The organism is Trichocoleus desertorum ATA4-8-CV12, from assembly GCA_019358975.1.
Lineage (GTDB): Bacteria > Cyanobacteriota > Cyanobacteriia > FACHB-46 > FACHB-46 > Trichocoleus > Trichocoleus desertorum_A.
The window spans coordinates 1-57,671 of sequence record JAHHIL010000008.1; the positions used below are offsets into that span (position 1 = coordinate 1).

Annotated in this window: 53 protein-coding genes and 2 pseudogenes (1 of these 55 running past the window's edge); 13 read left to right on the forward strand and 42 right to left on the reverse strand. The window is 47.8% G+C overall.

Features of this window, described 5'->3' with window-relative positions:
* The 6 genes from KME12_09190 to recN form a co-directional block, all read right to left on the reverse strand.
* Positions 1–420, reverse strand: a 420-nt coding sequence (locus KME12_09190) for a pentapeptide repeat-containing protein (GenBank protein MBW4487952.1), incomplete at its 3' end; no start/stop codon positions are given.
* Positions 421–543: 123 nt separating this feature from the next.
* A complete protein-coding gene (locus KME12_09195) occupies positions 544–1,011 on the reverse strand; it encodes a hydrocarbon-binding protein (GenBank protein MBW4487953.1) in 468 nt (155 codons plus the stop codon).
* A gap of 70 nt (positions 1,012–1,081) precedes the next feature.
* Entirely contained in the window at positions 1,082–1,450 is a 369-nt protein-coding gene (locus KME12_09200) for a roadblock/LC7 domain-containing protein (protein ID MBW4487954.1), read from the reverse strand.
* 404 nt (positions 1,451–1,854) lie between these two features.
* On the reverse strand, positions 1,855–2,397 hold the full coding sequence (locus tag KME12_09205; GenBank protein MBW4487955.1) for an ATP/GTP-binding protein: 543 nt from the start codon (positions 2,395–2,397) through the stop codon (positions 1,855–1,857).
* Positions 2,397–3,272 carry a DUF4388 domain-containing protein gene (locus KME12_09210; GenBank protein ID MBW4487956.1) on the reverse strand — a complete coding sequence of 292 codons (876 nt, stop codon included), beginning with the start codon at positions 3,270–3,272 and terminating at the stop codon, positions 2,397–2,399. The genes KME12_09205 and KME12_09210 overlap by 1 nt, the downstream gene beginning before the upstream one ends.
* 644 nt (positions 3,273–3,916) lie before the next feature.
* Positions 3,917–5,881: a DNA repair protein RecN gene (recN, locus tag KME12_09215; protein ID MBW4487957.1), complete on the reverse strand. Its 1,965-nt coding sequence runs from the start codon at positions 5,879–5,881 to the stop codon at positions 3,917–3,919.
* Positions 5,882–6,331: 450 nt separating this feature from the next.
* Here recN and KME12_09220 point away from each other — a divergent pair, with 450 nt between their 5' ends.
* Entirely contained in the window at positions 6,332–8,302 is a 1,971-nt protein-coding gene (locus KME12_09220) for an AarF/ABC1/UbiB kinase family protein (protein ID MBW4487958.1), read from the forward strand.
* 182 nt (positions 8,303–8,484) lie between these two features.
* Here KME12_09220 and KME12_09225 read toward each other — a convergent pair whose 3' ends face one another.
* The 3 genes from KME12_09225 to KME12_09235 form a co-directional block, all read right to left on the reverse strand.
* Complete coding sequence (locus tag KME12_09225) at positions 8,485–8,748, reverse strand: hypothetical protein (protein ID MBW4487959.1); 264 nt, start codon at positions 8,746–8,748, stop codon at positions 8,485–8,487.
* Between the two features lie 184 nt (positions 8,749–8,932).
* Positions 8,933–9,394: a hypothetical protein gene (locus tag KME12_09230; protein ID MBW4487960.1), complete on the reverse strand. Its 462-nt coding sequence runs from the start codon at positions 9,392–9,394 to the stop codon at positions 8,933–8,935.
* Positions 9,395–9,548: 154 nt separating this feature from the next.
* Complete coding sequence (locus KME12_09235) at positions 9,549–9,908, reverse strand: phospholipid-binding protein (GenBank protein ID MBW4487961.1); 360 nt, start codon at positions 9,906–9,908, stop codon at positions 9,549–9,551.
* Positions 9,909–10,255: 347 nt separating this feature from the next.
* Here KME12_09235 and KME12_09240 point away from each other — a divergent pair, with 347 nt between their 5' ends.
* Entirely contained in the window at positions 10,256–11,896 is a 1,641-nt protein-coding gene (locus KME12_09240; protein MBW4487962.1) for an NCS2 family permease, read from the forward strand.
* A 2-nt stretch (positions 11,897–11,898) separates the two neighbouring features.
* Here KME12_09240 and KME12_09245 read toward each other — a convergent pair whose 3' ends face one another.
* On the reverse strand, positions 11,899–13,005 hold the full coding sequence (locus tag KME12_09245; GenBank protein ID MBW4487963.1) for a DUF3616 domain-containing protein: 1,107 nt from the start codon (positions 13,003–13,005) through the stop codon (positions 11,899–11,901).
* A gap of 199 nt (positions 13,006–13,204) precedes the next feature.
* On the opposite strand from KME12_09245, the gene KME12_09250 reads away from it, so the two are divergent.
* Positions 13,205–14,560 (forward strand): DUF4041 domain-containing protein, encoded by a 1,356-nt coding sequence (locus tag KME12_09250; GenBank protein MBW4487964.1) that lies wholly within the window; start codon positions 13,205–13,207, stop codon positions 14,558–14,560.
* Between the two features lie 37 nt (positions 14,561–14,597).
* Here the strand turns inward: KME12_09250 and KME12_09255 are convergent, their stop codons facing one another.
* The 3 genes from KME12_09255 to KME12_09265 form a co-directional block, all read right to left on the reverse strand.
* The gene (locus tag KME12_09255; protein MBW4487965.1) at positions 14,598–16,370 is read right to left on the reverse strand and encodes an SUMF1/EgtB/PvdO family nonheme iron enzyme; all 1,773 of its coding nucleotides are present in this window, start codon (positions 16,368–16,370) and stop codon (positions 14,598–14,600) included.
* Entirely contained in the window at positions 16,312–16,665 is a 354-nt protein-coding gene (locus KME12_09260) for a hypothetical protein (protein MBW4487966.1), read from the reverse strand. The genes KME12_09255 and KME12_09260 overlap by 59 nt, the downstream gene beginning before the upstream one ends.
* A gap of 204 nt (positions 16,666–16,869) precedes the next feature.
* The gene (locus KME12_09265; protein MBW4487967.1) at positions 16,870–19,593 is read right to left on the reverse strand and encodes a valine--tRNA ligase; all 2,724 of its coding nucleotides are present in this window, start codon (positions 19,591–19,593) and stop codon (positions 16,870–16,872) included.
* Positions 19,594–19,786: 193 nt separating this feature from the next.
* Here KME12_09265 and KME12_09270 point away from each other — a divergent pair, with 193 nt between their 5' ends.
* Complete coding sequence (locus KME12_09270; GenBank protein MBW4487968.1) at positions 19,787–21,052, forward strand: hypothetical protein; 1,266 nt, start codon at positions 19,787–19,789, stop codon at positions 21,050–21,052.
* Between the two features lie 92 nt (positions 21,053–21,144).
* Here KME12_09270 and KME12_09275 read toward each other — a convergent pair whose 3' ends face one another.
* Positions 21,145–22,029: a hypothetical protein gene (locus KME12_09275; protein MBW4487969.1), complete on the reverse strand. Its 885-nt coding sequence runs from the start codon at positions 22,027–22,029 to the stop codon at positions 21,145–21,147.
* Positions 22,030–22,220: 191 nt separating this feature from the next.
* Here KME12_09275 and KME12_09280 point away from each other — a divergent pair, with 191 nt between their 5' ends.
* Positions 22,221–22,523 (forward strand): hypothetical protein, encoded by a 303-nt coding sequence (locus KME12_09280; GenBank protein ID MBW4487970.1) that lies wholly within the window; start codon positions 22,221–22,223, stop codon positions 22,521–22,523.
* A gap of 106 nt (positions 22,524–22,629) precedes the next feature.
* On the opposite strand, the gene KME12_09285 is transcribed toward KME12_09280, so the two are convergent.
* Positions 22,630–23,079, reverse strand: a complete 450-nt coding sequence (locus KME12_09285; protein ID MBW4487971.1) for a hypothetical protein — start codon at positions 23,077–23,079, stop codon at positions 22,630–22,632.
* 737 nt (positions 23,080–23,816) lie between these two features.
* Between KME12_09285 and KME12_09290 the strand changes: the two genes are divergently transcribed.
* The 3 genes from KME12_09290 to KME12_09300 all read left to right on the forward strand — a co-directional run bounded on the left by KME12_09290 (position 23,817) and on the right by KME12_09300 (position 26,359).
* On the forward strand, positions 23,817–24,551 hold the full coding sequence (locus KME12_09290; protein ID MBW4487972.1) for a pre-peptidase C-terminal domain-containing protein: 735 nt from the start codon (positions 23,817–23,819) through the stop codon (positions 24,549–24,551).
* A gap of 106 nt (positions 24,552–24,657) precedes the next feature.
* Positions 24,658–25,398 (forward strand): ferritin-like domain-containing protein, encoded by a 741-nt coding sequence (locus KME12_09295; protein ID MBW4487973.1) that lies wholly within the window; start codon positions 24,658–24,660, stop codon positions 25,396–25,398.
* A gap of 91 nt (positions 25,399–25,489) precedes the next feature.
* Positions 25,490–26,359 (forward strand): ferritin-like domain-containing protein, encoded by an 870-nt coding sequence (locus KME12_09300; GenBank protein ID MBW4487974.1) that lies wholly within the window; start codon positions 25,490–25,492, stop codon positions 26,357–26,359.
* Positions 26,360–26,465: 106 nt separating this feature from the next.
* Here KME12_09300 and KME12_09305 read toward each other — a convergent pair whose 3' ends face one another.
* On the reverse strand, positions 26,466–27,197 hold the full coding sequence (locus KME12_09305; GenBank protein MBW4487975.1) for an anti-sigma factor: 732 nt from the start codon (positions 27,195–27,197) through the stop codon (positions 26,466–26,468).
* 10 nt (positions 27,198–27,207) lie between these two features.
* Positions 27,208–27,795, reverse strand: a complete 588-nt coding sequence (locus tag KME12_09310; protein MBW4487976.1) for a sigma-70 family RNA polymerase sigma factor — start codon at positions 27,793–27,795, stop codon at positions 27,208–27,210.
* A gap of 184 nt (positions 27,796–27,979) precedes the next feature.
* Here KME12_09310 and KME12_09315 point away from each other — a divergent pair, with 184 nt between their 5' ends.
* Entirely contained in the window at positions 27,980–28,771 is a 792-nt protein-coding gene (locus KME12_09315; protein ID MBW4487977.1) for an AhpC/TSA family protein, read from the forward strand.
* Positions 28,772–28,783: 12 nt separating this feature from the next.
* Here the strand turns inward: KME12_09315 and KME12_09320 are convergent, their stop codons facing one another.
* From KME12_09320 to KME12_09335, 4 genes and pseudogenes are all read right to left on the reverse strand, one after another.
* Positions 28,784–29,113 (reverse strand): hypothetical protein, encoded by a 330-nt coding sequence (locus KME12_09320; GenBank protein MBW4487978.1) that lies wholly within the window; start codon positions 29,111–29,113, stop codon positions 28,784–28,786.
* 87 nt (positions 29,114–29,200) lie between these two features.
* Positions 29,201–30,160, reverse strand: coding sequence for an orange carotenoid-binding protein (locus KME12_09325; GenBank protein ID MBW4487979.1), 960 nt, complete (start codon positions 30,158–30,160; stop codon positions 29,201–29,203).
* Positions 30,161–30,532: 372 nt separating this feature from the next.
* Positions 30,533–31,095 (reverse strand): annotated as a pseudogene (locus KME12_09330) (Uma2 family endonuclease).
* 127 nt (positions 31,096–31,222) lie between these two features.
* Entirely contained in the window at positions 31,223–31,792 is a 570-nt protein-coding gene (locus KME12_09335) for a hypothetical protein (GenBank protein ID MBW4487980.1), read from the reverse strand.
* A gap of 218 nt (positions 31,793–32,010) precedes the next feature.
* On the opposite strand from KME12_09335, the gene KME12_09340 reads away from it, so the two are divergent.
* On the forward strand, positions 32,011–32,880 hold the full coding sequence (locus KME12_09340; GenBank protein ID MBW4487981.1) for an alpha/beta fold hydrolase: 870 nt from the start codon (positions 32,011–32,013) through the stop codon (positions 32,878–32,880).
* 106 nt (positions 32,881–32,986) lie between these two features.
* On the opposite strand, the gene KME12_09345 is transcribed toward KME12_09340, so the two are convergent.
* On the reverse strand, positions 32,987–33,376 hold the full coding sequence (locus KME12_09345; protein ID MBW4487982.1) for a phospholipid-binding protein: 390 nt from the start codon (positions 33,374–33,376) through the stop codon (positions 32,987–32,989).
* A 284-nt stretch (positions 33,377–33,660) separates the two neighbouring features.
* Between KME12_09345 and ilvN the strand changes: the two genes are divergently transcribed.
* The gene (gene ilvN / locus KME12_09350; protein MBW4487983.1) at positions 33,661–34,179 is read left to right on the forward strand and encodes an acetolactate synthase small subunit; all 519 of its coding nucleotides are present in this window, start codon (positions 33,661–33,663) and stop codon (positions 34,177–34,179) included.
* On the opposite strand, the gene KME12_09355 is transcribed toward ilvN, so the two are convergent.
* The 3 genes from KME12_09355 to KME12_09365 all read right to left on the reverse strand — a co-directional run bounded on the left by KME12_09355 (position 34,176) and on the right by KME12_09365 (position 39,294).
* Positions 34,176–35,639: a diguanylate cyclase gene (locus KME12_09355; protein MBW4487984.1), complete on the reverse strand. Its 1,464-nt coding sequence runs from the start codon at positions 35,637–35,639 to the stop codon at positions 34,176–34,178. The genes ilvN and KME12_09355 overlap by 4 nt on opposite strands.
* 380 nt (positions 35,640–36,019) lie before the next feature.
* Entirely contained in the window at positions 36,020–38,173 is a 2,154-nt protein-coding gene (locus tag KME12_09360) for a pentapeptide repeat-containing protein (protein ID MBW4487985.1), read from the reverse strand.
* A gap of 122 nt (positions 38,174–38,295) precedes the next feature.
* A complete protein-coding gene (locus tag KME12_09365) occupies positions 38,296–39,294 on the reverse strand; it encodes a zinc-dependent alcohol dehydrogenase family protein (GenBank protein ID MBW4487986.1) in 999 nt (332 codons plus the stop codon).
* Between the two features lie 263 nt (positions 39,295–39,557).
* Between KME12_09365 and KME12_09370 the strand changes: the two genes are divergently transcribed.
* Complete coding sequence (locus KME12_09370) at positions 39,558–40,205, forward strand: HAD-IA family hydrolase (protein ID MBW4487987.1); 648 nt, start codon at positions 39,558–39,560, stop codon at positions 40,203–40,205.
* 160 nt (positions 40,206–40,365) lie between these two features.
* Here the strand turns inward: KME12_09370 and KME12_09375 are convergent, their stop codons facing one another.
* The 4 genes from KME12_09375 to KME12_09390 all read right to left on the reverse strand — a co-directional run bounded on the left by KME12_09375 (position 40,366) and on the right by KME12_09390 (position 44,532).
* Positions 40,366–41,691: a 2-oxo acid dehydrogenase subunit E2 gene (locus KME12_09375; protein ID MBW4487988.1), complete on the reverse strand. Its 1,326-nt coding sequence runs from the start codon at positions 41,689–41,691 to the stop codon at positions 40,366–40,368.
* 15 nt (positions 41,692–41,706) lie between these two features.
* Positions 41,707–41,862: a hypothetical protein gene (locus KME12_09380; GenBank protein MBW4487989.1), complete on the reverse strand. Its 156-nt coding sequence runs from the start codon at positions 41,860–41,862 to the stop codon at positions 41,707–41,709.
* Between the two features lie 109 nt (positions 41,863–41,971).
* Positions 41,972–42,421 carry a YlqD family protein gene (locus KME12_09385; GenBank protein ID MBW4487990.1) on the reverse strand — a complete coding sequence of 150 codons (450 nt, stop codon included), beginning with the start codon at positions 42,419–42,421 and terminating at the stop codon, positions 41,972–41,974.
* Positions 42,422–42,561: 140 nt separating this feature from the next.
* Positions 42,562–44,532 carry a long-chain fatty acid--CoA ligase gene (locus KME12_09390; protein MBW4487991.1) on the reverse strand — a complete coding sequence of 657 codons (1,971 nt, stop codon included), beginning with the start codon at positions 44,530–44,532 and terminating at the stop codon, positions 42,562–42,564.
* Between the two features lie 228 nt (positions 44,533–44,760).
* Here KME12_09390 and KME12_09395 point away from each other — a divergent pair, with 228 nt between their 5' ends.
* Positions 44,761–45,045: a DUF427 domain-containing protein gene (locus KME12_09395; GenBank protein ID MBW4487992.1), complete on the forward strand. Its 285-nt coding sequence runs from the start codon at positions 44,761–44,763 to the stop codon at positions 45,043–45,045.
* A 29-nt stretch (positions 45,046–45,074) separates the two neighbouring features.
* On the opposite strand, the gene KME12_09400 is transcribed toward KME12_09395, so the two are convergent.
* The 13 genes and pseudogenes from KME12_09400 to KME12_09460 all read right to left on the reverse strand — a co-directional run.
* Positions 45,075–46,592 carry a GH3 auxin-responsive promoter family protein gene (locus KME12_09400; GenBank protein MBW4487993.1) on the reverse strand — a complete coding sequence of 506 codons (1,518 nt, stop codon included), beginning with the start codon at positions 46,590–46,592 and terminating at the stop codon, positions 45,075–45,077.
* Complete coding sequence (locus KME12_09405) at positions 46,556–47,893, reverse strand: glycosyltransferase (protein MBW4487994.1); 1,338 nt, start codon at positions 47,891–47,893, stop codon at positions 46,556–46,558. Before KME12_09405 ends, KME12_09400 begins: the two co-directional genes overlap by 37 nt.
* Before the next feature lie 12 nt (positions 47,894–47,905).
* Positions 47,906–48,571 carry an acyl transferase gene (locus KME12_09410; protein ID MBW4487995.1) on the reverse strand — a complete coding sequence of 222 codons (666 nt, stop codon included), beginning with the start codon at positions 48,569–48,571 and terminating at the stop codon, positions 47,906–47,908.
* 121 nt (positions 48,572–48,692) lie between these two features.
* Positions 48,693–49,415 (reverse strand): sterol desaturase family protein, encoded by a 723-nt coding sequence (locus KME12_09415; protein MBW4487996.1) that lies wholly within the window; start codon positions 49,413–49,415, stop codon positions 48,693–48,695.
* 2 nt (positions 49,416–49,417) lie between these two features.
* A complete protein-coding gene (locus KME12_09420; GenBank protein MBW4487997.1) occupies positions 49,418–50,440 on the reverse strand; it encodes an aromatic ring-hydroxylating dioxygenase subunit alpha in 1,023 nt (340 codons plus the stop codon).
* Positions 50,437–50,736 (reverse strand): (2Fe-2S)-binding protein, encoded by a 300-nt coding sequence (locus tag KME12_09425; protein MBW4487998.1) that lies wholly within the window; start codon positions 50,734–50,736, stop codon positions 50,437–50,439. Before KME12_09425 ends, KME12_09420 begins: the two co-directional genes overlap by 4 nt.
* A 149-nt stretch (positions 50,737–50,885) precedes the next feature.
* The gene (locus tag KME12_09430) at positions 50,886–51,935 is read right to left on the reverse strand and encodes an aromatic ring-hydroxylating dioxygenase subunit alpha (protein MBW4487999.1); all 1,050 of its coding nucleotides are present in this window, start codon (positions 51,933–51,935) and stop codon (positions 50,886–50,888) included.
* 92 nt (positions 51,936–52,027) lie between these two features.
* Positions 52,028–53,215 (reverse strand): annotated as a pseudogene (locus KME12_09435) (P-aminobenzoate N-oxygenase AurF).
* Entirely contained in the window at positions 53,206–54,132 is a 927-nt protein-coding gene (locus tag KME12_09440; protein MBW4488000.1) for a ferritin-like domain-containing protein, read from the reverse strand. The pseudogene KME12_09435 and the gene KME12_09440 overlap by 10 nt, the downstream one beginning before the upstream one ends.
* Positions 54,129–54,971, reverse strand: coding sequence for an SDR family oxidoreductase (locus tag KME12_09445; GenBank protein MBW4488001.1), 843 nt, complete (start codon positions 54,969–54,971; stop codon positions 54,129–54,131). Before KME12_09445 ends, KME12_09440 begins: the two co-directional genes overlap by 4 nt.
* Positions 54,968–56,065 carry an aromatic ring-hydroxylating dioxygenase subunit alpha gene (locus KME12_09450; protein ID MBW4488002.1) on the reverse strand — a complete coding sequence of 366 codons (1,098 nt, stop codon included), beginning with the start codon at positions 56,063–56,065 and terminating at the stop codon, positions 54,968–54,970. Before KME12_09450 ends, KME12_09445 begins: the two co-directional genes overlap by 4 nt.
* Positions 56,066–56,069: 4 nt before the next feature.
* Entirely contained in the window at positions 56,070–56,795 is a 726-nt protein-coding gene (locus KME12_09455) for a hypothetical protein (GenBank protein ID MBW4488003.1), read from the reverse strand.
* A 345-nt stretch (positions 56,796–57,140) separates the two neighbouring features.
* Positions 57,141–57,671 carry the 3' portion of an NAD(+) kinase gene (locus tag KME12_09460; protein ID MBW4488004.1) on the reverse strand. Its footprint extends 390 nt past the window's final position, so the window shows 531 of its 921 coding nt (coding positions 391–921); its start codon lies beyond the right edge, outside the window — the gene reads right to left on this strand; its stop codon occupies positions 57,141–57,143.

The window sequence follows — 57,671 nt, forward strand, 5'->3', positions numbered from 1 at the left end:
CGCTCCACTCAAGTTCGCTCCACTCAAGTTCGCTCCACTCAAGTTCGCTCCACTCAAGTTCGCTCCACTCAAGTTCGCTCCACTCAAGTTCGCTCCACTCAAGTTCGCTCCACTCAAGTTCGCTCCAATTAAACCAACTCGAACTTGATTAGATTGGCTGAGGTTGGCATCAATTAGTTCTGCCCCATTCAAGTTAGCTCGAACTAAAACTGCACCCGTTAAATTAGCTTGAGAGAGGTTAGCTAAAATTAAGTTCGATTTAGTCAAATTAGATTCCGAAAGGTCGGCTTCACAGAGTACAGCTTCAATCAAACTTGCTTGGCCTAGCTCTGCTTTATAAAAGTCCCTTCTACCTGTGCTGTATTGCTCCAACAATTCAGCCGCAGCTTGAATACTTTCCTGCCTACTCCTACTCATCATCTGATCATCCCTAAAGGTTTAGAACACACGTAGCATGTAAAAAATGAGCAGTGCCGTAGCAATTGAATCTTAATTCATGGCACTGCTCATTCTTAATTCAAGAGTACCTCTCTGCTTTGAGGCTTATCCCATTTCAGTAAATTCAAAAACATCGTGGCTGCCACCACGCAGAACAGACTCAGTGTGCTTGCCTTGTAGGCGCTTACTCAAAACTGCCTCTAGCGCGCCCCAAACCGCGCCTAGGGTGAAGGTGCACTTTCGCTCTGAACCTTGGGGTTCACCCGCAGAGCAAACAGTCTCCTTTACATAGACTTTGATGACATCACTAGTTCTCTCAACCTTGTCGAGCACCAACAAGCGAGTGCCGTCTTTCCCTAAAGCGTAGGCCATTTTTGAGGCAGCATCTTCTAAAGATACGGCTGAGTTAACTAAGCCTAATTCTGCTGCCAGCTTTTTGCCACGGGCCCGACCAGCGGCAATCAAAGAGATAGCAGTTGCTTTCTCACCTAAGGCATCTTCCATGCCAACAATGATGGACTTTAAGCAAACAATACTGCTGAAATTTCCGAGTTCTTCGCGCAACGTAGTCATTAGTAATTCCTTTTTTCTCTGAGGATGAAGACTGACAAATACTTGGGTGCAATTGATTCAAGCGGCGGTTCTAGCTGACCATAGGAGTGATTGAGGCAACCGCTCGCTTAATCTCCAAGTTCAACAAACCTTGCTTGGCGCTAGAACTAGCCAAGACTAGGAGTACGGCGTCGGAACCACAGCCAACTAGGACTCCGTAGCCTTTTTCTCCTTCTACAAAAATCCGCTCAATCGTGCCCCGCGCTAACTCCTGGCCAATTCGCTCACCGAGAGAGAGCATGGCTGCCGACATAGCAGAAGTTCTTTCTTCATCAAAACCTGCGGGCAGGGCAGAAGCTAAAGCTAGACCATCAGGGCTAACCAAAGCCGCACCTTGAATATCGGGGGTGCCGCTGACGAAATTCTGGAGAACATCTTGTAAGGCTGAAACAACGATCATGGCTTGTTTCCTGGATAGGGGTGTTGTGAATATCTAGTGGAGTGGAGGAGAAATCAAAAGTTGTCAGCTTAGAAACTAGGCAATAAATCTAGTCAAGTTTCTATTCAATCCACCTTCTTTACTGAGAGTAGCTACTGAATGGAGGTGTGTATTCAGTTCTTAAAGTCGCCTCTCAATTAAACTCTTTATGCTTGCTTCTTGGCTTAGTATTCACAAAAATCGAGCTTTATAACAAGCAAAACAAGAATAAATTTTAGTTAAATTCTTGTGTTCTCTTCTTTGCTTAGTATTCACAGAAAAGCAGATTTTATAACAGGCAAAAACCAAAGAAAATTAGCAGAGAATAAATTTAGTTCTTGTCATTATCAAAAATATCGCCAGAACCAACTCTCCACTCTATTTCTTCACTTCCCTGCGGTAGCTCCCATTAGCTGTTCAATTAAGGCAATTAGAGTTTCGAACACAGACTCTTCTTGAGTCGCATTGACAGTGACAATGGGGGGTCGAGAAGCTGGGTCTAGTAGCCCCAAAGCCAAGGCAACATTTTCTGGGTCCCATGCCCCAGGACAATCCATGTGAGTCAGCCCAATAATCATGGGAATTTTTACTCGCTGATTCATAAATGCCAAAATTCGCCGACCATAGCGAAAGTCTTGAGGTCGATTGGCATCTAGTAACAGAATGTAGGCATGGGCTTTTTCAATGAGCATGTCCCACATAAAGTCAAACCGAGATTGTCCAGGTGTGCCATACAAATGCATGGCTTGACCAGGGGCAAAAGTCAAACGGCCAAAGTCAAAGGCAACTGTGGTATTACGCTTTTGCTCCGCTACTTCGTCCGTAGCACGACGGTCTGTATCGACTACATCAATTTCGCTAATGGTCCGGATGAAGGTGGTTTTTCCAGCTCCAACTGTGCCTGTAATCACAATTCGTAAAATTTCCATTAGCTCTTGCTCCGTAAAAAGCCAACCAAATTTTGCAGAAAGGAGTTGCTAACTTTAGATTTCTCAGCAGTTCCTGCTTTTTTAGACTCCTCTGGAAACTCCTCGATCGGCTCCAGAACTATGGGAGGTTCTTTGACATGAGAACTGGATGTGATCAGAGGAAGCTCCTCTACTAAGCCTGCTAGCATGAGCCGAAAAGCAGCTTGCTGAATTTTGGCAATAGGTTGATTGAGCTGTTTGGCGATCGCACTGAGAGAAACTGAACCGTTGGCAAAGTCCCAAAGCTGAGACTCTAAGGAGCTAAGGCGGAATTGTGGCTTTCCTGGTATTGTGCTTTGCATAGCTGAATTACCATCGGGCAGCGCTTCAGCGAGTGAAGCCCAGTCCTTAAGGGCTCTTAAACCTGCTAGGGCAACTTCCATCGCTGGTAGGCTTAAGCCTGTCATTTCGGTACTGGGTAAAGAGGCTTTGCCATCTAGGTCAAACCGTCCTGTTTGAATCCCAAATAAGCTCCAAATTTGCTGCATCTGAGCCGAAAAAAGCAAATTTAATTGCTCAGCTTGTAGCGCTCCTTGGGTTTTTAGGGTCATTCCCAAAGGGGTGTCTCCTCCAGCAAGATTACCCAATCTTTCAATTACTCGCTGGCTCAACCACCCTCTGGTTGTGATTTGAGAAATTAGGCCTTGACCATCTAGACGATCAGCCGCAGCAATAACTCGTCCCTGGCGAAACCAAATGTAGCGACAAGTGGGCACTTGGGAGGTTGGAGCATCGCTTGTAATGAGAAGCGTCAGCCGACCTGACTTGCGTCCTTGGTCAATCATTCGGAACAGCTCTGCTAAGGAAAAGTCTGCAAGAGAACTAGCTAAAGTCATATTTGCGAGCCCTGATTCTAGGATTAATAGAGGTTGTAGGAACCCTATGATTGATGTTTGATAGGTAGATGAATTATGAATTCCTAAAGTTTAGTTGTATTTTTTACCTAGGGACTTTTGCACGCAGAAGTTCATAAATATAAAAACCATATTTACAGGCCGTCAACTATTTTGAAGAACAAGGCTCTGTCTAAAACCAACCAATAGCTTTAAGGATAGTTACAAAGATACTTATAAGGTAAAAACTAGAGGCTTTACATGCGATATATGGCGTAAAGTTCTCCGCCATATCGTGAATTTAGCCAGCTTTAAATAAATCTCACTACGACCCAGGTTCTTATTTAATCGTTCTCCAAGTGAATAGATCAATATCACTCACTCAAGTTGCCCAGATCAATTAAATAACTTTCAGTTTCGTCATTTTTCACCCAGTTTGTATCCCTTTCCAGCAGAATGGCTGAGTTTTAATTACTGAATACGGATAGCTAAGATGGGTTTTACAGCTTGGCTCAGTCAAAAAGGTTACATTACCATTAAGTCTTGAACAAAGCCTAAGAATCTCTTAGGGCAAGTTAGCACAACTAAAAATTGAGCCATCTTACGTAGATAGGTCGTAACATTTTTAGCAACACCAAAACCACGAGCTAAGCTTTTTTTGGAGCTTGCGATCGCGCTGCCTTAGCACGAGTTGAGGTGGAGCGAGCCTTAGATTTAGGGCGCACTTCCGTTGGTGTAGCAGTCTCAACAGGCAAAATTGCAGTGCTGGCAGGAGTCTGGCGCAGGTCGGCTGCTTGGGCTAGGAGAGAATCGGCAAAGGCGATCGCCTCTTGAGCTGAACGTCCCCCCGCAAGTTGAGCTAGTTCTTCCCGGCGCTGATTGGGGTCTAGGGTTGTGACACGCACCACCGTCCGAACCGCTTCTAGATTTGCTTCAGAGGTGATCAGTTCAACTGTTGCAGTTTCTGTGTTTGTATCGGTATCTGCGGCTGGCTTGCCCTTAGATTGACTGCGTTTGCCATTTTTAGCTCCTACGGCATTGGCTCCTACAGCAACAGGCTCCGCGATCGCTTGCTTATCGACGTGGAAGTGATAGTCTGCCATCGCCGCCACAATGGGTTGGTGAGTCACACAAAGAACTTGATGCTGCTGACTCAGTTGATATAGTTTCTCTGCGATCGCCTGTGTCACCCGACCGGAAACCCCAACATCAATTTCGTCAAAGACCAGCGTGCCAATCAGATCAACTTGCGAGAAACAAGCCTTGATCGCTAGGAGAAAGCGGCTCATCTCTCCACCAGAAGCCGTTTCATTTAATGGCTGCAAGGGTTCCCCAGGGTTGGGGCTAAATAGAAAGGTAATTTGATCGGCTCCGTTGGTAGTAGGGGCGATCGGCGCAATTTGCACTTGAAACTGCACCTTCTCCATCGCTAGCGGCTTCAATTCGCGGATGAGGCGGTCTTCTAGCTCACGAGCGGCGGTCTGGCGTAACTCAGTCAGCCGAGCGCAAACTGCCACCAAAGTAGTTCGGCGCTCTTGGTAAGTTTGCTCTAGCTCTTCTAGAGACAGCCCACCTCCAGTGAGGGCTTCTAGCTCTGCCTGTACCCGCTCCTGAAAGGCGATCGCATCTGTCAAAGTGGGGCCATATTTGCGGCAAATCTGTTTAAGTTCAGCAATACGGTCTTCCACATCCTGCAACCGTTGGGGGTCAGTCTCAACGGATTCACCATAGGCGTTGATTTGCCGTCCCGCTTCTTGAACTTGGGCTAAAGCGTCTGTCACTAGGTCTAAAACTGACTGCAATTCGGGGTCGTAGCGCAGCATATCGTTCAGAATCACTTCGGCATTACCGAGCAAATCAGCACAGGCAGGCTCACCTGTATCGTTTTGATAGAGGGCTTGATAGGCTTGATAGCTTTGCTGTTGCAGCTCTACACTATGACTCAGCCGCTGTCGCTCTTGCTCTAGTTGCTCTAGCTCATCGGCATCAGTCAAGCTAGCAGTGCTCAACTCCCGCAGTTGATATTGGTATAGGTCGAGTTGTTGCAAGCGCTGGCTCTCGGAGTGCCGCCGCTTTTCCAAAGCCTGCAAAGCCTGTTGGTAGGCATTAAAAGCACTACTCACCGCTGCTCGTTGTTCTAGGAGAGGTGACCCCCCAAAGCCATCTAGCCACTCGCGCTGATTTGCGGCCTGCCCCAGCTGCATGGTTTGACCTTGAGCCGTGATCTCTACCAGGCGATCGCGGAGGGTCTCCATTTGCTGCTTGTTCACCAGCACACCATTCAGGCGCGATCGGCTGCGGAGCGTGCTTTGCCCTGCGACCATTTCACGACTACAAACCAGAGAGGAGTCATCTAGGAGGTCAATCTCTTGCTCAGTTAGCCAGGTAGTCAATGAGGGATCTAGGCTAAACGTCGCCTCTACTAAGCCACGCTGCGCTCCTGTCCGGATAGCGCGACTGGTCACCTTACCACCCAAGGCTGCATCAATCGCATCTAAAATAATCGACTTGCCAGCACCTGTTTCACCCGTCAAAACATTCAGGCCAGTACTGAACTCTAACTCCAGGCGATCGATTAGAGCAAAGTTTTCAATCCGAAGAGAAAGCAACATGGGGCAGAATTGACCTTGAAGGCAGAGGAAAAAACTTCGAATTCCCTACACACTGAAGATACTGCGTCCTAAGCAGCAGGTAAAATCAGGTCTCTTGGTGGAAACCACATCAAATCATAGGGGGCTACCCATTTAGTTTAGTGTGAGTTGCCGTACCGCTGCCCGCTCTCCCATGAAATGAGAATTGACCAACTCAACCAAAAGCTAGAGTAAAACTGAACTCAGAGCTATGATGAGATGAGTTGTTACAATACTTAACATCGCTGCTCCTCAATCTGTCCTGAACCCATGAAGAATGTTGAGACTGTATCTTCTACTGACACGCGGACTGACTTACGCTCAGTTCAGCCAGAGTCTGCCATTCCAGCACGAATAGCAGTGACAAACTCAACGTCCCCTTCAACTATCACGGTCAAAAGTGAGCCGATCGCTCTGCCGCCAGAAACGCTAATGCCCGAAGCTGTGACTGAAGCTGAAGTGGCTGAAGCTGAATTTGATCCAGAGATTGCTGGCCTACGCTATGACCCAGTGGCGATCGCAGACTATTACCGCTCCAGACCGTTGCAAGTATGGGGGCGCTTACTCACCATTATTTGGCCATTTTTGACCTTTGGGCTGAGCTTATGGTGGGACAAGCGGACAGGACAAGGAGCTAAAAACCAACGCCGTCGTGCCATTCGCTTGCGGGAAATCTTGACTGCGCTGGGGCCAGCCTACATTAAAGTCGGGCAAGCCCTCTCCACGCGGCCTGATCTGGTTCCCCCGCTGTTTTTAGAAGAACTGACTCAACTTCAAGATCAGTTACCGCCCTTTCCCAACGAGCTAGCTTACCAGTTTATTGAAGAAGAGCTAGGCGATCGCCCTGAAGATGTTTACGCTGAATTGACACCTCAACCCATTGCAGCGGCATCTTTAGGACAGGTTTACAAAGGCAGACTAAAAACCGGAGAAGTGGTCGCAGTTAAGGTACAGCGGCCTGGTTTAGCCCAAAATATTACCCTAGACCTATATTTGCTTAGAGGTCTCGCAGCTTGGGCTCAGCGAAACATTAAACAAGTCCGGAGTGACCTTATTGCCATCTTGGATGAATTCGGAAGCCGTGTCTTCGAAGAGATGGATTACATCCACGAAGGGCACAATGCAGAGCGATTTGCTCGCCTTTACGGTCACTTGCCAGATATTTATGTCCCCAAAATTTATTGGGAATATACTCAGCGGCGCGTGCTGACAATGGAATGGATCAACGGCACCAAGCTAACTCAGCCAGAGCAACTTAAAGCTCAAGGCATTGACGCGAGCTACCTGATTGAGGTGGGAGTGCAGTGCTCCTTACGCCAACTCCTAGAACATGGCTTTTTCCATGCTGACCCGCACCCAGGTAACTTACTAGCCACACCAGACGGCAAGCTGGCTTATCTAGACTTCGGTATGATGAGTGAGGTCAAGCCCTATCAGCGCTACGGTTTGATTGAAGCCGTGGTTCATATGGTGAACCGGGACTTTGAGGGTTTAGCCCACGATTATGTCAAGCTAGAATTTCTGACTCCAGAAACTGACCTCACCCCAATTATTCCCGCTCTAGCGAACGTCTTCAGTAACGCCCTTGGCGCGAGTGTGGCGGAGCTAAATTTCAAGAGCATTACCGACGAGTTCTCGGCGCTGATGTACGAATATCCCTTTCGGGTGCCCGCTTACTATGCGTTGATCATTCGATCGCTCGTCACCCTAGAAGGCATTGCGATCAACGTAGATCCTGATTTTAAGGTGCTCAGCAAAGCCTATCCTTATGTCTCCAAGCGCCTGTTAACCGATCCTGCTCCGGAACTACGCAACTCCCTCCGCGACCTGCTGTTCAAAGATGGCAGCTTCCGGTGGAACCGTTTAGAGAATTTGCTCAAAAACGCCCGCAACAGCCAGGACTATGACTTAAATCAAGTCATGAACCAGGCAGTAGATTTTCTCTTCTCAGAACGAGGGGCGTTCATTCGCAACAGATTAGTTGATGAAATTATTAAAGGAGTGGATGCACTGGGCCGCAATGCCCTCTATAACCTCACATACTTAGTGCGGGAGCGGGTAGGGTTAGCCGTCAACCAACAAGTGGCTGCTCCAGCTGATGAACAGCAAAGTCTAGAACACATTAAACGGATTTGGGGCATTCTTCGGGAAACTCAAGGCTTTGACGCAGCTCAACTGCTACCCTTAATTCCTCGGTTGTTGGCTAAGCCAGAAACTCAGCACATGGGGCAGCAAATCGCTAGTGGTTTAGCCCAACGAGTGGCAGCTCGCTTCATTCGGGAAGTGTTGCTCAAAGAAGATGCCGCTTCTGGAACTCCTAGATCTGCAACGAATGGTTCTTCTAGCCGAAGTAGTGGGGTAAACTCATCCCCTCCCCTGGCTCTACCTGCCGCCGCTCGATAAATAAACTAAAACTAAAGCGATCGCCCTCTTTCTTCTAAATGCTGAAGTAGAGCGATCGCTTTGTATTGAGAGGTAACCTTAAGGCTATCTTTATGCTCCTATGCACTCACCTAGCTAATGTGTAGATGTAGCAGCGCTGGTTGAGGAGAATAGTGGAATTTAGATTCTTCCAACTCACCCCATTACGGATGATCAGAATAAGGGTTCGTATCGACTCCCAACGCTTTATGACTCCGCTTTAGCTGCTTCCACAAAGTTTTTACTCGCTTATAAGCTTGCTCAGAAGAAAGCTTACCACCTGTTTCTAGAGCAGAAATATAGGAGACTTTCTGAGAAAACTCTTGCAGATTGGCGTTAAAAGCTAGCGTTTCGGGAGTAAATTTACCGTAATAGCGGCTTCTAGGGTATAAAAGGTTGTCTTTCGCTGTAGTGTCAGAATTTTCCATAGCCACCCTTTAGTAATTTAGTGACACTGAGTCCTAATTATTAAAAACTTCTTAATTTCAACTTAACCTAAACTAAGGCAGCGATAATTCTGCCTTAGGAAGTACTTTTACCTTTGTACAATTGGCTACAATTTATCCCGCATATCCCCAGTAGATTCGCAAGCGACTTTCAAAGGGCTTGCAGTTAGTCATCTTGCAGCGAAACTTTTAACTGCTGAGCTAAGGCTTCCAGCTCATTTTTCTCACGCTTCAGGTTTTCTTCTAGTTCCTGAATCTGCTCGCGTCGAGCTTCCACTTCTAGAGTGCGTCGTCCTAATTCCTGACTCTGTAGGGTCAAAGACTGTCGCCATTGCTCAGCCCGTTCTGCTTCTTGTTGCAAGAGCGCTGGCGTTAGGCCCGCAATCAAATACTTCTGCACTAACTCAAGTACCCACCCTGTAGCATCCTGGAGGTTGGTAACTTGATGGTCTTCTGCCAGTTCAAGCAAAACTAAAGTCCCTTCTCCGAAAGCATTGGCTTCCGCAGACAAAATGACATCTTCTTCAACAGCTAAGGCCCAGGTAGTTTCGGATTTTTGCCGAGCGAGTAATCGCAGCTCCGCTTTTCCTAAAAATCCTTTTTTTTGCACTTGGGCTAAATGCAGCATTGCAATTCAAGCTAAACGTAAGCATATTCTTGAGAGACAGTATATCTCGTTTTACAGAGATGTCCTCAAGCCAAGTAGCAAAGGCGATCGCAGGGAGTCGCTTTAGAACTAAGGACGGAAATCAGGGCGATCGCTTGCGTCAAAAGGTCTAGCCTCATTTTTCAACTGCATTCACCGCATAAACCTCAACATCAGCGGCTCCATGAATATTGGCAGCAACCTCGACTAACCTTTTCAGGAGGCTTTCAGCGACTTGCCCCTTAAGCACTACTACCCTGCCACGCTGAGATACTGCAAGGGATTGGATTTGCTCCGAGGTGAAGGTTTGTTGGAATGCCAGTTGTACTCGCTTAGCCAAACCACGATGGTCATATTCACCGTTTAGCCCAATCCGCTCTGGGGGTATCGTCTGGAATAGAGCGAACCGAGTAACCGAGCTAACGAAAGCTTGACTGGGACTTGAGTTAGCAGCTTGTGCCGACTTGAACTTTAAGGTAGTTGGCGATGAACCCATAAGTCGCGCTTCTTTATAAACGAATTCTGTCTAAATATTAATCGATTAAATAATTACTTAACAAGTTTGGCCATCTACCTTATGGCAGTTGTTAGTGTAGAAACATTGTTATCTTGAATACATCAGTTAGAGTGCAGTTGATGATTTTGTTAAGTGCGATACTAACAAAGACAATTAGTAGTAGTAGCAACAAATTTCACCTAACTATTACGGTAGTTTGAAATATCTCTGTCAACGCAAGTCAGGTCTACTTCGCACTTGTGAGCATGAGTGCTTTAGTCTGAGATACTAGCGAGTTGTAGCTTTTTTAACGATAAACTCTTGGCTACAGAAGCTGGAGCATAAACATGCAACCAATTACCTCTCCGCGCTGGTTTGTCCGCAGAGATATTGATGGCTTTTTTGGCCTTGCGCTTGACAATTTCATTCAAATCTTGGTGATTGTCAGTCTGTGCCAAGGAGTACTTAATTTCCCAGGCACAATTCTGTATGGCCGTGTTCTACCTGGTGTTGCCCTAAGTTTAATCGTAGGTAACTTCTACTACGCTTGGCTAGCTTACCGACAAGGCAAACAGGAGCAGCGACATGATATTACCGCCCTACCCTACGGCATCAATACGGTCAGCCTCTTTGCTTACGTATTTTTGGTTATGTTGCCCGTCAAGCTAGCGGCGATCGCCCAAGGAGTAACCCCAGAGCAAGCCGCAGAACTAGCTTGGCAAGCAGGTTTGGTCGCTTGTTTAGGCTCCGGTTTGATCGAACTAGCAGGCGCTTGGATTGGCGAGGGTGTGCGCCGACTCGCACCGAGGGCAGCTTTACTCTCTACTTTAGGTGGCATTGCGGTAACCTTCATTGCGATGGATTTTTTATTCCGCACTTTTGCAAGTCCCATCGTGGGGTTGGTGCCACTGGGTGTGATCCTTTTGACCTACTTTGGTCAAGTAGGCTTTGCGATTCCAGGGGGTCTATTAGCGGTACTGCTTGGTATTGGGCTGGCTTGGGGAACTGGACTCGTAAGTTGGGATGCCACTCGCTTCGCAACGGCCCTAGAACCCGTAGGCTTTTACTTACCCAGATTCTGGTTAGGTGAGCTATGGCAAGGGCGATCGGTGCTGATCGATTACTTGAGCGTAATTTTGCCAATGGGCCTGTTCAACTTGATTGGCAGCATTCAAAATTTAGAGAGTGCTGAAGCCGCAGGAGACTCTTACCCAACGGCTCCTTGTTTAGCAGTTAATGGGATTGGCACAATTGTGGCAGCGGTGTGTGGATCTTGTTTTCCCACAACAATTTACATTGGCCATCCCGGTTGGAAAGCGCTGGGGGCCAGGGTTGGTTATTCGACGCTCAGTGGCATTGGGATGGCTCTGTTGTGCCTGAGCGGAACGGTCGGCCTGCTCGCTTACTTTGTCCCGATTGAAGCAGGGATGGCGATCGTGCTTTGGATTGCCATTGTGATTGTGGCCCAGAGCTTTACGGCGACTCCACTGCGCCATGCTCCAGCCGTGGTTGTGGGATTGCTCCCGGCGATCGCAGCTTGGGGCGTACTAGTTGCGAAGAATGCTCTGCGAGCTGCGGGTCTAGGGACTCCCGCTCAACCTTTTACTCCTGGTTTGATTCCATCTTTTCAAAACAGCGGCATGTTTATTGATGGGGCATTTGCCTTGGAGCAAGGATTTATCTTTTCTGCCATGTTCCTCGCAGGGATCACGGTTTATATTATTGAGCGCAAGTTTAAACAGGCCGCACTGTGGTCGTTAGCGGCAGCGGTGCTCTCTTGGGTAGGGTTGATGCATAGCTACAACTGGGCGATCGCGGATACAGTCATCCACTTGGGTTGGGGCGCTGGGGGCGATTGGGCCGTGGGTTACTGTTTGCTGGCAATTCTATTTTTCTATGCGGCATGGCAAACTCGGAAGGCCAAGAGCGAAAGTCCAGAGAGCCTACTCAACGAAATCTCTGGCCCTCAAGAATACTCGCAAGACTAGGCTTACAGTTTAAAGACATCGGCTAAAACGCCATTTAGATCTCGTTGGCGGGTTTCCGAAGGCGCATCATAAACCACCATCAGTGAGGGAGAGTTGCTAATGCAGGTAAACAAGGTCATGCCTTCGGCGCGATCGCTCCCAACCCCATAGGGAATATCAAATAAGAGTTCCAGCTCTCCCTTTGCTTGCTCACACAGACTGTTTTCATCCAAATCTAGGGCTTTGGTCAGGCGAAACACGCGAATGGAGCCGTCGAGTACCATCGTTGGGCCAGCCAAAATCAATAGATCTTTGCCTTGAAAATGGAGATCCCGAATGCCTAATCCACCCAAATCAAAAAAGTGTTTTTTATAAAGTTGCCCTTCTTTACCAATAGGTTTTAGGGATAGAGTTTCGGCGTTTTTCTGCTCCACAGCAATTTCTAAAATAATTGCCCAGCCTCGTAGCACTGGCCCCCGCAACCCGACAAAAATGCGATCGCCACAAACTGCTAACCCTTCCACATCAAAGCCATTATCTTTTCCAGGCAGCAGTAGAGGCTGGTCCTGAGATTGAGTATAGGTGGAGAGAAAAGGCTCCAGGTGAGGGTCAGACTTGAGGGCATCAATCAAGACATTGCCGCCCGGTGTGAGCTCTAAGGTGGCAGCAGTTAACTGTTGGCTGGGGTCTTGGAAATGGGGACAGGACTTAACCAAATCTCCATTGCAGAGCGGAATTCGGGCCAGGATGTAGCGGTTGGGGTCAAACTCTACTTCGGTTAAGCGTTGCAGATTTTCCTGATCAGTTTTTTTGCCTTTGACTTTCTTGCGTTTGGTGCCGTGGGAGCCGACGACCCAAAGATATTCATCGGCGTAGTCCATACCCTCGATATCAACTTCAACGTTCTTGCGATCGGGTAAATTGACCAGATCAGCGAGGGCGAACTGCTTGTCGTGTCTGTAAATATAAGGCTCGGCGAAAGACAGGCGATCGATTGTGGCAGCTTCATCGGAGGCAACCCACAGATGCCCATCTTTTGTGTGAACCACTGCTGAGAGATCTTCACAAACCGCCTGAAACTTAGAACTAAACTGCAAAACAATTCGACTCAACAAAAAACCGTCTGTCATCGTTTTGCTCCAAGACACTAGCCTTTGTTCAAAGCTAGCTCACTTTTACTGTTGAAAGGGCAATTCAAGGACTCACTGTCATAAACTAAGTTTAGGCATTGCCTTTTACTTAATGCCTGTTTCTTGCTACATGCATTAGCTCTTTTGCTTTACCTTCTTAGGGATTGCCTAAGCTAGGTTCAAGAATGGATCATTTGAAATGGCACCAAATCAGATGTTCGAAATTCTCCTCGTGCTGGTTATATTTATTGGGTTGTCTGCTGCATTACTACGAGCAGAAGCCCAGAAAGACCAACTTAAGCAGCGTTTACGTAGATATGATGCCTTAGTGTCTAGAGAAGAACAAGAGAGGCAATTAAATTCCAATATTCTTCTGAAACAAGATGAAATTGCTGAGCTTGCCAATGAAAAAGAACATTTAATTACTGAGATTAGGAATTTACGACAACAGGTGTATGGTTTACAAGAGGAAGAATATGTTCAATCTTTTGGTTTTTATGAACCCAAATATGATTTTATAAGCTCTGGAGACTATGCACTCCAGTTGAAGCATATCAAATCAGAGCAAAGAAGGCTTATTAGGGAGAAAAAAGCAGCCATTTGTCATACTGACTGGGTAATGCGAGACAGCAACAAAGATGGCCAGAAAATGACAGAAAACTTTCTGAAGCTAGCTTTGTCAGCATTTAATACTGATTGTGACGATATTATTCTTAGAGTAAAGCACAGTAATGTTGAAAGCCCAGAAAATAAGATAAAGGCAACTTTTAGCAAGTTAAACAAAGCCCTGAAAATAAGAGATTGTGAAATTACACAGACATATCTTAGTTTAAAGCTTCGAGAACTAGACTTTCAATATGAGCTAGAGTGCAAGAAACAAGAGGAGAAGGTAAAAGAGCAGGCTATTCGTGAAGAGGCCAAACAAAATCAAAAGTTAGAAAAGGAACTCAGAAAGATCGAAGAGGCTGAAGAAAGAGAAAGACGCTATCAGCAGGAACTTGAGAACGCCCTTCAGGAACAGGCATTAGCCTTAGGACAAGAGAATGAACAGTTAGAACATCAAATTCAGCAGCTAAGACAGTATATTGCTGACGCAACCAGTGACAAGGAAAAAGCGATCTCCCGCTCTGTCAGAATTAAGGAAGGCTATATTTATATAGTTTCAAATATTGGTTCATTTGGACGAGATGTTTATAGGATATGTATGACAAGGAGGCGTATTGACCCTGACGAGTACATTGGCACTACAAATCCTGCCGTACCATTTCCTTTTGATATTCACTTTAAATTCTTTTCAGAAGATGCGTCAGACACACTGAGACGGCTGCATCAGCGTTTTCATAACAGACGCGTGAATAAAGCGAATGAACGACGAGATTTCTTTAGAGTTCCTTTGGATGAAATTGTTCAAGCGGTGGAAGAAACTAAGAAGGAAACAGGTGCATTGAAAAATATTCAATTTGAGAAAGCACCCCAAGCTTATGAGTACCGTAGAACTTTGGCATTTGAACGCAAAGATAATCAAACATCAATGCCAGCTAATGAAATAGCCTAAGAATACGACTCTCTAACTGAATAAGACACAATTTTACTTATAAACTGCGAGCAATTCTAAAACCTATAGTATTTGACTTGCTAGTAGCGCTGTCAGATTGACGTGAAGCAGAGCGACACAAAGTAGGGCCACTGAGCCATGAGCCACTTCGAATTACACGCTCCTGAACCTTAAGGTCGCATATCCAGGCAGTTGCATCTACAGGTGCTTCATTGTAATCTTCATGCCAATGGTCTAGGCACCATTCCCAAACATTGCCATGCATATCAAATAATCCAAAAGCATTAGCAAATTTAAATTTTCTAACTGGGGTAATTTCTCCTCTATTGATACCTTTAGCTTCTGAACGATAAGAGAAATTCCCATCATAATTTGCTAAGTCAGGCGTAATAGTTTCGCCAAAGTGAAAAGCAGTTTCAGTTCTAGCTCGACAAGCATACTCCCATTCTGCTTCAGTTGGGAGTCGATACTCGCACCCAGTCTTTTTGGACAAACGTTCACAAAATTCTACAGCTTCATACCAAGAAACCTGTACTACAGGATGAGCTGCACTCCCTGCTCGGACAGGAACTTTATTCAACTTGCAATGAACTTGGGGTAAGTTTGCGATCGCCTTCCATTGCGCTTTCGTGACAGGATACTTACTCATCAAAAATGGTTGTACTGCCACTGAATGAATAGGTGACTCATTAGGCAATGGTCGTTTCTCAGATGAACCCATCAGAAATGTTCCACCTGGAATAACTACCATTTCTAAAGGCACACCATCCAGATCCTCGACTATAAATTGAGCTTCTTCTTGACGATGCTCGATTTCTTTACCGTGAGTGTCTATAGTCACAACCTCAAAGTTAAAGATTCGAGTATTGGAGACGAGCGGTGTGATGAATTGACACTTTGTTGGTGCCCCTACATTTACTCCCTTCTGACTATCTGAAGATAGCTTTAATAAAGGCTGTAATGACTGGGAGGCAACCTTAGAAGTCTGCCGAGCCGACGTTTGTAATAAAGGTAAATCGTATTTATAAGCAGAATTCAAGCTCACCTGCGGAAGTTGGCAAGGCTTTTTATGTTGATAGTTCAGCTCGGGTACACGCTGCTGTAAATACTGCTCTAAACCTCTTGGAGTTTCATATTTAGCTAAACCTTCTACCAAAGCATAAGTAAATGCTCCTTGTTGTAATTCCGCTATCTCATAGGATGCCTCGCCTTGTTGACACGAAAAAATAGTTGTAATTCCTTGCTGCTTAGCAAGTTTCGCTGTATAACTTCCTACATCATTCGTTCCCTTACTGCCGCTGAAAGAACGGCACATATCTAGAGTCATTACTACATTCTTAGCTCGGCAACCCATTAAGCAGCGAATTACAAAATCAACAGAGATTGCTGTTCCCTCAAGATCACCAAAATAGCCATCACTAGGCATTAGGTAATCATGATTATCTTTACCAACTCTTCCATGACCACTGAAAGAGAACCATAAGTTGTCTACTTGTACGGCACGTTGAATTTCATCCAGGAGTAATCTTCGTAAGTTAGAGCGAAGGGGGCGAGTTGGTATATTTTCCCATCTACCAAAAGGGCTAGAGGTATCGCTGCAAAGAACAATATTCTTAGGATCAAAACCAACTTGACCACAAAGAAACTCCTGAATTCGCTCAGCGTCACGTACTGCGTACTTTAAGTGGTCACTAGGATGAAGGTGGTCATAATAGTTAACACCAATTACGATCGCTACATTATTCCCCATTTCACTTTGATTCAGTTCGCTTAAACTTGAGGGTAATTGCTCCTTTGCCGTTAACCTCACTACTACAAGCACCCAATAAGTTGACTTGACCTTTGCCGTTAATCTCGACTGCTAAGGTCACCTCATCTAACTGCATCCCAAAATTGCCACCCGCCTCCTGTTCAGCCTGCTGGATAAGGTGTCCAAGCACCCGCATTGTTCGGTTCCACTCCTGTTTAAGTTTTTCAGGATCAATAGCTCTGGATCTCAAGGTTGAAAGTTGTTCAGTTATATCTCTGCCCCAACCCTTTGTCCCATCGATAACTTCGTCTTCAGCATCGTCGCGAGTCACAATCCAGATTGGCTGCTCTGACATGGATGTTTTACTAACTAGATAGGTTTACGGCATTGTATCGTTTTCAACTTTTGCCCACTTCACACTAGAGAGCGTGCAAAGCTCCAGCTTAATAAAACATTACTGGACAGACACGCTGGAGAAGATGGATTAAAAAACTCAAGCCCCCACCATCAGTTTCTAGACAAGGATGAGGGCTGGAATAGTTGCAAAATCAGCCAAAGCTTATTGAAGTTGAGCTAGCCGAGCTTTCAAGATTTCGGCTTGTTTCTCGGCTTCAGCTAGAGCATCCCGCGCACCTTGAACCACATCAGCAGGAGCTTTATCGACGAATTTGGAGTTGCTGAGACGACCGGACAGTGCAGCAATCTCGGCTTCTACCTTTTTCAAGTCTTTCTCCAGCTTGGCCTTGAGTGCAGCGACATCAACCACACCTGCAAGCAACACGAGGACTTGAACAGTGCCGACCACACCCGCGATCGCTTCTGGGGCAGATTCCAACTTCTCCACAATGCTGAGAGTTTCTACTTTGGCGAGGTTTTGGATGTAGGATTGACCCTGGTCAAGGATTTGGCGTTCGCGATCGCTCTCACTTTGCAGAATTGTCTGTACCTTAGCTCCTGGCTTTACATCAGCTTCTGCCCGCAAATTACGGATGGTACGAATCGTGCCAATTAAGAGGTCAAACTGATGTTCTAATTCAGCATCAATTTGTGCGGCATTGACTTCCGGATATGCTTGCACCGCCAAATACTGGTCTTCGCCTGCTTGAGTCAGGGTGTGCCAGATCTCCTCGGTGATGTGCGGCATAAAAGGATGGAACAGTTTGAGGATACCTTCCAAAACATAAGCTAAAGTTTGCTGAGCCGCTTTGCGGGAGGTCGCATTCTCTCCTTGCAAGCGAGGCTTCACCAGTTCGATGTACCAGTCGCAGAAGTCACCCCAGGTGAACTCATACAAGCCTTTAGCTGCCTCGCCTAACCCGAAATTATCAATGTCGTTTCGAGTTTGCTGCACAACTTGATAGAAGCGGGAGAGAATCCAGCGGTCACTGAGTTCTAGGCTTTCAGCTGGAACTCCTAACTGTTGGGGTGTCTGTCCTTCCAGGTTCATCATCACAAACCGGGAGGCATTCCACAGCTTATTCGTGAAGTTGCGAGATGCTTCTACCGAGGCGGATTCATCGGTTTTGCGGTTGTACTCCAAGCGGATGTCTTGACCTGCACCTACGACTTCCCGGATTAAGGTGTAGCGCAGCGCATCGGTGCCGTACTTGTTGATCAGCAACAGGGGGTCGATGCCGTTGTTGGCCGATTTCGACATCTTTTTGTTGTTTTCGTCCCGCACTAAGCCGTGGATGTAAACTGTCTCAAACGGCATTTGCCCGGTGAAGTGCCCTGCCATCATCGTCATCCGAGCCACCCAGAAGAAGATAATGTCGAACCCTGTTACCAGCGTGGTGGTGGGATAGTAGCGCTGCAAATCTGCGGTCTGTTCGGGCCAACCCAGAGTGGAGAACGGCCACAATCCTGATGAGAACCAGGTATCCAGCACATCGGGGTCTTGGGTCAGTTGCACATCTGCACCAAATTTTGCGATCGCCTTTTCTCTCGCTTCTGCTTCGCTGTGGGCTACCACAAACGGGGTGTTATCAGTGATCTCACCATTGGTTTCGCTGACGGCGTACCAAGCAGGGATTTGATGCCCCCACCAGAGTTGCCGCGAGATACACCAATCCCGCAAGCTCACTAACCAATCGCGATACACTTTCGTCCAGCGATCGGGTACAAAGACAGGCTCTTGTTTTTGGTCGAGAAACTCCAATGCTCGCTCAGACATCGGCTTGATTTTGACGAACCACTGGGTTGAGAGCAACGGTTCAACTGGGACTTTGCCGCGATCGCTGTAGGGAACCGAGTGCTTGTAGTCCTCAATCTTGACCAACACCCCTAACTCTTCTAGACGCGCAACCACATTCTTACGCGCTACAAAGCGATCCTGCCCTTGAAATGGCCCTGCGTTCTCATTCATCGAGCCATCTTTGTTCATGATGTTGATGAACGGCAGGTCGTGGCGCTTGCCCATCTCAAAGTCGTTGGGATCATGAGCAGGAGTCACTTTAACGCAACCCGTCCCAAAGGCAGCATCCACATACTCATCGCCAATGATTGGAATCTCTCGATTCATGATCGGTAGGGTGAGGGTTTTGCCAATCAAGTGCTTGTAGCGATCGTCGTTGGGGTTCACTGCGACGGCTGTATCGCCCAACATGGTTTCGGGGCGAGTGGTCGCCACTTCCACATAACCAGAACCATCAGAGAGCGGATAGCGGAAGTGCCAGAGATGTCCATTCACTTCTTGAGGTTCTACTTCCAGGTCAGACACGGCTGACTGAGTTGCAGGGCACCAGTTGACCAAATATTGACCGCGATAAATCAGCCCTTCTTCGTAAAGCTGCACAAACGCAGTTAAGACTGCCCGAGACAACCCTTCGTCCATCGTGAAGCGTTCCCGCGACCAATCGACCGAGACTCCCAAGCGCCGCAACTGGTTAACGATCGTGCCACCCGATTCAGCTTTCCACTGCCAAGCCCGTTCTAGAAACTGCTCACGGCCCAAGTCGTAGCGAGTTTTGCCTTCTGCTTTAATTTTCTTTTCTAGAATTGTCTGTACGGCAATGCTGGCATGGTCAGTCCCAGGAAGCCAGAGCGTGTTGCGGCCCAGCATCCGGTGGTAGCGCACTAAAGTATCAATCAGGGAACTCTCGAAGGCGTGCCCCATGTGCAAGCTACCCGTGACGTTGGGTGGCGGAATCACCACGCAGTAAGGCTCTCCACCATGATTGGGGTCAGCCTTAAATACTTGGTTTTGCTCCCAAGCTTGTTGCCACTTAGATTCAGTTGTGGAGGGGTCGTACTGGCTGGCGAGGGTCGGGATAGTTGCAGTCATGAAGGGCAATCTAATAGAGACGAAGTCTATAATTCTCTTAAAATTCTGCCACACTGCTAAAGTTATTAGACAGAATTTGAGCAAGAAATTTAATTACACAGAAAAAACATAGCTCAAGACCTAAAAATCAAAATCAACTAATTCTAATCAGTTAGCATAATTTTTAAGGCAACCTAAAAGTAGAGGAAATAATTTGAAAGATTATTTTCAAAAATCTGAATACGTTTTGGAAAAGATTTGGTTCGATTATCTGGGAGGCAGATATCAAGGTCGTGGGGTACTAACCTGGGAGCCTTCCCTTGGCTTTCATCTTGAAGCTTTACTGGAAAGAGATAAGATGCCTCAAATTGAGCAGGTTGAGCTAGGTAGAGTACGTATTATTCGTAAAAGTGACACTAGTTCAATCCGAATGAAACCCTGGTATCAAAAATGGGCTATTTCTCCAAGAGTAGTTTTAATTGACCGTGACGATATCTTGTCGCAGCATCGTCTTTCCATTGATTTAAGCCGAGTAATCTTCTCCACATTCTCTGGAATTGACAGTTGTACTGAATGGATTGGTTCTGCAATCTATAGAACTGATAATGTATACCACTTATCAGACCTCGTATCTCAGGAAATCAAGATTCAAGATTCTCGGATTGAAACTTCTCGAAATTTCTTAGGAATTTTTTACCAAGACGAAAATCAGAAAATCTTTGGACGTCTAATTGATAAACATCATCTTCAACTTAATTGGTCCTTTCTCAAAATATATTCCTCGAAAAACTTCGCTTGGAAATGGGCAGAAGCAGCACAAGATACATTATCTATACTTTTAGGGCAGACAGTACAGTTATTATATCGTGAGTTACTTGGTGACTCGCAAAAGCGTTTTGAAACAAGAAGAATGATGAGTGTTGAACAATTAGATATTTTGTCGCCCTTTTATGGTGAGCACAGATTAAATAAGAAGTCTTTCGTTAAACTAGCTAACTTTCTAGCTAAAAATGAGCCCCATTCTGAGGTCTGTCGGAATGTTTTTAGGCAAATAGCAGAATCATCACGACAAAAGAGTTCTCAAGCTAAGGAATTTCTTCTCTCCACTATTCTAGAGGCAGCTCTCCGTAACATTGACAAACACCCTTTCAAGGCTAAAAAAGATAGCTGGAATGTTGGTCAAAGTTTAAGAAGTTTTCTTCAGGGTTATTTTCCTGAGCAATGGATACCGCTTCATTCTCAGATCATGAAATCACATACATACCTACGAGATCGTAACGCACATCCAGACTGGCTTTTCAGTCAGGGTGGCTCACGTTCAGAAGATGAAAGAGAAAAAGCGCTGGATAGTATGGTCTTTCTTAGTCGCTTTTATGGTTATATGATACTTGCTCTCGCCGGTTTTGAAGGGTTGGAGCCATATTTTCCTACACCCCATCAACAATGGAAACCATCACTCATAATGACACCAGCCAAGTGAATTTAGAGTATCTAGACTGAGAGTGATTTTAATGCTTGCGATTGCGTGAAAAGCTAGAAAATACTCGTGTGTCTACCAAATAGTATTTTCTGTTAATTAGGTACCTTAACCTCATAACTCACAGTCCCTAACCAAGGTACTTTCGGTAGTTGATAAGGCTTAAACTTCAGGGGTTCTAGTCCAGCTTTCTTCACGAGGTAAGTCATAAAGTGCAGTGACCCTTGCAACAATTCAGCCGCATTCGGATGCTGAAAATCTTCTCGTTGCAGTTGTGGGTCTAACTTCAACAAATTCTTGACCGACTCAAACAAACCAGAATCAGGGGACAAACGAATATAAGTCGAGATGGCCCGCCGGATTTCTGCTTCCACTTCCGCTGGGTTTTCGAGCTGGTTGGCTGCGATCGCTCCCTTAAACCGTTCTTGCAGAAACCATCTGATATTCTCAGCATAAGGCTGAGCATCATAGTGAGCGATCGCTTGAGAAATCACAGCTTGTTTACCAAAATTCAGCATGACACCAACCACATAAGCTGCAATATTCGCCGCGTAGTCAGAGTCAGAGGCGTAGCGATTAAGCGCTTCTAAAACTGTAGGAATTTTGGGATTGTTGCCCTGTGCGTGAAACGTGGCGATCGCGGAACCCATGTCGCCTGCCCAAGAGGTGTGATCGGCTGTCCAACTAGTCAAATCAGACCACCGGACTCCTGGTTGATTGATTTGATCCGCAAGAGCTGCAATGAAATGGCCGAAGTCAGTTTTCTCACCACTGAGCAGCAATTCTTGATTCAGCTTGCCCTTAAACTCTCCTTCAATGTAGGGCTGCTTATAGCCTGTAGCCGTACTCCACAGCAGCGTTGTGTAGCTAGGTTTGGTGTAGCCGCGTAGCTGATTGGCAATCTCGTAGACAGACTGAGCTGCATTGGCTCGCTCAATTTTTTCGATAAATTGCAATGCTGCTGCTAAGTCTGGAGTCATTTTCAGCCACAGTAAAGGGAAGTTTAGTGGAGCGATCGCCTGTCCTAACCAAGAGAAACACCTGCAATCCTACGAATTCCCTATTCCCGTAATATTTGCAAACAGACCTTGTATCTATTCCTCAATGAGTCCTATCGGACACTGGCATAAAATTGAAGCCTAGCTTATTACAACTGATTACCCTTTTGATCATGTCATCCTTGATGGCATCGTTCCTGGCAGCTTGCACCACAAGCCCCAGCACTACAAATCTCGACTGCAACGACCCTACCGTCAAGCAAGCCAATCCTAACTGCGACAACTCATCAGGCAGCAGGAACCGAGTTTATGTAGGTGGCGGATCGGGTGGATATACATCTGGCTCTGGCAGTTCTGTGCGGCAAGCTCCTGCTGCAAGTGGGAGTAAAGGACAAAGCGTTGGCACCAGTGGTCGATCTTCAACCACTGGGCGAGGAGGATTCGGTAGGTTTGGCCGTGGCGGCGGATTAGGCTAACTCGCGATGAATAGCAAGATTTTCGACAGCTAAACAAAAATTCCGCAGAGGGCTCAACCAACAACCCCTGCGGAACTATCTGGAACACAAACTTGCTGTTACGAGTTTAGTCGATAAAACCCATTGAGTCTTCCGCTCCTTCATATTGGCTCACCATAATGGGGCGATGGTTGGGGAGGGAATCTAAGGTCGAAATTTCCAATCTGCTGACTGCGATCGGGCGGTGTCCAGGTAAAGAGTCTGAATCGGCGATCTCCATAGTGCTAGCGAAAATAGGTCGATTGTGATGAATCCCAACAAACTCCACCACTTGCAGGTCACTCTCAAAAATGGGACGACCACCTGGCAAGGAACCTACATGGGACACTCTTAAAGTGCTGGGTCCGATGGGGCGGTTATTAGGTAGAGGGCTGGGGTGATAGGTGGGAAGCGCCAATCCTAGGCTTCCAGACTTAGTTGCGCTATTTGTTTTTTTGTTGTCTGCAAGCTCCAAAGTGCCTGCTTGATCACTCTTAGCTTTGCTCTTGCTAGGGCTGGAAGTCTCTGTCGTGCTCATAAGCCGAAACCTTATCTGACCTAATTAACTGGATTTTTTAATAGCTTACCAAGCTAGCGATCGCGTTGATCCTTCCCCCCTGATCTACTCGCGATCGCACTCTTCGCTGATTGTTATTGTAGGGGAAGATCAGCCCCAACTCTAAGTAAGACCGCTCAGTCCATGTGATGACCCTAATTAGCTTTCTTGATAGCTCCAGCCTGAAGAGAGGCGATCGCGCTGAGGGCAAGAGATGGGACAAATTCAGAATTCCTTGCCAGCTAACTTTACTTAAGATTTAAATTGCAAAGCTAGTTGTGTATTTTTGCAATAGTTCTTAATGATTGATTAGCTACCAGCAGCGAGCTAGGTCAACATTCTTCAAAGCTAGCTTTTATGGTGTTAATGGGATACTTGAATTCCTCGTACCAGAGAATATGCTTAGGTCAAGATTTAAATTAATACAGCGGTTGTTGTAGAGTTCCAAAACTTACTTCATGCAAACTTTACACGTGAATTTAAAACCGCTTTAACAAGCCCAGGTGGACGTGCTTACCTCTAGGCTTCCGGTCAGATGTTCTAAATTCAGTTGCATGGGACAGTACACCTAAGGAGACGTTAATTCCCCAATGAACTAACTGCTCTGCGACTGAACATCCTGCTACGGTTTCTCGCGAGGCAGCAACGAGCAAGCGATCGCCTTACTTGAAGCAGGGATGGCTCAGGTAAAGGCTGAACCTAGCTAGGGAATAGACCAGATGAAATTCCAAAAAATTACTCAAGTAACAGCGCTATCGGTACTAATGGCAGGATTGGCAGGGCAAGCCCAAGCCGCTACCTTTGGAGAGGTTGAAGATGCTGGCGAGACATTGCCAACTGCCCAGGTAATTCCGGGCAACTCCTTACTAGAATCTATTTCCGGCACGCTCTCAACAGGAGTATTTTCGGGTGTCGAGGATGCAGCGGATCTATTCAAGATCTTTTTAAACGGGGAGTCATTCTCTGCCACAACGGTAGGTGGAGCTGATTTTGATACGCAGCTATTCCTATTTGATGAACAAGGTAGAGGCATCTATGCCAATGATGATGCCTTTGATAATACGCGGCAATCCACCTTGCCAGCTAATAGCGCTTTCACTCCTAAACAGCCGGGTACTTACTACCTAGGGATTTCCAGCTTTGGTTACGATCCCGTCAGCGCTGGCGGTAGTATTTTCCCGTTTTTCCCTGACGCACCCACTGAAGTCACAGGTCCTACTGGTCCGGGTGGCGCTTCGTCGCTCAGTGGTTTTGAAGTTGCAGGCCTAGAGGAAGGACAGTATACAGTCACCCTGACTGGCGTTTCTACAGGCGAGGGCGATGGAGCAACCTCTGTCCCTGAACCCGCTTCAGTCTTAGGGTTTCTCTCTCTAGGAATTTGGGGGGTTGTTTCCAAGTTGCAAACCAAGAAGCAAAAGCAACGCCTAGCCAACCGCTTCCCCAGCGCTTCTTAAGCACAGGTTAGTAACGAGTTCATAACGAGTTCGAGCCACGTTTCAGCATGGCTAATTTTGCAACGCTGCTTTCTTTATTCATTGCCTGCTTCTCAGGAGCAACTGTATGACTTCGCCAGTTCAACCGTTAGGAAAGATCTCTTTTAGCTCACGGCGTAAATTATTGAAATTGGGTCTTTGTGGGCTTGGTGCTTTAGCTTTGACAGCAGTCCCCCAGGTTGTGACTGCTCAGACAGCCAACGGCAGCAGAACCCTTACTTTTAATGCAGACGATGTTGGTATTCTTAACTTTGCTTTGCTGCTGGAGGAACTGGAGGCCGCCTTTTATGCCGCTGTCGTGAAATCAGGCAAAATCAGCAACCCCAAAGAACTCGATTATCTGCGAGCCTTGGGCAGGCATGAGGCGGCTCACGTCGTGTTTCTGCGCCAAGTGTTAGGGAATCAGGTGACGTTTCAGACGAAAGATCTGCGCTTTAATCGCCAGGGATTGAACGCGGTATTACGCGATCGCGACACGATCTTAAATACAGCTGTCTCCCTAGAGGATACCGGAGTTCACGCTTATAACGGAGCGGGACCTAAGCTCACCAACCCCACTTATCTCTTGGCAGCGGGTTCAATTGTATCGGTTGAGGGCCGTCATGCGGCTGGGGTGCGGGCGCTTTTGGGACGACCTGTGACCGAACCTGATAGCGATCGCGCCGTCAGTGATGCCGAATTGGTCGATGAACTCAACCCCTTTAGAGGGCGTGCCTATGACGAGCTGTACACCCCCAAACAGATTGTGGAGATTGTCGGTTCGCTGAATTTAATTAACAACCCCATCGCTGGGGCGCTCGTCGCTTGACCTCAAGAGGGACTCAATCATGATCATTTCTTCTCACTTAATTGCCTCAGTTGGAATTGCCACCTTGCCGCCCTACCGCTGGTTCAAAACCATGTTTGATCATTTAGGGAATCTAGGGAGCCAGGTGCGACGCATCACGACAGCGGTTCAAAGCCTTTTACTGATCATCACTTTTGTCTTGCTCTCATTTGCCATTGCTCCCACTAAGGCGGCCTTTGCGCAAACGGCAACCTTGAATCCTCAACAAGTCGTTGAATACGCCTTAACGTTAGAAAAGCTGGAAGCGGACTTTTATCTTCGGGCCAACAACGCGATTCAAACGGGCAGGATCAATAATGCGCCACCTATTGCTCAAGCGGCATTAGTTTCTTATGGCCAAGACGAACAACAACATGTTACCGATCTCTCAGCAGTGCTACGGTCCTTGGGCGGCAATCCAGATGCAGTCACCATCCCAGCCAGCCCAGTTTATACCGCCATTCTGGGTCGCGATCCCTTTGCCAATTTGCCAGATTTGCTCTTAGCCCTCCAGTATGTGGAAGATTTAGGGGCAGCGGCCTATAAGGGGCAAGTGCAAAACTTACTGGCAGCTAATGCAGACACTATTCTGGCTGGAGCGCTAGAAATCCATACAGTAGAAGCCCGCCATGCGGCTGGTATCCGCTTCTTGCGTCAAACTCTGTTAGGTGCAGATATCCGCCCCTGGATTAGAAGCGAAAGCGAAGTGATTTACAACGAAGTGCGGTCGGGCTTGCCCATCCCCTTTGAAAACGAGGCGTTTGATGGCTTTGCGACCGAGGATGAGGTCCTAAAACTGGTCGGTCCTATCCTAGCGGCATCCCCACAATCCACTGGCCCCGCTGCTGAGACGAATACCATGATGGGCAATGTCACCCAGCAAGATTGTCCCGCTGGTACGACCCTCCAATTTATCTCTGGCGGATTTGCTTGCATGTTCTAAGCAACCGAAAATTCTATCGGAACTCCTGTTTATGTGGGAGGGGTGGCTGGGCTGCTCCTCCCACAAGCGTTTTGGCAGTTAACTGGTTGGCGATCGCAGACCTGGCTCAAATCCGACCAGTCATTACGATGGGGCCAACGGGTTGCGGAGGAGAGGGAATGGGTTCCAAGCTGACAGCCAAAGTCGAGGCGGCGGAGCTACAAGCTGGATCTGGCAGAAAAAGCTGGTTCAAAACCATGCCTTGAGAGTTAGCAGCAAACTGGCCGCAAGGGATTTTCTGCTCCTGGTTGATCGCCCAAAGTCGGTAGATTTGATCACCAGCGGGAGCAGGTAGATTTTTTAGCACAATGACCGCCGTTTGGGCGTTGAGATTGATCACCACGCTACCAGAAGCCGTGGTTGCTTGCTCAGTACCCACCAGAGTTAATAGGCGTGTGCTGGGCTCCTGCAATAAGGTAATGACAGTATTCCGGGACCGTGCTGCCAGCAGTTCTTGGCGCAGGCGATAGTTATCCAACCCTAACCCCAAGGCAAGCAGGGCGGCTATACCAGTCCCCACCAGACTCCAGCGAAAAGGCGATCGCGATCGGACTGGACGACTGGATGCAGTTCGAGCCGACGCCAAAATAGCTGAACGTAGACGAGCGGGAAGTTGCAATTCCGGCAGGCTGTAGGGTAGAAGCGCTAAGACTTCTCGCAAACGAGCCACTTCAGACCCAATCTCCGGATGATCGGCCAGCAATTGCTGAAATTCTTCAGTTTCCTCAGGGCTGAGGTCCTCAAGAACATAACCGATGATTAATTCTTCTACCTGCTCAGAAAACCAAGACTCGGTCATAGGGCAACTATCAGATGAAGCCTCGTAACGTTTGCTTCAATTTCAGTAAACCTTGGCGAACCCTCGTCTTTACAGTTCCTAGCGGGATGCCTAATTGCTTGGCGATTTCTGCTTGGCTAAAGCCTTCAAAGTAAGCCATTTCTAGTGCTTGACGCTGTGTGTGCGAAAGTTGGACTAAGCCGTCCTCAATCTGCTGCGATCGCTCTTGAAGAGAGGCTTGCTCAAAGGGTGTCATCACTATCTTTTCTGGCAGAGGTGACTGACGCCAGCGCTCTAGATCTTTGAGAGCTACATCACGAGAGCGGAGTTTGGCGATCGCTAGTGATCGCGTCATAGTTAGCAGAATACTATTGAGCGATTCATGAGCCGAGTGATATACATCATTGTGCCAGAAGGCCAAGAACACCTCTTGAGTTAAATCTTCTGCCTCTTGAGGATGCTTCAAGAGTTTAAGAGCTAGCCCATACACCAAACCCGCATAGGTGTCATACAGCAACGCTAAGGCCGCAGGCTTTCGGGCCTTTAGGGCTTGCCAGATCTCCTTATCGGTTGTGATTGGTAAGGAGGTTGGTTCAGAACCAGAAGAATCAGCATCCATTCTAGACAACTAGTTCGAAACCATAAAATGATCGCGTGATACCTGCAACAGCTATTCATCTCACAGTCTTTAAACTATACACAACTAACAACCCTGCTTGAGTAAGAATCGGTTGAGGCGATCGCCCTGCTGATTGTTTATACTTTCCTAGTTTCTCCTATGCCTTTTCACTAGACCCGTTTCTATGGATACTTATACAATCTTCAGTCAGGCTCAGCGGCAGCGGGTGAGCGATGGAGCGATCGCCCCAATTCTGAGTGGCTTTGAGTCTACCGCCAAGCAGTTGGTATTGGTCTGGTCGCAACTAGGAGACTTTGACAGCTTGGAATATGCCTGGTGGCTCCAACGAGAAGCGGAACAGCTCCAAGCTCAAAACATCACGATCCGGGCAGTAGGAATTGGCGATCGCGCTTCGGGCCAAAAATTCTGCGACTACACAGGTTTCCCTGCTGACTGTTTGTTTGTAGACCCCACCGCAGAACTGCACCGCCAACTCAATCTCTATTCTGGTCTATCACTCAAGCTACCCACTCTTTCCACAGCTCAGAATGCTTGGATCAACCTGATGCTGATGTGTGCTGGAATTGGTAGCCCTGGGACGCTAGCTGAAGTGTTTCGGGGTTATCGAGGCGATCGCCAAGCCCCACAACTCATTGCCGAGGAGGAAGTGGTGCAAGCCAAACCGCTCCCTCCCTTCAAAGGCTCATTCTTCAAACTGGCAGGTGGCCAAGGATTTCAACGCCCTTTTGAGCTTGCTACCTTACGACTGCGGAATATGACAGAAGTGCTCAGCCACTGGAGAACTTACGTACCCGATGCCGCTTACATCACGCAACGGGGAGGCACCTTTCTATTTAATGCTCATGGAGAGTTGCTCTACGAACATCGCGATCGCGGTATCCTCGGCTTTGCAGAAAATATGAGTAACCCGCTGTCGTTTCTGTCCGATGGATCTTGTCTCAATGTAGGTTCTTAGGCAGGGCATCCCTCACATGCGTGTCAGAGCTGCTATTTTGGTCAGCTTATCTCCTTCTAGCCCCTCCAGCTCCTTGAGATGCAGCCAACCTTCCTTAACCAACTGAGCAAACACAAAGATCAGCACTGAGTATTTATAGTCATATTTGCCATCCAACTGGTGTCTTCTTGCGCTTAAAAAATCATGTAATAGCCATGTATCATCCAATTTCGTGATCGTGCTGGCTCTTTCACGAACCTCTTTGATCAAAGCATTAATTTCTCGTTCGTAGGCTCTCTCAAAAGCTGACTGAGCTACTTGCTTCTCTCCATGAGACCATTCAACGTCACTCATTTGCACTATTTCTGTACCATCTAGTCAAGACAAAAACTGAGCGCCCTTTATGAGAGCGCTCACAATCGTTCAGAGTTTATCTACAGGGTTACTTCTCTAGCGAATCAAGTTCAGCAGTTCTTTAGGAGAAGCCAACAGATCAATTGCCACAAAGAAAATCTTGCCTTTAGGATTGATCAAGAATCGCCAAGCCATATTCATGCCGACAGCGGCACCGAACCAAGGAGTTTGGACTTTGCCAGTGACTTTTATTTGGGTATAACCGTCTTCTGCGGGTTCAGAAACACCTCGCTCTGGGATCAGATTCAGATTTTGACATTCTTCGTTAAAGAATTGAAGGATGCCATCTCGGCCCACAATCGGTCTTTGAAAAGGAGGCTGAAGAGCACCGTCGGGTGCGAACAACTCAATCAAAGCACCAAAGTCATTGGCATTTAAATTGTTCATGTAGCTCAGCACCGTCGGGTTATCAACCCCTTCAATGGTGACTTGAGTACGCTGTGAAATCTCCTTGGGAGTAACAACAGGTTCAGTAACTTTGGTATAGTCACCCAACTTACCTGGGTCAAACCCCATATCAACTACAGAACTGCGTAAGACTGTAATCTGTTGACCTTGATCTAGTTCTCTAACCGCTTGCAGTACTGCTGAGGCGTTGGCGGAGAGTTGATAGCCTGCTGGAATGGGAGCCACAATTCCCTCGTCCATCCATTGCCCAAGCTTGTACCAGAATCCTAGTTTGATGTTTGCAGACCAAGCAGCGTAGGTGCGACAAATTGGGGTGTCGGCATGGTTTGCCAAGTCACACATGACTTGCGTTTGTTCAGCAAAAGTCATTTTCCGAATCTGATCTAGAGTTGCTTCTGCAAACTGCATACTGGCAGCTCCAGGAGCAGCAACGGTAATGGTCTGGCCCATCTCAAGATAAGCGAACCAAGTCCATGCTAGTTGGTCTTCGGCACTAAGTTGTTTGAATCTGGCGATCGTAGCTGGTACTGCATCAGCAAATAGAGTTTGAGGAAAAATTCCACGAGCTGAGTCAATCGTAATTGGCATAGTACTGGCCTAACCTTAATGAGATTTACAACTGACGAAAAGACGCACTCCAGCGCGTTTCCACGCTGAAGCTTCAGCAATCTGTTAAAACAGTAACATTAAATTTCACAAAACTTAATAAACATTTACATAAAGCCGCAGATTTACCTTCATCTTGCAAAAACAGCACCTGATGGGTTTACTTAGTTTTGCTGCTCACCCCTCAATACCGCTCTACCCAAAACTTAAGTAAGCGAACGTTGCCCATAAACCGCCTCAAGCAGCCTTAAATGCTGGGCAGACATAATGCTCTGGGCGATCGCGGCATCCTCGGTTTTGCAGAAAATATGAGTAACCCGCTGTTGTTTTTGGCAAGTGAAACCAAGTAGATTGTCACTCTAGCAACCAAGCGAACAAATTTTCTACAGTCAGGTTCAGCCCTGCGGCAAAAACAGGCACAGGCAGCAATCCAGTCGGTTCGTCAAAGACCTCGATTCGCTGTTGGGGAAGGTAAACAAAGACAGTCTGCTCCCCTGGGTCAATCAACCAGCCCATTTCAGTACCATGTTTTAGACAATGCAAAATGTTTTTGGTGACTTTAGTTTGGCTCTGGTCTGGGGATAGGATTTCAATCATCCAATCTGGAGCGATCGCGAATGTATTGGCAACCTCCCCATTCTGATCACGGGGAATTCTTTGCCAAGCAAAAACAGAAATATCAGGAACCGTTGAGCGATCGCCATAGACATGCGAAGCAGGGCTTCCGAAGGGTAGGTACAGCGAAACTCAGGAAAGGCCCGACCTAAGCGTTGAGGTTTAATCACCGCATTGATGGCAGGTACCATCTCACCTTGAATTGAACTATGCTTTCCCTGAGGCATTGGCTTTTGAATGATTTGACCCTCAATGTACTCACTGGCTGGCTTAGTTTCTGGTAATGGCAGAAATTCCCCCATTTAAGTGGTGCTTGTACCATTGGTTTGCCTCCCAACTGCCAACTGGCTCTAATTTCCATTGTAAGTAGGAAAAGGTGCATCTAGTTAACAGTTGAGGTGTTGGGTTTCGTAGCCTCAACCTAACGTACTAGGCGATCGCACTATGAAAAACATTTTGAAAATCAAGACCAGTTAAGTTTGTGTTAATAACTAAATCTCGGAAAGCATCATTTGCATAGATTTCCGTGCGACTGAATTGCGGAATCTTAAACAGCATTACACCTATCAATGGATTTGTATAAAAGCTGTACCGCTTAATGCTTGCCACTCCTCCATCTGAAAAATACTCAATCTCACTTTTACTTTCATCAAGACAATCAATGATATTGATAACGTTGAGTACATTCATTTCTAACTTATCAACTTGAATGGGTAAGACTTCCACTTCTTCAGATATTGCCTCCCCAATATTTGAGAGTGCAAAGGCATCACAAATTAACACTCCCGGATCAATATCTGTAAAGTTGCCAATTTGTTTTTCTGGATCAAGCTCTGCTCTAAACATTTTCCATGCTTTTCCAATTTTTTGCCCTTCAAAGTCTGGCCAATCAGGGCAGAACTCAGAAATGTCTAGTATCCCCTCGCCTTCATCTTGCTCTACCAAACTGGCAGTTGCAAAATTTTTAGTATCAAAACGCACAGTCCAAATGTTTTTCATAATTGTTCACCATAGAAATTGTTGTTTCCAGTTAAGTTGTTAGTGCGATCGTCCCTCCCCTCCCCTTCTCTTCCTACACCCAAGCAACGAAACTTTGGCTTAGCATAGGCTTTAAGAGCAACTTTGAGGTGAGCGTGGTTACTTCTTTGCCTTGGCATCAGCGGGTTGGGAATCAGCGAGATTGGGTTTGGCGGGGGTGGCAAACTCGTTACACCTATATGCGGGCTGCACAGGGAGCCACCAGCAACACCCCTTTAATCTTGCTGCATGGGTTTGGGGCATCCATTGGGCACTGGCGACACAACCTAGAAGTGCTGAGTCAATCGCATACCGTGTATGCCCTGGATATGGTGGGGTTTGGGGCTTCGGAAAAAGCGATCGCCAACTACAACGCGGCTTTTTGGGTCGAGCAAGTTTACGACTTCTGGAAAACCTTTATTGGCAAACCTGTAGTGTTGGTGGGTAACTCGATTGGGTCATTAATTTGTATGGCAGCTGCCGCCGCTCACCCCGATATGGTCGCCGGGATTGCCATGCTGAGCTTACCGGACCCTTCCGCACGCGAAGAAGCCATTCCTCAGTTTCTCAGACCCGCGATCGCCACGCTCGAAGGTCTATTTGCTTCTCCACTCCTGCTCAAAACTATATTTAAGATTGTGCGTCGGCCTCAAGTTGTGCGGCCCTGGGCCAAAATCGCTTACGCCAACGCAGAAGCCGTCACTGATGAACTGGTAGATATTCTGACTGGGCCTGCTCAAGATCGCGGCTCAGCCCAAGCCTTTTGTGCCATTCTCAAAGCCATGACCAGCACTAAATTTGGGCCTAGTGTCAAGTCAGTGCTACCAACTCTACAAATCCCCATGCTGTTGATGTGGGGAAAGCAAGATCGCATGATTCCCTATAACTTGGCGCGTCAGTTCACCAGCTACAACCCCAACCTAAAGTTCGTCGAAGTGGATAACGCGGGACATTGCCTACATGATGAAGCGCCAGAGCAAGTGAATCAAGCAATTCTGGAGTGGATTGATTCTTGGCACCTAGCTAAAACAGCCGAATCTTCAGCTCTACCAGTTGCGATTGAAGAATGATGGTGCACAAAAAAATCTCTACTGAATTCAGTAGAGATCAAAACTAGGAAAGATAAAGTCCAACAGCAGTACAGGATAAATTTTGAGTTTGTCACGCGATGATGACTTAGCCAATCGTGACTTGATTAGTTTCTACGCCAGTTGCGCCATTCACGCCTCTAGCAACTGAAACCATTCGACTGAGAATATCTTGGCTCGGTACTTTGCCTTTCAGTACCACGGTGCCGCCAGTCTGAGCGACATACAGTGTCTCAATGTCATCCAGTTGAGCATCTTCGTCAAAAGCTAGAGCGACGCGCTTCGCCAAACCACTTTGGTCGTATTCACCATTTAGGCCAACACGTTCTGGTTCAGTGGTTTGGGTGGCAGCGGGAGCAGCAGATGGTTGCCCTGCGGGTGCATTTTGGGGGACTGCTTGAGGGGCAGGAGTCGCATTAATCGCCTGCTGAGGATTTTGAGGCTTCTTAACGCCAAATAATCTTTGTAACCAACCCATGTTCTTGCTCCGAATCAAACTTTACTTAACTTGATTAAAGAGAGTTCGGCTCAATCAGGCATCTGCCCAGGAAAAGAGGTCAGCAAGGAGCAGGGCTAACCCTATCGACAGAGGCTTAGTCAACTAATCTGCACAGAAATCTTAGCTGGTTGGGGTTGGGTGGGGCGGGCGAAACCCAGTAAACCGGATTTGGTGAATTAATAGTTTTCTAATTGAGAGAGAGCACGATAAAATGGCGGTCTATGTGCTGTTGCTACCAGCATTTTGGTTAGACAATTACTGCGATGAAACACACCCTTTCTGTTCTGGTTGAAGATGAAGCGGGAGTTCTAACCCGCATTGCTGGTCTGTTTGCCCGCCGGGGTTTTAACATCGAAAGCTTAGCCGTAGGGCCAGCCGAGCAGATGGGAGTCTCTCGAATTACGATGGTGGTTCCGGGCGATGACAACAGCATTGAGCAGCTCACGAAGCAGCTCTACAAGCTGATCAATGTCATTAAGGTGCAGGATATTACCGAAGTGCCCTGTGTCGAGCGGGAACTGATGCTGTTGAAAGTAAATGCAGTTAGCGCCAATCGTTCTGAGATTGTGGAACTGGCGCAAATCTTTCGGGCGCGGGTCGTAGATGTAGCGGAAGATGCTATCACTCTAGAGGTCGTGGGCGATCCGGGCAAAATGGTGGCGATCGTGCAGGTGTTGAATAAATTTGGCATCCGCGAAATTGCTCGCACCGGAAAAATTGCTTTAACTCGCGAGTCTGGGGTTAATACTGAATACCTGAAGTCCCTCGAAGCCAAGCTTTAGGAATTTGTGTCCAAGTTCTGAAGCGGAATTTCGATCCAAAATTCTGTCCCTCGCTCCGGTGCTGAAACACATCGGAGCATGCCTTCGTGTTTATCCACAATAATTTGGTAACTGATGGCTAGACCCAAGCCAGTGCCTTTTTGCATCGGTTTGGTGGTAAAGAATGGCTCAAACATTTTTGCCTGGACTGCTTCTGGGATGCCTGGTCCATTGTCATGAATCTGAATTGTAATGCGATCGCCCAGTAAGCAAGTCTTGTCTGACGAGTTTACAACTGCAACTTCATTGCTAGCAGCTCGGTTGCCAGTCGCTGGGTTCGCTACCGCTGTTTTAATCGTGATGACTCGCGGTTCTGGTTGCTCCTCCAAGGCATCGATCGCATTACTGAGAATATTTATAAATACTTGGTTGAGTTGGCTGGCGTAGCACTCCACCCGGGGTAAGTCACCATATTTTTTAACCACAGTAATTGCTGGATCACTTCCCTGCGATTTCAGTCGATTTTCCAAAATTAGTAGGGTACTGTCGATCCCAGCATGAATATCCACGGCTTTTCTTTCCGCTTCATCCAAATGGGCAAACGTGCGCAAGGATAAAACAATTTCGCTGATTCGTTCGGCTCCGACCTGCATAGAAGCTAATATTTGCGGCAGATCGCTGATCAAAAAATCAAGTTCGATCGCTTCACCCAATGCGGCAATCTGAGGGTGGGGTTGGGGATAAATCTGCTGATAAAGTTGCAGCAAAGCCAATAAATTTTGCGTGTATTGATCAGCGTGAACTAAGTTGCCGTAGATAAAGCTGACTGGGTTATTGATCTCATGGGCAATCCCTGCCACCATTTGGCCCAAGCTGGACATCTTGGCGCTTTGGATCAGTTGGGTTTGGGTTTGTTTCAGTTCCAGCAACGTTTGGCTGAGTTGTTGGGCTTGAATCGTAGCAGCTTCCGCTAAAGCGCGATTTTTGGCTTCACTCTCACGCAAGACTGCTTCCGTGTACTGGCGATCGCTGACTTCTTGTTGCAGTTGTTTAATCAACAACAACGTTGCCGTTCGCGCTTCTACCGAGTCTCGCAATTGTTCTGGATGGCGCTTTAATTCTGTCTCGGCTGGATGGCGTTGAGTAATATCCCGCATCGCGACCACAACGCTAGTGTCTGTGGCTTGAAGATGAATGCAAATACAAGAAATTTCTAAAATTAAAGCCGTTTCCTGGGGCTGAAATTCATAACAGGCAGTCGAATCCATCCGGCGATTGAAGGCCATAGTCACAGGATGAGTCGCGACCGAAACTGGTTCGCCATTTTGGGTTAAAGGCAGCAAATCAATCAGCTGGGTACCCAAAATATCAAATCGACTTTTGGCGACTAAGCGATCGAATGTCGGATTAGACCACTGAACTTTGCCCGATTCATCTGTCCAGGCGATCGCTTCCGTCATTGCTCCAAGCGCCACCTCCATTGTCCCCGGAGTTGTGGGCAATTTGCTGGCTAGGTCTGCGGCATCAGCTTTCATTTCATTTTTCGGGCTATTCAATAACACGTGACTCAGTTAAGTCACAAAAGGTTCTTAACAGTTTTGACAGCGATTAGATCGAGCAGCTGATGTCATTAAAATGACAGAATTTCCCCTGAAACAATCATTTTTTGTTGCAACCAACTCTGCGTAGAGCACCCTGATACAGAGTATCCTGGGCTTTTCAGAAGGACAATCACACTTAGGTAATATTTGATGCTGAAATAGCTCGTGATAGTATTTGCCGCCAGTCTTCAATATCTACTTGAAGTTTGCTGGCTTGAAATTCACCTGAAATTCACCTGAAATTCACCTGAAATTGAAATTCACCTGAAATAGATCAGCAGATTTAGTCCAGGAATCGTGCGCGAGAGTGTCCAAAGCAGCAAGGCAATGAAGAGAATGCCGAGGCTCCACTGATACCAAACCAAGGTTGTAATCAAACCAGGCATATCGCGATCGCGCAGACGAATGTCATTAAAACCGAAGCGTAATAAGTTGTTGAAACTAAAGTCGTAGTAGTTCAACCAGTTCCAGCGGCGATCCCACAGCAACGGCACATAACGCTCTTGAAACAGCGGAAAGCGAGGCATGATCGGCATCCGCCCAATCAGGAGGCGTAACTGACGCAGGCTACCCTCTTCGACAAAGTAGCTGACATCCATCAAGTTGTGGTAGCGGCCTTGCTGATATAGCCGTCCCAGCAACAGCAGTGGCACCGGGACAATCACCACGGCGAGGCAAGCTAAGGTGAGCCCAGGGCGATCGGAAGTTTGAAAAATCGTCACCAGACCGCCTAAGGACAACACACTAAAGCTACTCAAAACCGCAATTGTCTCGTAGAGAGTCGGCACAATGGGCTTAGGCCGTAGCCGTCGCAAGCGATCGATCAGCCAAAACAGCACGCCAAAGTAAGCGATCGCCACAATCTCCACCCCAAACACCAACCAGAAATTGGTGCCATATCGACTCAACAGCAACAGGAGACTGAGGCAGAGCCAGTGCAATCCATCTAAACCCCAGCCGACAAAGTTACGGGAATCGGCAGCAATGGCGCGATCGCGAATCTTGATGTAATCCGCTAAATCGATGCTGTCGAGGGTGAGCAGTTCGGTAAGTGAACGAAAGGGTTGCTCGACTCGACGTTGGGCGATCGCTGCTGCTTGGGCCGCCGAAAAACCAATTTTGACTAGACGGGGTAGAGAGGCGGTATTGATATTCGTACCTAGAAGTCGTTGCCGTAGTTCTTGCAACCGCAGAGATTCGGTTTTGTATTCAATTTGATTGGCGTCACTAATTTGCTCTAACTGGCGAAAGTTTCGTACCAAGTTCCGCAACAAGCTCTCATTACCTTGCAGTACTGGAACCGAGAGCGATCGCCCAATCTGGCCTGGATTACCCAGAAATTTGGCATGGTCGGCATCAAACTTTAACCCTGGCACATTCAAATAAGCTGCCTTACTAAAGCCTGCATCACTAAAGTCGGCTTGCTCCAAAATACTCGCCCCCCGCAGATTCACCGGACGACTAAACTGCACTTCTCGAAAGCTCACAGGCTGCTCAAATTCCGCTTCCGTGAGAAAGCAGGACTGCAAAAACCGACTCTTATTAAACTGAGCCGCTTCTTGCCAACGGGTTTGGGCCAAATCCGCATTGCCCTGCCACTGCACCCGACTGAAATTAGCAAATTGCCGAAAGATAGCCTGACTAAAGTTAGCAGTGCCTTGAAACTCACTGCTTTGGAAGTTAACCAGTCCTTGAAATTGCGACTGATTAAACCCAGCCCGCTCAAAAAAAATACTGCTGCGAAATCGAGCCTCTTGATTAAAAACAGTTCCAGCGAAACTGCTAGGTTGGCTGAAGCGGGTGCCCGACCAATCCGCCTCTTGGCTAAACCCAGTGCCTTGAGCTTCCACGCGGCTCAGAAAGAAAGTGTTGCTAAAGTTTGCTGTGCCCAGAAATCGAGTCTGAGCTAGTTTCAACGGGCCGCGAAACACGGCAATTTGTAAGGGAGCCAAAGCCTGTGTACCCACATTAGGAGTAGTAATCAGCGATCGCGACAGCTCACTCAAGCGTGATAAACGACGGCGATCGCGCCTCAGTTGCTCTTGCTCCGCTGCGGTAAAAATGGGTGACAATGCCTGCCCATACATCGGCGCTCTTAACCCCAATTGGTTGCCCGCAAACTCTCCCTGAATCACGGAATAGCTCAGGTCTAACCCTAAAGGCGACCCCGCCCGCTGCAATTGAGTTTGCAACAAACGGTAGAACTGATCGCGAAAAGTGGCATTTTCTAGCCGCAGATCAATCTCAAAACGGCGTAAATCAATCGTGCGAATCCCCTCACTCTGGGCTGGCGATCGCAACCGTTCTTGCAACAGATCTAAAGTTAGGAGGGTGCGTTCTGGTGGCGCGATCGCAGCCCAACTCGGTTGCGGCCACAGCAATCCCAGCAGCCCCACTAGAAAACAGCACAGCAGTAATAAGTTAATGATTCTTCTGATGAATAAGAGAGCGATCGCCCGTTCTGAACGACGCTCCCAGCAATTCCCAAATAGCCAGCGCAAGAATTTTGATCCCAAATTACTGCTCTTGATGAGGCTTAAATCACCAAAACCAACTTGCCCGTCATAGAGCCAGCTTCCAGCAAACGGTGAGCCGTAGCCGCTTCGGCCAAGGGCAAGGCTTGTTGCAGATGAATTTTCAGCTTGCCCTCATCAAACAGAGCCGCGCAGGCTTCTAGGATTTCGGCTTGATGCTGCTGAGCCGCTGCCAATCCTTGCAACATTGGGGTCAGCATCAGTTCTTGGCTAACACGCAAGTTACGCATTCTAGCCGTTTTCCAGTTGGCACTAGTGGTATCGAAATCCAGAATCGTCACCGCTTCCCCATACACTTTGACAGCCTCTAGGGACTTGAAGAAGTTGCTGCCGCCTACGGTATCAAAGGCAATATCTACCCCTGCGCACTCCGTCCAATCCATCACCGCTTGCACAAAGTCAGTCTGCTGATACAAAATCGCCAGCTCAGCCCCCCACTGCCGCACCAAGCGAGCTTTCTCTTCTGTACCCACTGTGCTGCAAACTCGCGCTTCCTTAAACACAGCCAGTTGTACTGCCACATGACCCACGCCCCCCGCGCCTGCATGCACTAGCACCCGCTGACCCGGTTGAAAATTGCAGCGATCGAACAATGCTTCCCAAGCCGTAATCAGCACTAAAGGAGCCGCTGCCGCTTCTTCAAAACTGAGTGAGGCAGGCTTACGAGCTGCGAATTTCTCATCAATAGTTGCCAGCTCAGCATAATTGCCCGGATGAGCCCCCAACCCGCCATTACAGAAGTAAACTTCATCACCCACCCGAAACCGTTGCACCTCTGCTCCCACAGCCTCAACGACTCCAGCCCCATCGCAACCCAAAATGGCAGGCATCTGATCCGGGAAAAACGTCCCTCGTTGCCGCAACTTAGTGTCAATCGGGTTGATGCCAGCAGCTTTGAGCCGTACTAATAGCTCAGTGGGTTTTTGAATTGCTAGATCCGGCACTTCTTGGAGTTGCAGGACTTCTGGACCTCCGGGGGCTGTCATCAAAACTGCTTTCACGGGTACTCTCTCAGTAAACTTCTCATGTTCCACCCTCTCCCCAGCCTCTCTCCCAATCGTGGGCAAGGGGAGCAAGAGTTGGGTTCCCCTTCTTTTACCAGAATACTAGAGAAGTTATTGCTCAGGCTGCTTACCCAACTCATAGGCCTAACTCATAGTTTTAGCAGTAAGAGATTGGCGCTCGCTCACCCAATTCCACACCCAATTTGAGTTAGACTACGGCTATGATCTTTGCTTAAAAACTAATAGTTATTCTTGAATTTATAACTGTGTCAGTGATTATTTTTGATTTTGATGGAACTCTGGCCGATACCTTACAGGCGATCGTGGCAATTACCAATCGCCTCGCCCTAGAATTTGGTTATAAAACTGTGAATTCTGAAGAGGTTAAAAAACTCCAGAACCTAAGTTCTCAAGAAATTATTAGATATTCAAAAATTCCGATCTTAAAGTTGCCCTTTTTGCTGCGTCGAGTCAAAAACGAGTTAAAACAAGAAATTCATCACTTACAACCCATTCACGGAATTGAAGAGGCGTTGCTGGCTTTGAAACAAGATGGTCATCAGCTAGGCATTGTCACTTCTAATGCTGAGGCCAATGTCTTAACTTTTCTTCAACATCACGGCTTACATGAGCTGTTTGAGTTTGTGCATTCAGGCACTAGTTTATTTGGCAAAAATAAGGTTTTAAGCAGGCTGCTCTCTCAAAAGCAAATTAATCCTGATGCGGTTCTCTACGTAGGCGATGAAACGCGAGACATCGAAGCAGCCAAGCAGGTAAAAATCAAATCCGTTGCGGTGAGTTGGGGATTTAATTCTAGACAAGCCCTAGCCAGACAAAACCCAGATTTCTTGATCGGTCAACCTCACGAGCTATTGGCGATCGCTCAAGCGCTCCAAGCTTCTAAATAAATTGACCAAATCAAGGATTTATAGGATGACGTGAACGCCAGCATCACGCACCGCAATGTTGCCGACCTCTCCCCCGTCCCCTCTCCCGCAGGAGAGGAGTGCCGCAAGGCGGGGTGAGGTTTGGATTTGGCTCTAGGCTCTAGCTAACAGTCAATTCGCTCTACAGCGTCAAGGATTGAGTATTGGTTTCAATCAAAGTTGCCAAATCTTTCAAGAAAGCAGCTGCATGAGCACCATAAATAATTCGGTGATCGCAGGTGATGTTCACTTGCATTTGCCGCTTCACCCCGAACAAGCCATCATCGGTCGCTACCATTTGCGGTCTAGAAGCTCCGATCGCTAAGATCGAACCTTGACCGGGAGGCAAAATCGCATCAAAGCGATCGACTCCAAACATGCCTAAGTTAGAAATGGTGAAGGTGCCGCTGTTGTACTCGTCAGGTTGCAATTGCTTGGCACGGGCACGATCGACTAAATCTTTCCAAGTACGAGACAACGAGTAGAGATCCGCTTGATCGGCATTCTTTAAGACAGGGGTAATCAAGCCGCCATCTTCCATTGCCACTGCAACAGAGATATTGATCGCAGAAGGATAGCTGATGCCTTGCTCGGTATAGCTAGCATTCAACAGAGGATGCTTTTGCAGCGTCACCGCGACTGCTTTGGCCAGCAGAGCCGACATAGTGACACCTTTAGACTTCACTTGCTTGTAGAGCTTGTCTAGGTTGTCGGTGGTAATGGTATAGCCAACGTGGTAAGTAGGAACGCTGAGGCTCACCATCATATTGCGGACAACTGCATTTTGCAGCGTGGTCAACGGCACCACTTGACCTGGAACTACAGGGGTAGGTGCAGCCACTGGTGTAGGAGCAGGCTTAGGCGCAGCAGCTGTCACAGGCGTAGTAACTGGAGCTGTGGTCACAGCAGGAGCCGCAGGCTGAGATTTACCCGCAGCCGCTTCCACATCTTGAGCGACGATCCGACCGTGAGGGCCGCTGCCCTTCAATCCGGCGAGATCCACTTTCAAGTCTTTCGCTAGTTTGCGAGCGCGAGGAGAAACAATGGTGCGACCACTGCTGACGCTGGAGCCGTTGCCGTTGGTGGCGGTTGCAACTGTAGCCTCTGTCGCGATCGCAGCTTGGCGAGATTGAGTAGAGGCATCCGCAGGTGCAGAAACAGCCGCAGGATTCGTTGTCGTCGTGGCTGACTGACCGCCCGCTTTTTGCTTCGCCGTCTCAATTTCAGCTTCCGTTTCGGCAATGAAGGCGATCGTTTGTCCTACCGGAGCGCTCTCACCAGCAGGCACCATGATCACAGCGAGATAGCCTTCATGGAAGGACTCCACATCCATGTCTGCCTTGTCGGATTCGACAACTAGGACGGTTTCGCCTCTCTCAACTTTGTCACCTGGAGACTTGGCCCAGGAAACAATTTTTCCTTCAGTCATCGTAGAACTGAGGGCAGGCATGAAAACTTCGTTGATCATGGGCTGGGTTCTGAATCAATAAATCGTTAAAACTGGAGCAAAGCCAGATCGCATTTTATCCTGACAGATGCCACCAGAGCTATCACCCCGAACAAAGTTGATCAGAATTACCGCGATCGCTTGATCCCCAGGACAAAAATTCCCACCTGTATCCCTCAAGTGGTGTGACAAAGCTACATTAAAAAAATTCCCACCTGTGACAGTGGGAAGCCTCAAGAGACAGAGAGTCAGAAGCCGTACCTAATCTAAGCGACCGTACCCATCGTCAGAGATTGACGTTTTAGACATCGCCCCGAATTTCTTCGACAATGCCATCGCGCAATAAAATCTCAACTTGCATCTTTTCAACCAAGTTGTCACCAGGCTCGATCCGGAAAAAGCTTTCGATTTGGCCTTGGCTCACTTCCTGGCTGAGTTCCAGCATTTGGACTTGCTGCAACTGCTGTAGCACTTGGTTTTTCTGCTCTAGCAGCTCACTTTTCTTTTGATTGACCTGGATTTGAATATTGTCAATCTGCTGCACCGTTTGAGGCCCAGGAGGTTGCAGACTTTGCTTTTGAATTTCAGCAATCATCCGCTGCCCTTGCATTTCCAACTGTTGCAGTTGGCTATCAAGTTGATTAATTTGCGCCTGGAGTTGCTGCTGAGCTTCCTCCTTCCACCGGGGAGTGACGATCGCTTTAACTGTAATGGCTCGTTTCAGGAGTAACTGTGAGTTGGAGACGTCCATAAACATTTCACTTGGAAAATAGTTTGAGAATGGGCAACGCTTAGGGAACAACGCGTATTTGTGCCGGGGCACCGCTTTTGCCAGAAGTAAATTCTGTCAGAAACGATACTGCGTCTGTATACGGCGCGTCAGCCCAGCGATCAGGCAAACATCCCGTCGATCATACCTTGATAGCGCTCCATCACAACGGGTCGCCGAATCTTCAAGGTTTGGGTCATCATGCCATTCTCAACCGAGAAGGGTTCCACAATCAGGCGGAATGGCCCCACCCGATCATCGGGGCGATAACCCGGTCGATTTTGCACCTCCCGGTTCAGTTCTTGGCGGAATAAATCTTGAATGCGTTTGTCCTCTAGGGCGATCGCTGTAGCTCCGGAATTGGTGCTAGCAGGTTGATCAGGCAAGTTGAGAGAGAGATTTTGGTTTGTGACCCACTGCTGGAGAGCGTCTAAATTCGGCACGATCAGGGCACCGAGCGATCGCTGGTCTTGCCCAACCATCATGATTTGATCGATGTAGGGGCTGCGAATGCAAGCATCTTCAATCGGTTGTGGCTCAATGTTCTCACCACTAGTCAAGACAATTGTGTCTTTGGCCCGCCCAGTCAGCACCAAATCATTCTCATCCGTCACCCAGCCCAAGTCGCCGCTATCAAACCAACCTTCTGGGTCAATCGCTTTAGCGGTCGCTTGCGGGTTGTTGTAATACCCCTGCATCACTTGTCGCCCCCGAATCAACACCAGACCTCGCTTTCCGGCGGGTAAGGGTTGGCGAGTTTCTGGGTCTACAATGCGAATTTCTGTTCCTGGTATGGGTTGACCGGAAGCACCTTTGAGGTTGCGCCAAGGCCGACGCACATTGGTTACGGGAGATGTTTCTGTCAAGCCATAGCCCTGCAAAACGGTGACTCCGACAATCTCAAAGAAGTTGTCGAGGTGCTTGGCAAAAGAGCCGCCCCCACTGACCAAAAATTCAATTTTGCCGCCAGTTGCCTCCCGGACTTGCCGATAAACCAGGCGATCGCCCAAGGCATGAACCGGAGCCAGAGCGGCAGCTTTTGCGGTGGCAGCTAAGCGTTCAATTGCAGAGGGATGGGGATTTTCTAGACTTAAACCCTGCACAATGCGACGGGCAGCAAGATAGCGCTGACTGCTTGACAACAGAGAGTTAATTAGCCGTTGCTTACTCGCTGGCTGCTCCCGAAACTGCTTCTGCACCCCTTCATAAATCGACTCCCACAGGCGAGGGACTCCCACCATGTACTGGGGCTTGTACGTTTTTAGATCTTGCTTAACGTGACGGATACTGGTGTAGATCTGAGTGCAACCTTGAGCTAAAACAAAGTACTCAAAAGCTCGCTCGTAAGCATGCCAGCTAGGCAAAATGCTGAGCACAATATTACCGGGCTGGGGCGGCACCACGGCCCCTAGCATGGTGGCTTGATGCAACAAATTGCCATGACTAAGCATGGCTCCTTTTGGCCTGCCCGTCGTGCCGGATGTATAGATCAGGGTGGCTAGGGTTTCCCGATTTTGCTGAACAGGTTGCAACGAGTGATTGGCACCCAGTTCTAGTAATTGAGGAAAGTTAAGAATTTTGAGAGTTTCATCCGTGGGTGGCTCCTCGTCGGAAAGTAGCACCACGGTTCGGACTGCCAAGCCATCCAGACCAGAGCGTAATTTCTCTAGAGTGGCTTGGTTCTCAACGACCAAGGCGGTGCTGCCACTGTCAGCCAGAATAAACAAAAGTTCTTCGCGATCTGCTTGAGAACTACGCACAGCATTGGCTGCTCCAGCCGTCATGATGCCTTGATCTGCCACAAACCAACGGGGACTGTTGTCCGAGATTAGGCCCACGCGATCGCCCACTTCCACCCCTAGTGCCTGCAACCCTGCGGCAAAGCGCTGCATCTGCTGATATACCTGTGCGTAAGTCAGTGATACTTCCGGTTTGGCATGGGGGTCTTTCAAGGCCACAATTGAGCCAAATTTCTTAGCCACAATCGGCCAAATTGCTGGCAAAGACTCAACAGCTTGATAGTCCACTAAGCGCTTAAGGTTAGCGCGCTCTGGCTCAGTTAGATGGAGGCTAGGTGCATTAGGAGGGTTCATAGTAGCTCTTGACCTCAAAACGATAGGAAATTAAGCATAAATAGCTGGCTTGGCATCAAATATATGACAAAAGGATACGCCCAGTTTTTCTCAACACAACCTGCTATGGTTCCACGCTATCCTGACTAGAGTCTAAGAAAGACTGGTTTAGGACAGGATTCAATCTGTCCGTTCTTAACCAAAATTGACCAAACAAGCGAACTTGAATATAAACGAGGGAAGTGAATCATGGCAAAAGCAGTTTGGAACAGTGCCGTCCTCGCCGAAAGTGACAATTGCGAAGTGGTCGAGAATAATTACTACTTCCCCCCCGATGCCATCAATCGCGAATTCTTTAAAGAAAGTTCAACTCACACTACCTGTCCTTGGAAAGGTGTGGCTAGCTACTACAACGTTGAGGTAGAGGGCCAAGTGAATAAAGACGCGGCTTGGTACTACCCGGAGGCGAAGCAAGCGGCCAAAAACATTGAGGGCTATGTTGCCTTTTGGCGCGGTGTCAAAGTCGAGGCGTAACTTTTATTTTTCGGTGGGTTATGGTCAGCCTAACCCACCTTTTTCAGCATTGCGACTGGCTTTGTCGCTAACACTTCATGCTTGATATCCCCCCATTTTTGGCCTGCTAGCAACTTCTGTTGCAGCACCAGTTCGGGCACTTCCGGCGACACCCAAACCTGAGCAGGGGCTAATTGTCCCAAAAGCCGAGCCTGTTGATAGTGGAGGGACTCGCTGAGAGCAGCCTCTAGTTGCTGAGCGATCGCTTCTCCTTCCCGATTAGCTTGATCTAGCAACAAGAGATAGTGGGGTTGGGGTTGAGTCACAGGAACTAAGGTTCTAAACGTAGTTGATCCCAAATTCAGGCGATCGATTACCTGGGCAACAAAAGCGGCATGGAGTTTTTCTCCCACCAAATCGCTGGTCATCTGATCTCGGCCTAAGAATTCTAAACAAGGCGTATTTAGGTAGGTGTGAGTCATACGAACGCGATCGCCCATGCGATACCGATACAACCCGCCTTTTTGGGACACAATGATCGCGTACTCTGTAGCTGGCTCTAGCTCATGTAAGAGACGAATCACTCCCATTGCATCTTCAAATTCAAAAAAGACTTCATTCAACAATGGGACAGATCCCTGAGCGGCAATCAGTGGCACTGTCATCGGAGCTTCAGTCGCCAACAGCCCCTTACCCTGCACCATCACACCGGGAAAGTGCGATCGCAAAACTTGAGCTTGGTCCGCAGCGTTGACACTATCCCAACAGGAAATTAGCTTCAGATGCGGCCAAATCTCTGTCCAAGTAGTTGTGGGATCTGAGATCAAGGCGAGGCGTTTGGGGGAGACGCGATCGCGCAATTGTTCGCAGAGCTTTTGGCGATGTTGCTGGATGTAGTTGAGATGCACCGTGAGAAAGCTAGGACTCCAAATAGAGATAATTTCTAGCTTTTCTGATTGCAATAATGCTAGACAAAGCTGCTCTTTAAAGGCTTCTGGATCGCGGAGACGACTTAAGCCCGCAGGAGCCACCAAAAAAGGCCGTAATATCCACTGCAACCAGCCGTCTAGATATTCAGCATCATCTGCTAGCCCAACCTTGATCCCTGCTTCTGTTTGTGTAGGTTGAGTGAGTTGCGGTGAGACACAGAAATAGACTTGTCCCGTGGAAAACTTAGGGCCATTTGTGATTAAGTCATGTGCCCACACCGAAAACATTTGACTAAAAGAGCGGCGCAGCGATCGCGTGTAGGGAATCCATTTTGCAGGGCCACGACTCCCAGATGTTTTCTCATAAAAGAGGATAGGTTCTGAAGTTAAAAGTGCTGTTTTGCTCTGCTTTTGGCATTCGATCCACAGCTCCAAATCGGCATAATTCACAATTGGGATTTTCTGCCAATCTTTTAGCGATCGCACACCCAAAAAGCGACCGTATTCACTAGTAACTAAGCGTTGACAGATTTCCTTCTGAACCTTTGCTTGGGCTGCTTGCGGATCTTTTAGGGCTTGATGAAATCTGCGAGCTTCTGGGCTCAACAACTTGGCAAAGAATTGAATGATGGGACGCATAATTCAGTTTTAGGTTGAGAGAATTCCTGAGTCAGAACAGGTTTACCAGTCGCGATCGCCTGTTCCACAATATCCGCAGCCCGTATTACTCCTCCTGCTTGCGCGATCGCTTGCTGCAATCTGACTGCGTTCTGTTTGTATGTTTCACAGGTCAATACTTGTTGAACCGCAGTTCTCAATCGGGCGGCAGTTAAACGCGATTTAGGTACGACTTCTCCAGCCCCCGTCCATTTGATCCGAGCGGCAACTCCTGGCTGATCATCTGTAACTGGGAGCGCCACCATCGGCACACCTGCTTGCAGAGATTCCAGGGCAGTATTCAAGCCTGCATGAGTGATGGCTAAGGTGGCACGTTGTAGTAGTTCTAGCTGAGGAGCATAACCCACGACAATCGGTTCACCAGGCAGATCAGCAAGAATTTCTGGAGATAGCCCTTTCCCTAAGGCGATCACAAGTTGAGCATCCAATCCAGCACAAGCAGCAGCAATTTGCTCAAAAACCCGATGAGAGCGATTGCGTAAGGTTCCCATCGAAGCATAGATCAGAGGTTGACCCGTTAGCTTTTCAAACGGGAAGGAGACGTTTTCTCGGATTACAGTGTTGTGAAACGGTCCAGTGAAATGAAAGCAAGGAGCAAGGCGCTGACGGGGATACTCAAACTCGGCGGGCTGATGGCTAATTTGAGCTAAGGGTGATAGAGCATCACTGGGATTTTTATATAGCGGTAGTCGCCACAGTTGGCGGTACTCATTCACAGGTTGATGTACCATCTGCCAATACTGCACCAACAGAGCATGACCAAAGCGATTTCGTAGTCTCGCCCAAGGTGCTAGATCGTAAGGCCAATCCGCAAAGAAAGGAGGCACACTATCGTCGGGCTGCATCAAGAGCGCACTACAAAGAGAGACAAAGGGCAGAGATAATCGTTCGGCGATCGCTCCGCCTGCAACAATCACATGGTCTACAAGCAAAGCTTCTACCCCTGCGGCTTTAATCGCAGCAGGAGCCTCTTGCAGAAACACGGTAGCCCAGACTTGTTGCCTAAATTTGAGGGTAGATTGAAAGGCTGCGAAACCTCGCAAAGTGCCTAGGTGATCATAGAATCCACCCAAAATCCCTAAAGGAAATTCCTTTGTACCAATGGGCCAAAAGTTAATCTCCGCCGCTTTTGCCTTCGCTGCTGTATCAGGGATGTTAAACAAAGTGACTTGATGCCCGCGCTGTTGCAGTTCTCGACCTAGAGCCAGCATGGGGTTGAGGTGCCCAGTTGTAGGAGGACATAAGAGACCAAAATGAGTCATAAAATTTTAGGTTTACTCAAGTTTTGATGGTTGATGTTGCTGCTTGGCTAAAAGAGTTTGAACTTTGAGCTGATCAATTGTTTGGTTGGGATATACATGCGTAAAAACGGGGATATATGTTTCTGCTTGAACCACAACTCCAGGCCCAATATGATTCCAAGCACCTAGAAACACCCCATCGCCAATTTTGATCTTCTTAACATACAGCATCAAATCTTGCCTGCGCGGCTTGATAATATGTGGATAAAGACCTACCTGATGACCAAAGATGACGCGATCGCCAATCTCTAGCAATCCGCGATCGGCAATCTCTAGATGCGGAGTCCAATAAACACCTGTGCCCACCTTGGAACCCCACAGCCGCAACCATAAGGAGAATGCACCGGGAATCAAGCGCAGCACAGTCTCTAAAGCTGGAAAAGCAATATAGATCGCCTGAATCTGATGACTCCCCCACCAAGGAGAATACTCTTTCCCTTGCAGATAACTAATTCCTTCTAGAACAGGATAAAAATGAGCATGAATCCGGTAAATTAGCAGCGGCAAGCCATACAGCGAAAACAACCACAATAAAACAGTCCAGATGCCAGGAGAGATACAGACCGATAGAAATGAACTTCCTGCTAGCAACATCACCAGCACCGGAAAGCCAGCCAGAAAAGTACTGAGCCAAGTCATTCCCTGCCGTTCTACCTTCAATGATTGACTTGGGCTTAACTCCCCCTTCCCTTGAAGGGAAGGGGGCTGGGGGGTTAGGTCTACTTCTGAAGTATCCATCGATCAACTTCTCCAGCCAACGTCAAAAAGGCCAAAATAGCTTTTGGGATAAGGTCAAATTTGTCTGTATCCCCAGGCTTTCCGGGGCGCGATCGCACTCATAATTAGTTCCGTGCAGTTTATCCCAAACCTTCAGATTGGCTCCATAATTACAGCCCTGCGTTTGGGCATGGTGCCAAGCATGGTCTTGTGGCAAAACAAGCCAAGGGGAGATCCAGCGATAAATCCAACTCTGAGGCGCGGGAGTGATCGCACTGTGCCGCCACAAATCTAGAATGGCAGTCAAAGTGACTCCCAAAACATATCCTGTGGGGTTCTGTAACAACAAGAGAAATAACGGATGAACCCACAGATACAGAATTAAAAAGCTGCTCCATAGGGTATTGCGGGAGGTGCCCAACACATCCATTTGAGTAACGGTGTGATGGACTTGATGCCAAGGCCATAGATGGTGATGATGTAGCAGGCGATGATTCCAATAATAGAGATAGTCTACTAAAACGAAGCTGAGCAGGAATCCTAGCCCAGGAGAGAGCATCAAAACTCCTTTCCAGGTAGGTAACAGCCACTGATACAGTTGGTAAACCAACAACAGTTGTAGACCAGGGATCACAATTCCTTGAATCGATAACCCTACCAGATCGAGTAGCCAATCTTCTCTATTCTTCTGCAAGAGGAGATTGGATTGGCGATCGCGAGTGACGGTCAACAACAGCAAAGTCATAAAAGCAGCAAAGATTGCCATCACTACACCCAGAATGTGACTTGAACCGATTGATCAGGCAGCAGACGGGGATCTTCGCCAACGGCAATGCGATCGCGAATGGACTCTACAAAGGTGTGAATTGTATCCGCTGGAGTGTTGGCAAATTTCTGCCCGTATTTCTCAATGACTTCTTGTTGCAAATCTAATGCTGCTACATCCTGACCAATGATGTGTTGGGCAGTCCAATAGATGAAAGGACGCGCCAATTGATTCCAAATGCCATAGTTGTAGGTGACATCCGTGTAGACCAAAGTAGAGTCTTCAGTTTCAGGGATGGATTGGCTGCTAATCCACAGTTGGCGATAGGCTCCCATGTCATACTCAACGCTAGTGACATTGGGCATGAAGAAATAATCGGTATGGCGAATCTTGCCGCCTTTGGGATTGAGAAACTTGGCGTACCAACCCAGATTCGTAGTTTCGTTGCGATATTCTGCCCGTACTGCTCCTTTTTGCCGCTCTACCGTCATCTCTAGTTTTTGTCTGCGGGGCGTGCGAAAAACACCAGGATGCACAGAAGCCGTATGTGGAATATCAATAAAGTTCTCAGCGCAGTTCGTGACATTATTGCGGAAGCGGTTAATTACTCGCACCGTTGTCCAACCTGGTTCCTGGTAATGAGGCATTGGAAAGGGCTCAAATTCTTCACTCGGCTTGTTGGTTAAGCGCACATAAATATAACCATCTTGCTCACAAGTCTCGTAATGCTTCACCCGTCGAGCTTGAAGCTGCTTAAAATCATCTCCTTCTGCTGGCACTGCTACCAAAGTTCCATTGTTGTCGTACACCCAACCGTGATAAGGGCAATGCACCTGTCCTTGGCATACCTGACCACGAGATAACCGACTATTGCGGTGCATACAGCGATCGCGTAAAGCCACAGGTTCACCATTCTCATCTCGAAAAACTGCCAGCCATTCTCCCAATACAGTCCGAGATAGAACTTTATTGGGTCTTAGTTGCTCACTTTGAGCCACCACATACCAGAAATCCTCAAACTTCATAGAACCTCCGTCAGAGGCGCGATCGTGATTTCTCCCATTACATCTAGCTGGCAAGCCAGTCTTGCTTGAGAATTTCCAGGTGCCAACATATCGAGAATTTCCTGTTCGGCTGTACTAGGCGGAGCAAGATCTCCTGTTACTGTGACTAAACAGGTTCCACAAAGTCCTGTGCGACAACCAAACAGCACGGGAGAATTTTGTACTGTGAGCTGCTCTGCTAAAGGTTGGTGAGACTCTAGAGCCAGGGGCACATAATCTGAATTTGGAAAGTGAACCACACAATAGGATGCGTTCATGATAAAAAATTGTGGGTCAAATAAATATTGATAATTTGGGTTACGCCTGTAGGGGCGAAGCATTCGGCTAACAATCTTTGCATTTGTCCGAAGAATATCTACCGAATGCTTCGCCCCTACCCCCTATAAGGAGATACACATGAAAATGCTTAGTCTTCGGATGTTTTCTGCCTAGGGAAACATTTTGACCAAAGGGAAGGTTTGAGTTGATTCACATAGTTCATATACTTAACCAGCGGCGCATCAATACTCAAAAGCACTTGTGGATTGAAACGGATGTTGTCATAGATCAGGCCATCCTCATCACGGAGAAAATAGTAGCTCAAGCGAGTGAGTAGCAAGAGCGATCGCGTCACTACCCAACCCCAGATTCCTGATCTCTTCTCTGCCACATAGATGGGTTGAACGCGAGTTTTGTTAGGCGCGATCGGCGTATAGGCGTAAATCATATGTAGCGGCGGCACCAAGCGCACGTTTTTCATCATGGTTAGCAAACCAATGCAGCCGTCAGCATAGCGCATGGAATATTCATACCTTTTGCCTAAAAATCTCTGAAGCACCGTTTCTCGCCACGTTTTACCAGGAATTTCTCCCCGCATGGTGAAATCAATCACGTTACCAGTGGCATTGCGATCGAGAGATAGCTCCATCTCAACATTGAGCTTGTGAACCGTTCGTAAATGTTGGGCATCGATGCCATTCATCATGCAGATGTGATGATGACAGTGACGCTCCAAAGGCTTGTCGGCCCAAACAATCAGGGATTTGCCTTTTAACTCGTCAAACTCAACCACAGTTTCTGGAGCTTCGCTATCGGGATGGACCCAAATAAAGCCATATTTCTCATCGGTCGCATAAGCTCGGATCTTGGCTCTAGTTGGAATCTGAACTTGGCAAGGAATATCTTGGCATTTACCAGTGCCATCAAAGGCCCAGTGATGAAAAAAGCAACGAATCACATTACCATCAACTCGTCCTAGGCTTAAGTCAGTCCCTAAATGAGGACAATAGGCCTCTAAAGCCCGAACGTTACCATCTACGCCCCGATAAACAACAATTTTCTGACCGCACAGATCGAACGATTTAGCTCGACCCGCTACTAAGTCACGACTCGCACAGATGATATACCATCCTTGAGCTACGACATCGCTATTGTTAAAAACAGGGGTTTTGAAATCACACAAAGTAGGAGATTGCATATTTAACTTACCTCCTCCAGTACCTCAGCTTGAGCTTGGGAAAGGGTGGGGATAAAAGCTGGCTGCGATCGCACCACAGAATCAACCTCCCCTGTAAGCAAAAATTTCTGCATCGCTCGTTGCTGCGTCTTTAAATATTTAGGGAGAGAATTCGCAGCCATCAACGTCATCTCTCGATTGCTCGGCCAGACATAATCCAGCTTCTCGACATATACCTTGTAGGATTCCATCGCCTCCTGATGGGTCTGATAGCTGCGGTGCAAACCTTCTGACTCTTGGGTAAAGCAAGCCACCATCATCTCTTTAGCTTCGCGATCGCTCATTCCAAATACAGGCGATCGCAACACTTGGTAGATGGCTGTATATAGAGATGGGTCGTGCCAAAAGATGCCGTTAATAGCTGCTGAAAAATGATAGTGGTCACGCTGACAACCCCGTAACCCTAAGTTTGCGACAGTTTGTTCAAACTTTGTTGGCGGTTTCAAGCACTTCACGACATCATGAGACAAAATTGTGGAACTGTTGAAATGGAAACTCTCATCCAAAAAGTGATAGTAGGAAATTTGGCTGGGAATTGGTGCATTGTCTGGGTCAGGATGTTTTTGGTAGTAGGCACTGAGCTTGTGTTGCACCAGTTTGCCGTTCAATGTCCGCACTCCCCGAACCGTGAAATATTGGCACGCTAAAAAGGTGTTATCTGAGGACAGCAAGCCAAAGCACTTGAGCTGAACCTGCTTCCACCAGCTTTTTAGGGCGTTGGTATCGGCAAAGATCATGGTCTCTGCAAACGGCCCTCGCATGGGATAGGTGAAAATCCGTTGGCCGAATAACGCGGCCTCTGTCTGACTAGCAATGGTTCTAAATGCCTGAATATGCGATCGCTCTTGGGCTGACTCTAGATCCAAGGTGTCACAGACCAATCGGAAATCTTCTTGAGCATAAAGACCCGCCGCGCTTGTCTGGTTAAAGAAAATCGTCGCGATCTCTGCTGAGACAATCTGCGAGTAATAAGCCACCCAATAGAGATGATTCAACACAATGCGTTGACTGAGGCTGGCTTGCTCCCATAAAGGAGTGCCGTAAAGTAGGGAAAACTCCTCTGGGTTCCAATATTCGTCTTTGCACTGGTCGTATTTAAAGGCAGCAGCAGCGACATCGATCGCGGCAGTTTGGTCTTGCTGCTGATTGCGCTGGTAGTTAATTTGCAGCTTGCGGTAAACCTTTTGGTTCTCTAGCAAGGTATTTGCTTGAGGTTCATCAAATAGATTGTTCATATACATTTCTCCGCTGGGAAAGGTTGAAAAGAACCCCGTTCCTCTAGTTCTTGGACAATGGCGTGAGCTGTAGCTTTCTGCATCAGGGAGCGTAAATAGCTCAACCGCGCCCCACTCTGGATCTCGGTTTCCAGCTCTTGTAAAACCTGGACTTTCTGCGATCGCGATAGATCCCCTTTTACCTGGGCGATCGCATCTAAAACTCGCTGTGGCCCTACTTGCACCATGCGAAGAAACAGGGTCAACGCTTCTACAATGGCACTTTGGCTTTGCGTGGATAAAGGTATTTGTTTAAACAGCATTAAGCCAGAACCATGATGACGCGCTTCGGCTTGAAGAAACTGCTCAAATAATTGACCTAACTCCAAGTGGCAACAGCCTTTAGCTAGACTGCGATAGTGGCTCAGCCCCCACCCTTCTAATACCACCTGGATGATGAACAGCAAGATGGCTTTGTCTTCTGTCTCTAGCAAATCAGCTAGAAACCGGAGGAACGGATCATCTGTACCAATGGGTGCTTCTGCAAAGAAACTCCGAATTTGAGCCAAGTGTGTCGCTTCCTCGGCGGCAAAGAGGCTGTAAAGCATCCGCTCCTCTAGTGTTTCCGCCAGCAAGAGCATCTTCGCCATGTAGCCCATGCCCGCTTTCTCTACAAAGTAAGCTTCCGCCAACAATCCTTGGCTAGCAATCTGCGCGATCGCCCGCTGCTCTCCTTCACTCGCATCTTGAAAGATTGCCACTCGTTCCAAGCCAAAATGGGTAGCGTCCCAGTAAGGCTGTGGTAACTGCGTAATTACTTTATAGGAATAGGAAGGCTGTCCTGCTGTAGGTATCCGATCGCCTAAAGCTGAAACCAAGACCCGATTGAGTTTATCTCCCTCAGCAATTAAAGGTAGATTAAATCCAGCAATGTTTTTCATCAAGCTGGCCTCCGTAAAAAGATCCGACGGTATAACAGATCAGATAAGGGCAGGCGAATCCAATCAGGTACGAGCCGTTGAAAGAGATACACCAATGCTGCATCCCGTCCAACCCGCACTCGCAGCCGACGCGATCGCCCTTCTGCCAAAGCCACGGCTTGTCGAGCCACGCGGAGCGTATTATTGGGTGATTTGGCCCGTAATCGGTCTTTGAGCAAGTGGTAATTCTGCATCTGTAACTGATAAGGGGCTGAATCTCCTTCTGCCCAACCCGGATCGTGACCAAACTTGGTATGGCTGGCTCCTGGCTCAATTAGCGCCACATGCACGCCATGCGGTTTTAGCTCGTAATACAGGCTCTCAGCCAACCCTTCCAACGCATGTTTACTGGCACAGTAAGCGGAGGTGAGTGGAAACCCTGTATAACCAAACGTAGAAGAGATAAAAATAATCGTGCCTTGCGCTGCCCGAATTTCAGGTAATAAAGCTTGAGTCAGGAGCATGGGGCCGTAGAAATTGACCTCCATTTGTCGCCGCAGTTGAGCTTCAGTGAGATCTTCGAGCGGGCCGAAAAAGCGATCGCCTGCATTATTCACCAAGCAATCCAGATCTCCTTTTTGGCGCACATACTCCACAACTGCTTCTCGTTGGGCTGGATCTGTCACATCTAGATCGAGAATCGTTAAGCGATCGCCATACTTCTCTAGCGGCTCTGCCAATAACTCTCGGCGTTGGTCAGCGTGACGCATCGTACTGATCACTTGCCAACCGCACCGGAGAAACTCGTCTACCATGCCGCGCCCAAACCCAGAGGAACAGCCTGTAATTAGCACTGTTTTCATACGGCCTCCCAAACCCGCTCTCGCTCAGGTTCCACCCCAGAATTAATCTGTGATGGTTCTGTCACAGGTGCTTGTGCTAGTTCTAAAATTGGCTCCCACGTTCCCCAAGCTAGCGGTTGCTGTTGCTCTACGTGCTGCATGAACTGGACTATCGATTGATCTGCTTTGGTTGGAGTTTTGAGGTTGAATTTAATCGTCTGAAAGATCTGAGTATCACCTTTAGCAAAGTAGTTACCAACTAATTGGGTGACGAACAAAATTAGCCGATTCAACAACCAACCCAGAAGCCTAGGCCGCTTTTTGGTGATTAGAACCGTTTGCCCTTCGGTTTTGCCACCTTCCAACAGCCGTAGAGTAAACATGATGTAGAAGTGAAGGAAATCCGGGCCGAGGGTGACTGTGCCCGTGCTGCCATACCAGTAGCACATGCTATAGGTGCCCTCATTTTTATAAAACGGTTGAATCAATCGCATTAGCCAGGATTCATTGCCGCCTCGTGTCGTGTTGCTGAAGGTAATGGCATTGCGATGCAGCGTCTCGGTACGAAACACAATCTGAATCGGAAAGTTATGTACCGTGTTGAAATGCTGAGCATCGATCGCATTGATCAACAGGACATTAGGATGGCAGTTTTTGAAGAAATGCGACCCAAACATCACGTCACAGTCTGTATGTTCTAGCTCTGGAACAAAAGGGAGAGCTTGTTGAGGTGTTTCTCCCGCCCACACCCAAATTAAGCCGTAATGCTCGGCAGTGGGCCAACTGGAGAGCATGGCAGGAATGGCTTTGCCCAAACAAGGCACATCCACACAATGCCCGTGAGGATCAAACTTCCAGTTATGGAAAAAACAGCGAATGCCTGTGCCATCCACCTTACCCTCTGCTAGATGCGCTCCCATGTGGGGACAGTAAGCATCCAGTACGACCACTTGACCTGCTTGGTTGCGGTAGATCGCCAAATCTCGCCCCAACAGTTGCACAGGCTTGACTTGCCCTACCTTGAGCTCTCGCGATCGCAGTGCCCAATACCACCCTCGAATAAAGCGATCGGGATGATTAAAAATTTCTGTCTGCATCCCAGCCTTGCTACTCATTTCGTTACACCAGGGCTGCAGGTTCTAGCGTGGCAAACCACAGCCGCCGACCTGCTGGCGTTAAGTTTGTTTCGGTAATCTCTGCCAAGCACACCAACTCATCTCCTTGATCGTGATATGGGTTCTGGGTGGCAAAAAAATCAATATGTAGATCTTTGCAGCGCTCTGCTGGAATCCCTTGAAGCTGACCCTTAAGCTGTTGCGGATAGGGGAAGCGGACAATTCCAGTGGTACCGTCATAACAGTCACCAAACTGTCGCTGTGCTAGAAATTGCATCAATCTCGCCATTGGGAGAGATGTAGGAGCATCATAGCGGGGGTAAAATTCTTGCCAAAACGTGGGCAAAAAGCGGTAGGTGCGATAGCCAGAGGAGATCAAGAGCCAATAAAGTTTGCCGCGAGGATATTTGCGCCGCAACTGATTGACAGTGGCGATCCAAGCCCGCGAGAGCGCTGAACTAGACCAAGCACTAGGGTCCATAATCGTGTCGCCAGAGTAGACGACCGTTAACTCCTCATCCTCAAACTCAGTTTCGTACATCCGAATTGTCGAGAAACCCTTGAGGGTCTGCGATCGCTCATCTTTCAATAAAATCACCCAGTTCTTGGTATTCAAGTCAGCGTCAAAAACTGCTCGCTTGACTCCGGAAAAATGAGTGCTCAATAGGCCATACATAGCCTCGCGATCGGCAGTAGATAACTCCGCGATCGCCACAAGGTGACTCTTCATAGTTAAAATTCACGAGATCGGGCAATTACAATTCCTAGCTGACTGAGCGGCTGGCCATTTGTTGATAGAGTTCCCTAGAACCTTTGAGGGTCAACAAATTCAGCCAATCCCTTCTCCCTGCCAACTGTAAAGCAACGGACAAAACTAGCTAGACCTTTTATCTGATTCCGTTATTCTTAGGAACAAATCAGCACAGGCTATAAGCTAGAAGGGTTGAACCGTTAGGATTAGAGGGGTTTTTCAGCCAATTGGGTGCAACTGTATAAAGCGTAACGACACAATCACGCTGTTGAGTCAACCTGTGTTCCACCTAATAATCTGTCCCCCCCGCTTTAATTCCGGTGTTCAGTTACGGTGGTTGTTGCTATAGCGAATCCTAGCTCCAGCCCATTGCAACTTTTCTCGCAAAGTTTGGTAATAGGAATAGTTTTCTCGCAAAATAATAAACTTGGCTTGGCAGTCTGCCACGCGCACATCCACCCGCTGCCCGGGCCAAATCGAGGTTGCCATCACGCCATCCATCCAGAGCTTGGTGCTGAGGTCGTTGTCTGCCAAGGGCCAAATGCTTACTACGGAACCAGGCGGCAGCACAATTGAGCGGCTAGAAAGACTTAATGGGCAAATTGGTGTTACCACTAACGCTTCCATCCCCGGATGCACGATGGGGCCATTGGCAGCCACAGTGTAGGAAGTAGACCCTGTGGGTGTCGCCACAATCAGGCCATCTCCCTGATACTGATCCACCACCTCGCCATCTATTTCCATTTCCAAAATAGAAGTAATCATGCGATCGGCAGACGCAGGCTTCACCGTCATTTCATTCAGCGCTAAGTAGCGATCGCTCACCGGATCAAGATTTGTCCGATGTCCTTCATA

Bases quoted from the DNA above. Each gene is read 5' to 3' on its own strand.
- KME12_09275 (MBW4487969.1), bottom strand. From the start codon at position 22,029: ATGACTCCAGACTTAGCAGCAGCATTGCAATTTATCGAAAAAATTGAG.
- KME12_09410 (MBW4487995.1), bottom strand. From the start codon at position 48,571: ATGACTTGGCTCAGTACTTTTCTGGCTGGCTTTCCGGTGCTGGTGATG.
- KME12_09260 (MBW4487966.1), bottom strand. From the start codon at position 16,665: ATGTCAGAGCAGCCAATCTGGATTGTGACTCGCGACGATGCTGAAGAC.
- KME12_09450 (MBW4488002.1), bottom strand. From the start codon at position 56,065: ATGAGTAGCAAGGCTGGGATGCAGACAGAAATTTTTAATCATCCCGAT.
- KME12_09335 (MBW4487980.1), bottom strand. From the start codon at position 31,792: ATGAAAAACATTTGGACTGTGCGTTTTGATACTAAAAATTTTGCAACT.
- KME12_09420 (MBW4487997.1), bottom strand. From the start codon at position 50,440: ATGAAGTTTGAGGATTTCTGGTATGTGGTGGCTCAAAGTGAGCAACTA.
- KME12_09340 (MBW4487981.1), top strand. From the start codon at position 32,011: ATGCGGGCTGCACAGGGAGCCACCAGCAACACCCCTTTAATCTTGCTG.
- KME12_09230 (MBW4487960.1), bottom strand. From the start codon at position 9,394: ATGCTGCATTTAGCCCAAGTGCAAAAAAAAGGATTTTTAGGAAAAGCG.
- KME12_09375 (MBW4487988.1), bottom strand. From the start codon at position 41,691: ATGATCAACGAAGTTTTCATGCCTGCCCTCAGTTCTACGATGACTGAA.
- KME12_09245 (MBW4487963.1), bottom strand. From the start codon at position 13,005: ATGACAGACGGTTTTTTGTTGAGTCGAATTGTTTTGCAGTTTAGTTCT.
- KME12_09325 (MBW4487979.1), bottom strand. From the start codon at position 30,160: ATGCCAATTACGATTGACTCAGCTCGTGGAATTTTTCCTCAAACTCTA.
- KME12_09240 (MBW4487962.1), top strand. From the start codon at position 10,256: ATGCAACCAATTACCTCTCCGCGCTGGTTTGTCCGCAGAGATATTGAT.
- KME12_09305 (MBW4487975.1), bottom strand. From the start codon at position 27,197: ATGACCGAGTCTTGGTTTTCTGAGCAGGTAGAAGAATTAATCATCGGT.
- KME12_09310 (MBW4487976.1), bottom strand. From the start codon at position 27,795: ATGGATGCTGATTCTTCTGGTTCTGAACCAACCTCCTTACCAATCACA.
- KME12_09210 (MBW4487956.1), bottom strand. From the start codon at position 3,272: ATGACTTTAGCTAGTTCTCTTGCAGACTTTTCCTTAGCAGAGCTGTTC.
- KME12_09195 (MBW4487953.1), bottom strand. From the start codon at position 1,011: ATGACTACGTTGCGCGAAGAACTCGGAAATTTCAGCAGTATTGTTTGC.
- KME12_09220 (MBW4487958.1), top strand. From the start codon at position 6,332: ATGCCCGAAGCTGTGACTGAAGCTGAAGTGGCTGAAGCTGAATTTGAT.
- KME12_09415 (MBW4487996.1), bottom strand. From the start codon at position 49,415: ATGGCAATCTTTGCTGCTTTTATGACTTTGCTGTTGTTGACCGTCACT.
- recN (MBW4487957.1), bottom strand. From the start codon at position 5,881: ATGTTGCTTTCTCTTCGGATTGAAAACTTTGCTCTAATCGATCGCCTG.
- KME12_09200 (MBW4487954.1), bottom strand. From the start codon at position 1,450: ATGATCGTTGTTTCAGCCTTACAAGATGTTCTCCAGAATTTCGTCAGC.
- KME12_09290 (MBW4487972.1), top strand. From the start codon at position 23,817: ATGAAATTCCAAAAAATTACTCAAGTAACAGCGCTATCGGTACTAATG.
- KME12_09425 (MBW4487998.1), bottom strand. From the start codon at position 50,736: ATGAACGCATCCTATTGTGTGGTTCACTTTCCAAATTCAGATTATGTG.
- ilvN (MBW4487983.1), top strand. From the start codon at position 33,661: ATGAAACACACCCTTTCTGTTCTGGTTGAAGATGAAGCGGGAGTTCTA.
- KME12_09385 (MBW4487990.1), bottom strand. From the start codon at position 42,421: ATGGACGTCTCCAACTCACAGTTACTCCTGAAACGAGCCATTACAGTT.
- KME12_09405 (MBW4487994.1), bottom strand. From the start codon at position 47,893: ATGACTCATTTTGGTCTCTTATGTCCTCCTACAACTGGGCACCTCAAC.
- KME12_09225 (MBW4487959.1), bottom strand. From the start codon at position 8,748: ATGGAAAATTCTGACACTACAGCGAAAGACAACCTTTTATACCCTAGA.
- KME12_09295 (MBW4487973.1), top strand. From the start codon at position 24,658: ATGACTTCGCCAGTTCAACCGTTAGGAAAGATCTCTTTTAGCTCACGG.
- KME12_09265 (MBW4487967.1), bottom strand. From the start codon at position 19,593: ATGACTGCAACTATCCCGACCCTCGCCAGCCAGTACGACCCCTCCACA.
- KME12_09315 (MBW4487977.1), top strand. From the start codon at position 27,980: ATGGATACTTATACAATCTTCAGTCAGGCTCAGCGGCAGCGGGTGAGC.
- KME12_09455 (MBW4488003.1), bottom strand. From the start codon at position 56,795: ATGAAGAGTCACCTTGTGGCGATCGCGGAGTTATCTACTGCCGATCGC.
- KME12_09345 (MBW4487982.1), bottom strand. From the start codon at position 33,376: ATGGGTTGGTTACAAAGATTATTTGGCGTTAAGAAGCCTCAAAATCCT.
- KME12_09285 (MBW4487971.1), bottom strand. From the start codon at position 23,079: ATGAGCACGACAGAGACTTCCAGCCCTAGCAAGAGCAAAGCTAAGAGT.
- KME12_09280 (MBW4487970.1), top strand. From the start codon at position 22,221: ATGTCATCCTTGATGGCATCGTTCCTGGCAGCTTGCACCACAAGCCCC.
- KME12_09390 (MBW4487991.1), bottom strand. From the start codon at position 44,532: ATGAACCCTCCTAATGCACCTAGCCTCCATCTAACTGAGCCAGAGCGC.
- KME12_09430 (MBW4487999.1), bottom strand. From the start codon at position 51,935: ATGCAATCTCCTACTTTGTGTGATTTCAAAACCCCTGTTTTTAACAAT.
- KME12_09395 (MBW4487992.1), top strand. From the start codon at position 44,761: ATGGCAAAAGCAGTTTGGAACAGTGCCGTCCTCGCCGAAAGTGACAAT.
- KME12_09400 (MBW4487993.1), bottom strand. From the start codon at position 46,592: ATGCGTCCCATCATTCAATTCTTTGCCAAGTTGTTGAGCCCAGAAGCT.
- KME12_09250 (MBW4487964.1), top strand. From the start codon at position 13,205: ATGGCACCAAATCAGATGTTCGAAATTCTCCTCGTGCTGGTTATATTT.
- KME12_09205 (MBW4487955.1), bottom strand. From the start codon at position 2,397: ATGGAAATTTTACGAATTGTGATTACAGGCACAGTTGGAGCTGGAAAA.
- KME12_09300 (MBW4487974.1), top strand. From the start codon at position 25,490: ATGTTTGATCATTTAGGGAATCTAGGGAGCCAGGTGCGACGCATCACG.
- KME12_09355 (MBW4487984.1), bottom strand. From the start codon at position 35,639: ATGGAGGTGGCGCTTGGAGCAATGACGGAAGCGATCGCCTGGACAGAT.
- KME12_09235 (MBW4487961.1), bottom strand. From the start codon at position 9,908: ATGGGTTCATCGCCAACTACCTTAAAGTTCAAGTCGGCACAAGCTGCT.
- KME12_09445 (MBW4488001.1), bottom strand. From the start codon at position 54,971: ATGAAAACAGTGCTAATTACAGGCTGTTCCTCTGGGTTTGGGCGCGGC.